Genomic DNA, 55,135 nt, shown 5'->3' with positions numbered 1-55,135 from the left:
CGGTCTTGCGTTTCCGACTCTATCAGACTCTTTCGCGTCCGATTCCCGGCCGGCGGGACCGCTTTCGGTTCTTCGCTTTCGCGTTTCCCTTTCGGCGTGGTCACTACTTTAACTGATTTCCCCGGCGCCTCATAATCGAGTCGATCAGGCCGAATTTCGGCATGCCGAAATCGCACCCGTTCGGGTTCGTCGTCAGTAGTGGATGGCCGCTCCGGAGCTGCTGAAAAGCAGTGCCCCGTTCAAGCGGCTCGGGCTACGTTAGGCGTCTCGCCGTACCGAGTCAAGTTGCCCTGCGGCGCGGCGTGTGGGCGCGATACGGGCTCACCGTGGGGTCGCCCTCGATCCAGAAGCGCCACGGGTGGTACGCCCCTTCTCCGCCGACACCCGTCCGTGGGCCGTTGCGGACCTGGTCAAGGGAGGGCGGGCGGCCCTGGAGGAGGGTCAGCGGTGCGGCGGGGCCGTCGCAGAGGTCCGCCCCGTTGAGGGCACGGTCGACGTCGAGGGCCGTGGCCAGACGGGCCGGGCCTTTGGCCAGTTCCTTGTCATGGCGGGCCGAGATACGTCGACGGCGAGTGAGCTCCGCGCCCACCTGGATCTCCCCCGCGCGCAGGAGGATTCCGCTCGCCTTGCCCTCGGGGCCGCACACCACGTTGAGGCAGTGCCACATGCCATACGTGAAGTAGACGTACGCGTGTCCGGGCGGGCCGAACATCACCTCGTTGCGGGCGGTCCGGCCGCGGTAGGCGTGGGAGCCGGGGTCGGACTCGCCCGCGTACGCCTCCACCTCGGTCAGGCGCAGCTCGATCGGGCCGTCCTCCGTCATGCGGATCAGCGTGCGGCCCAGCAGTTCGGGCGCCACGTCCAGGACCGGGCGGTCGAAGAAGGAGCGGGCCAGCGGCGTACGGTCGGAGCTCTCGATCATTGCTTCGAGCGTACCGGGGAACCGACTACGGTCGTCGGGCGTATGTAGGGGTCAGGACCTAGAAGGAGTGGACATGGGCTTCAAGAAGCTGCTCGCGAGCCTCGGCGCCGGTGGTGCGTCCGTCGAGACGGTGCTCACCGAGGAGAACGTCGTTCCGGGGGGAGTCGTCCAGGGCGAGGTGCGTATCCAGGGCGGTTCGGTCGATCAGCAGATCGAGGGGCTGTCCGTCGGTCTTCAGGCGCGTGTCGAGGTGGAGGGTGGCGACCAGGAGGTCAAGCAGGACGTCGAGTTCACCAAGCAGCGGCTCGGTGGCGCGTTCGAGGTCAAGGCCGGCGCGGTGCACGTGGTGCCGTTCGGTCTCGAGATCCCGTGGGAGACGCCGGTCACGGCGATCGCCGGGCAGCAGCTGCGAGGGATGAACATCGGTGTGACGACCGAGCTGGAGATCGCGCGTGCTGTGGACTCGGGGGACCTCGACCCGATCAACGTGCATCCGCTGCCGTCGCAGCAGGCGATCCTCGACGCGTTCTTGCAGCTGGGCTTCCGTTTCAAGAGCGCGGACATGGAACGCGGTCACATCCGCGGGACGCGGCAGCAGCTGCCGTTCTACCAGGAGATCGAGTTCTTCCCGCCGCAGCAGTACCGCGGGCTCAACCAGGTCGAGCTGACGTTCGTCGCGGACGACCGCGAGATGGACGTCGTCCTGGAGATGGACAAGAAGCCGGGTCTGTTCAGCGAGAGCAGCGACTCGTACAAGGCGTTCAAGGTCGGGCACCACGACTTCGCGGCGACCGACTGGGCCGCTTACCTGAACCAGTGGCTCGCCGACGTCGGTGGCCGTCGCAACTGGCTCTAGGCTCGGGGCCAGGACGCAGGACAGCCGAATCGGAGGTTTTGACGTGACCGAGCTGAAGCGTGCGCCGCTTCCGCACGACTTCCACCCGCCGGTGCCGTCGTTCACGGTGGTGAGCGACGACATCGAGCCGGGGTCGGTGCTGAAGGACGCCCAGGTCTACGCGGCGGGCAACACGTCCCCGCATCTGCGGTGGGAGGGCTTCCCGGCCGAGACCAAGAGCTTCGCCGTGACGTGTTTCGATCCGGACGCTCCGACGGGCAGCGGTTTCTGGCACTGGGTCCTGTTCGACATCCCGGCGTCGGTGACCGAGCTTGCGGCGGGCGCGGGCACCGGGAAGTTCGAGGGGCTGCCCGAGGGTGCGGTCCAGGCCCGCAACGACTACGGGTCGAAGGACTTCGGGGGTGCCGCTCCCCCGGCCGGCGAGAAGCACCGTTACGTGTTCACGGTGTACGCGGTGGACAGCGAGAAGCTCGGACCGGATGCGGACGCCTCGCCTGCGGTGGTGGGCTTCAACCTGCGTTTCCACACGCTCGCCCGCGCGCACGTGATCGCGGAGTACGAGGGGCCCGCCGAGAGCTGATTGTTCGTTTTCCGTTTGCCCTGCCCTGGTCTTGGAGAGATCAGGGCAGGGCAGTTTTGTTGCCGGGGGCCGGGGGTTCGCTCTCCCGGAAGGCACAGATATTGCGTTGTCCATCTCGGCGCGCCCGGCGAGAGTTGATCCGAGCCCGATGCCCGCCGACGGGGCTGGGCCGGCGAACGGGAGGTGGGCGAGATGCGGGACACGCTGGTGCTGAATGCGAGCTTCGAGCCGCTGTCGACGGTGACACTCAACCGTGCGGTGGTGCTGGTGCTCCAGGACAAGGCCGTCGTCGAGCAGGCCCACCCCGGTCTCCGTGTCCGCGCGGCCGCCGTCGATCTCCCGGTGCCCCGGGTGATCAGGCTCTGCAGGTACGTACGGGTGCCGTTCCGAAGACAGGCGCCGTGGTCACGGCGGGGTGTGCTGGTCAGGGACCAGCACCGGTGCGCGTACTGCGGCAGGCGCGCGACGACCGTGGACCACGTGGTGCCGAAGTCGCACGGTGGTGCCGACTCCTGGCTGAACACGGTGGCCTCGTGTGCCGAGGACAATCACCGCAAGGCGGACCGTACGCCGGAGCAGGCGGGTATGCCGTTGCTGCACCAGCCGTTCGTGCCGTCGCCGGCGGAGGCGATGCTCCTCGGGATGAGGTCGGGTGAGCGGGCGGCCCTGCCGGACTGGCTGGCGGCGGACACCGCCGCGTAGCCAGCGACGGCGGCCGTGGTGCATGCGCCGTGGTGTCTCGTCAGGGAGCCCGTCCCCGTACGGATCGGGGGCGGGCTCTCTCGCGTGCCGGCGCGCTCAGCGCAGGAGCAGCTGCACGATGGCGCAGCTGCCGACGATCACGATGAACACGCGCAGTGCGGTGGGGTGCAGTTTGCGGCCGATCTTCGCGCCGAACTGACCGCCGATCGCCGAGCCGACGGCGATGAGGAGGACGGCGGTCCAGTCGAAGTCGGCGACGAAGAGGAAGAACAGTGCGGCGATGCTGTTCACGATGGCCGCGAGGACGTTCTTGACGGCGTTGAGACGCTGGATGGTGTCGTCGAGCAGCATGCCCATGAGGGAGAGGTAGATGATCCCCTGGGCCGCGGTGAAGTAGCCGCCGTACACGCTGGCGAGCAGCAGGCCGCCGAAGAGGACGGGCCCGCCGTCGGTCTTGGTGAGGGTGCCGTTGCGTGCGCGGCGGCGCTGGACGGCCGTCGAGATGCGGGGCTGGAGCACGACGAGGACCAGGGCGAGCGCGACGAGGACGGGCACGATCGTCTCGAAGGCGGTCGACGGGAGCATCAGCAGCAGGACGGCTCCGCCGAGTCCGCCGATCGCGGCGGCGATGCCGAGGCGCATCACGAGGGGCCGCTGGCCCTTGAGTTCCTCCCGGTAGCCTATGGCGCCGCTGATGGAGCCCGGGATGAGCCCGAGGGCGTTCGACACCGTGGCGGTGACGGGCGGCAGTCCGGTGGCCAGCAGTACGGGGAAGGTGATCAGGGTCCCCGAGCCCACGATGGTGTTGATGGTGCCGGCGCCGATTCCGGCGGCGAAAATCGCCAGTGACTCCCAGATGGACAACGCCATCTCCTCCACGATCGGTGAGACGCCTCCCCGCCATCAAGGTCGAGTGGCCTCAACGATCATGCACGAAGGGACGTCGGCGTCAGTCGATGGGGGGTTGTTCGCGGCGCTCGGTGCCGCTGCCGCTGCCGTTCCCGTTGCCCGCCTTGCTCGGTCCGCCGCCCATGCCGGCCATCGGGTTGAAGTTTCCCATGGCTCCGGAGAGCCCCTTGAGGGCGTCGCCGATCTCGCTGGGCACGATCCAGAGCTTGTTGGCGTCGCCCTCGGCGATCTTCGGGAGCATCTGGAGGTACTGGTAGGCGAGGAGCTTCTGGTCGGCGTCTCCCGCGTGGATGGACTCGAAGACCGTACGGATGGCCTGGGCCTCGCCCTCGGCGCGCAGGGCCGCCGCCTTGGCCTCACCTTCGGCGCGAAGGATCGCGGACTGCTTCTCGCCCTCGGCGGTGAGGATCTGCGACTGCCGGATGCCCTCGGCGGTGAGGATGGCGGCGCGCTTGTCCCGGTCGGCACGCATCTGCTTCTCCATCGAGTCCTGGATGGAGGTGGGCGGCTCGATGGCCTTGAGCTCGACGCGGTTGACGCGGATGCCCCACTTGCCGGTGGCCTCGTCGAGGACTCCGCGGAGCGCGGCGTTGATCTCCTCGCGGGAGGTCAGGGTCCGCTCCAGGTCCATGCCGCCGATGATGTTCCGCAGGGTGGTGACGGTGAGCTGCTCGATGGCCTGGATGTAGCTGGCGACTTCATAGGTCGCGGCCCGGGCGTCGGTCACCTGGTAGTAGATGACGGTGTCGATGTTGACCACCAGGTTGTCCTGGGTGATCACCGGCTGGGGCGGGAAGGGGACGACCTGCTCGCGCAGGTCGATGCGGTTGCGGATGGAGTCGATGAAGGGGACGACGATGTTGAGGCCCGCGTTGAGAGTGCGGGTGTAGCGTCCGAACCGCTCCACGATGGCGGCGCTGGCCTGCGGGATGACCTGGATCGTCTTGATCAGGGCGATGAAGACCAGCACCACCAGAATGATCAGGACGATGATGATCGGTTGCATCGCGTTCCCTGTGCCCTTCGCTGCCGGATGATTCTGCGATTTCTGCGGATCGAGCTGAGGTCGGATCTGACGGCCGTGATGATCAGTTTCCCAGAACAGAGGCTGTGCTGCGGGCAGTTCGCAAGGTTCGGCCCGTTCGGTCCGTTCGCAGAGGCGGTGGCTGCGGTCGTCGTCGCGTGGAGTGCCGTCGCCGCGCTCACATCACGACGGCGGTGGCTCCGTCGATCTCGACGACGTCGACCTGCTGGCCCTGCTCGTAGGACATGGACGCGTCGAAGGAGCGGGCGGACCAGACCTCGCCGGCCAGCTTGATGCGGCCGCCGTTGCCGTCGACCCGTTCGACGACGACGGCCTGACGGCCTTTCAGGGCGTCGACGCCGCTGGCGAATCGCGGGCCCTGCTGGGCTCTGTGCCGGGCCGCGATGGGGCGTACGACCGCGATGAGCGCGACGGACACCGCGGCGAAGACGAGGACTTGAGCCACCGATCCGCCGCCGAGCGCCGCGACGACGGCCGCGGCCACGGCTCCCGCGGAGAACATTGCGAATTCGGGCATCGCGGTCAGCACGAGCGGAATGCCCAGTCCGACCGCGCCGATCAGCCACCACACCCATGCGTCGATGTCCACGTGGTCATGGTAGGTCCGCCGGTCGCGGTCCGGACAGGGGGCGATGCGGGTCGTCCGCGCTTCTGCCCCTGTTTCTCAGGGAGTTCAGCCGAGCGGGAGGCCCTGCGCGGTCCAGCGCTCGCCGTTGCGCTCGACCACGAGCGGGAGGCCGAAGCAGTGGGAGAGGTTGCGGGAGGTCAGCTCGGTCTCCATCGGGCCGGCGGCGAGCACCTTGCCCTGCCGGATCATCAGGACGTGGGTGAAGCCGGGCGCGATCTCCTCGACGTGGTGGGTCACCATGATCATGGAGGGCGCGTACGGGTCGCGGGCGAGCCGCCCGAGACGGCGCACCAGGTCCTCGCGGCCGCCGAGGTCCAGGCCGGCGGCGGGCTCGTCGAGGAGGAGCAGCTCGGGGTCGGTCATCATGGCGCGGGCGATCAGGGTGCGCTTGCGCTCGCCCTCGGAGAGGGTGCCGAACTTGCGGTCGAGGTACTCGGTCATGCCGAGCCGGTCGAGGAAGGCACGGGCGCGCTGCTCGTCGACCTCGTCGTAGTCCTCGTGCCAGGTGGCGGTCATGCCGTACGCGGCGGTGAGGACGGTCTGCAGAACTGTCTGGCGCTTGGGGAGCTTGTCGGCCATGGCGATGCCGGCCATGCCGATGCGCGGGCGGAGCTCGAAGACGTCGACGCCGCCGAGCTGCTCACCGAGGATCCGGGCCCTGCCGCTGCTGGGGAAGAGGTAGCTGGAAGCGATGTTGAGCAGAGTGGTCTTGCCGGCGCCGTTGGGGCCCAGGATCACCCAGCGCTCACCCTCCTTGACCGACCAGGAGACGTCGTCCACCAGAGCGCGTCCGTCGCGGACCACGGATACGTCCACCAGCTCCAGTACATCGCTCATGAGCGCGTTGTCTCCCCATGCAATCGTCGAGGCCTTCGGGTGCGTGTGGGCGGTTTGTGCGCCTGTGGGCACAGCACCCAGGGAAAACCTACGCCACCCGCCGGGCGCTCCGGTCGCCCGGTCCCGTGCTAGGGGGTGTCCGCCGGGCACGCCTAGGCTGGGAGCATGCTTTCGGAACCGCGTTCAGGCCGCTTGGCGGCATGGGGAAACGCCCTTTTGGCCGGACTTGTCTCACCGGACGACGCCGTGCACGCGATCGTCGGCGACGACGCCGTGCACCGGGTGGAGGGACTGCCGGGCGAGGCCGGTCCGGTGGGGCTGACGCTCGCGCTCGGGCGGCTGCGGGCGCTGGGCGTGACCGGTTACCGGGTGGCTCTGCCCGCGCCCGGGCATCCGCTCGGGCTGAGCGGCCCGCCCGAGTTCAACGCGCGGGCGCTGGAGGCCGAGGAGGCCGTCGTCGCGACGGGAGCGGCGTACGGGCTGGTGCCGGAGATCCGCGAGGCGGGTCCGGCCGGAGACGTGCACGTGGACGTCCTGTGGCACTGCCTGCCGGTGCAGGAGGCGCCGCCCGCGGACGTGCCGTCGCTCGGCGAGGCGGAGCGGGAGCTCGCGGAGGCGCTGCGCAAGGCGACGTCGACGCTGACCCGTCTCGATGTGGCCGCGTCGGGGCCGGTGGCGGAGGCGGCGGTGGACGCGTACCGGGCGCGGTCGGAGCGTGGGGCCGCGGAGACGCTGGCTCCGGGCTACCCACCCCGTGCGGTACGGGTGTTGGAGCTGGCGCAGCGGATCGGGCTGCTGATCTCGGTGGCGTACGAGAACGGGCACGGCGGTGCGGTGAGCGCGGCGGAGATCGCGGCGCGGGGGGAGGCGCTGCGGCCGGTGGAGCGGGTGGCGCGGAGGGCGCAGGTGGCGGCGTACAACGCGTATGTGGAGGAGCGGCAGCGGGGGTGACGCCGCCTCCCGAGGGGGCAGGGGCAGTGCCCCTGCCGCCCCGGGCCGGGGCGGCAGGCGTTCGGGCTCGTGGTGCCGGAGGCCGGTCGGGGAGGCCGGACACGTTCGCCGTGGGGTCCGAGACGGGCAACGGACGGGGACCGGCCCCTGACCGTCCGATCAGCCGGTCAGTCCGTGCCGCACCGCCCAGAGCGCCGCCTGGGTGCGGTCGGCCAGGTCGAGCTTCATGAGGATGTTGGACACGTGCGTCTTCACCGTCTTCTCGGAGAGCACCAGCGCCCTGGCGATCTCCCGGTTGGACCGGCCGTCGGCTATCAGCCCCAGGACCTCGCGCTCCCGCTCCGTGAGGTTGCCGCCGCGGCCCGTGCCGCCCGGTGAGTCGTCCTCGGACAGCAGCGCACCCGCGACCTCCGGCTGGAGCAGGACATGGCCCGCGTGGACCGAGCGGATGGCGCCGGCCAGGGCCTCCGGGTCGACGTCCTTGTACACATAGCCCGACGCACCCGCGCGCAGGGCCGGGACCACCGTGCGCTGCTCGGTGAAGCTGGTGACGATCAGGACCTTGGCCGGGTTGGCGAGCTCGCGCAGCTTGCGCAGGGCTTCGATGCCGTCCATGCCCGGCATCTTCACGTCCATCAGCACCACGTGGGGCTTCAGCTCCTCGGCCCGCGCGACGCCCTCCGCACCGTCGCCGGCCTCCCCCACCACCTCTATGTCGTCCTGGACCTCGAGGAACGTGCGCAGCCCGCGCCGCACCACCTGATGGTCGTCGACCAGCAGCACGCGGATCTTCCTGTCAGCCACCGGGGACCTCCATCTCGACCGTGGTGCCCTTGCCGGGCTCCGATTCCACGCTGAGCCTGCCGCCGACGCCGCCCGCCCGGTCCCGCATCGACACGAGCCCGAGATGGCGCCCGGCCCTGCGAACGGTGCGGGGCTCGAACCCCTTGCCGTCGTCGGTCACGCTGAGCAGGGCGCCTTGGCCGCGGCGGACGAGCACGACGTCGACCCGGTCCGCGCCGGAGTGGCGCAGCGCGTTGTGCAGGGCCTCCTGGGCGACGCGCAGCAGGGCCTCCTCCTGGGCGGCGGGCAGGGCCCGCACCCCGCAGGTGCCGAAGGTGACCTTGGCCGTGTGCGCGCGGTCGAGGACCTGGATCTGGGTGCGCAGCGTGTTGACGAGGCCGTCCTCGTCGAGGGCCGCGGGCCGCAGCTCGACGACGGCGGCGCGCAGCTCGTCGGCCGCTTCGGCGGCGAGCTCGGCGACCTGCTGGAGCTCGCCCTTCGCCCTGCCGGGGTCGCGGTCCACCAGGGCGGCGGCGGCCTGGGCGGTGAGCCGCAGGGAGAAGAGCTTCTGGCTCACCGCGTCGTGCAGCTCGTGGGCGAGGCGGGAGCGCTCCTCGGCGATGGTGAGCTCGCGGCTGCGCTCGTACAGCCGGGCGTTGGTGAGGGCGATGGCCGCGTGCTGGGCGAGGATGCCGAGCAGTTCCTCGTCGTCCTCGGTGAAGCCGCAGCCGCCGTCCTGCCTGGGGCAGCGCTTGTTGGCGAGGAACAGCGCGCCCATGACCTCGTCGCCGTCCTTGATGGGCAGGCCCAGGAAGTCGGACATCTCGGGATGGGCGGACGGCCAGCCCTCGAAGCGGGGGTCCTTGCGCACGTCGGCGAGCCGCTCCACCTTCGCCTCCTGCAGCATCGCGGCGAGGATGCCGTGCTGGCGCGGCAGGGGGCCGATGGCCTTCCACTGGGCGTCGCTGACGCCGTCGACGACGAACTGCGCGAAGCCGCCGTGGTCGTCGGGCACACCGAGCGCCGCGTACTCCGCGTCGAGGAGGTCGCGGGCGGAGGCCACGATCGTCTTGAGCACGTCGCGCACCTCGAGATGCCTGCTCATGGCGAGGAGGGCGGTGCTCACGGCGGACAGGCCGGAGCTCGGTCGGTGACTCATGACCTCACCGTACCGGCGGGATGTGACAGTGCGTATCGGCCCCGGGACCGCCCCCGCCTAGGCCGGGGGGCGTAGGCCGAAATGCCCCTGCGGGAAGGGGCCGCGGCACGAGGCGGCGGGCCCGTCCGCGTTCCTACGTTGGCGGCACCACACAGGAGCGTTACGGCGAAGGGGATGGGTCTCATGCCGGTTGCGGTGATCACAGGGGCGTCGAAGGGACTGGGCCGCGCTCTCGCGGCCGGTCTCGCCGGGGAGGGCTGGGACCTGGTGCTCGGGGCCCGCACCGAGGACGTGCTGAAGGAGAGCGCCCGGCTGGCGGGTGTCCACGGCACACGGGTGGTGCCGGTGGCGGGGGACGTCACGGACGCCGCGCACCGTGCGGCGCTGGTGGCGGCGGCCGCTGAGCTGGGCGGCCTCGATCTGGTGGTGAGCAACGCGAGCGCGCTGGGAGCGGAGCCGCTGGTGCGGCTGGAGGCCCTGGCCCTGGACGGGCTGCGGGCGGCGCTGGAGACCAATGTGGTCGCGGCGCTCGGTCTGGTGCAGGAGGCGCTGCCGATGCTGCGCAGGTCGCCGGCGGGGGCGGTGGTGGCGGTCAGCTCCGACGCGGCGGCGGAGGCGTACGAGACGTGGGGCGGCTACGGGGCGTCGAAGGCGGCGCTCGACCAGCTGTCCGCGGTGCTGGCCGTGGAGGAGCCGGGGCTGCGGGTGTGGAGCGTCGATCCGGGCGACATGGCGACGGACCTCTATACGGCTGCTGTCCCGGACGACGAGGAGCCGCGGACGTCTCCCGAGTCCGTGGCGCCCGCCTTCCTGCGGCTGCTCTCGCAGCGTCCGGCCAGTGGCCGGTACACCGCTGCCGCGCTGCTGGGGTCCCGATGAGGACGGTGCCGGAGGGAAGGGCCGTGCTGGAGGCGCTGAGGGTCCCCGAGGAACTGTCCGCGCGAGTGCCGGCGGAGGAGCGGGGTGCGGGGCGCGACGACGTACGGCTGCTGGTCTCACGCGGGACGCGGGTGTCGCACCACGCGTTCCGCGATCTCCCGGGGCATCTGCGGGCGGGTGACGTGCTCGTCGTCAACACGTCGTCGACGCTGGCGGCGGCGGTGGACGGCCGGGTGGGCGGCGAGCCGGTGGTGGTCCACTTCTCCACGCAGGGGGACGACCTGCGGTGGGCGGTGGAGCTGCGGCGCCCGGACGGCTCGGGGAGTACGGCCCCGCGCCCGGGCGGGCCGCGCGGCGCGGTGGTGCGGCTGCCGGGCGGCGGGCACCTGGTCCTGGAGGAGCCGCTGGCGCCGGGGGCGCGGCGGCTGTGGTGGGCGTCGGTGTCGGTCGGTGTGACGGGGCTGCTGGCGCGGCACGGGCGGCCGATCCGCTACGGGTACACGACCGGGGACCAGCCGCTCGCCGCGTATCAGACGGTCTTCGCGCTGCCCTCCGCCGACGGTTCGGGGTCGGCGGAGATGCCGAGCGCCGCGCGGCCCTTCACCGCGCCGCTGGTGGCGGAGCTGGTGAGCCGGGGGGTGCAGTTCGCACCGGTCACGCTGCACACGGGCGTGGCGTCGACGGAGGCGCACGAGCCGCCGTATCCGGAGCGCTTCGACGTGCCGGCGACGACGGCGTGGCTGGTGAACGCGGCGCGGGCGGCGGGCGGCCGGGTCGTGGCGGTGGGGACGACGGCGGTGCGGGCCCTGGAGTCGGCGGCGGACCCGGCAGGGGTGGTGGCGCCCGCGGCGGGGTGGACGGATCTGGTGGTGACGCCGCGGCGGGGGGTGCGGGTGGTCGACGGCCTGCTGACCGGGCTGCACGAGCCGGCGGCGTCGCATCTGCTGATGCTCGAGGCGATCACCGGTGAGGCGGCGCTGACCTGCGCGTACTCCGAAGCGCTGAGGAACCGCTATCTCTGGCACGAGTTCGGCGACGTCCATCTCGTACTTCCGGACGACGCCCCTCACTCGCTGGATTGCTGACGCAACACACGGTGAGAGCGTCGCGTGTCCGATGTGAGCCCGCGCATAGGACGTAGGTCACTTACGAACCTCTTTAGTGCGTACATAAAGGGCGTGTGAGCGGGGACAGGACGCATGAATCGGGCGTTTGGGATCAATGTGATCCACTACCGCGGATCGTACGTCACACCTTTGCCAGCGGATTTTGCTGCCGCTAAGAATTGCCGACGTCGCTTCCGAACAGCGCAGAGCCGAACCGGCCTGGAGCGACTTTCCGCTATTCGAAGAGGTACGTCTGTATGTCCGCGTTCAACACCGCCGCTCTCCGCCGTCTCCGATCGCGCAAGGCCGCGGTCACCGGTGTCGCCGTCGCCGCTTCCGCCGCTCTGGCGCTGTCCCTGGCTCCCGCCGACGCCGAGGCCGGCACGACGACCGAGGTGGCCGCGGCCGCCCCCGTGGCCTTCAAGGTCAACGAGAAGCAGGCCGCCGCGGTGCAGGAGAGCATCGCCAACCAGCACACCGCCTTCGAGGCCCAGCTCAAGGCCGCGCAGGCGAAGAAGAAGGCAGAGGCCGCCGAGGCCAAGAAGCAGGCCGAGGCGAAGAAGAAGGCCGAGGCCAAGAAGAAGGCGGAGGCCGCCGCGAAGAAGCGTGCCGCCGAGCAGGCCGCCGCCAGCCGGTCCGCCGCGCGCAAGCCCGCGAAGGTCACCTACCCGAACAACCTGGACGGCTGGATCCGCGAGGCGCTGTCCATCATGAAGAAGCACGACATCCCCGGCACCTACGAGGGCATCCACCGCAACATCATGCGGGAGTCCAGCGGTAACCCGCGTGCCATCAACAACTGGGACATCAACGCGATCAACGGTGTCCCGTCGAAGGGCCTGCTGCAGGTCATCAAGCCCACCTTCGACGCCTACCACGTGCCGGGCACCAAGCACGACCAGTACGACCCGGTCGCCAACATCGTCGCCGCCTGCAACTACGCGGCCGACCGCTACGGCTCCATGGACAACGTGAACAGCGCCTACTGAGGCACTGCCGACGCCACCGCGACGAGGCGGTAGCAGACATACGCCGAAGGGCGCACCCCGCGCGGGGTGCGCCCTTCGGCGTCGTCAGTCGACGTGTGCCGTCACTTGCGCATGACCTCGGGCTCGTGGCGGCGCAGCAGGCGCTGGACCACGAAGCCGCAGATGACGCCGATGGCGAGCAGGATGGTGATGTTCATGCCCCACTGGCCGGCCGTGTGCTCCCACAGCGGGTCCAGGTCGGTGGGGTTCTTCGGGTCCCACGGCGGCATGAGGTGCGCCAGGTCGAGCGTGGTGCCGGCGCCGGCGATGGCCCAGCGGGACGGCATCAGCCAGGCGAACTGCTCCAGGCCCGGCGAGCCGTAGACCTGGAAGAGGATGCCGGTGAAGACGACCTGGACGATGGCGAACATGACCAGCAGCGGCATGGTCTTCTCGGCGGTCTTCACCAGCGAGGAGATGACCAGGCCGAACATCATCGAGGTGAAGCCGAGCGCGATGACGACAAGACAGATCTCGACGGCCGGCGGCATGATCAGGCCCTCTTCGGGCAGCCTGCGGGTCGCGAAGCCGATGCCGCAGATGATGACGCCCTGCAGGGCGGTGATCAGGCCGAGGACGATGACCTTGGACATCAGGTACGCCGAGCGGGACAGGCCGGTCGCCCGCTCCCGTTCGTAGATGACCCGTTCCTTGATCAGCTCTCGTACGGAGTTCGCGGCGCCGGAGAAGCACATGCCGACCGCAAGGATCAGCATGATCGTGCCCGCGTCGCCGTTGAACCGGGACCTGCCGTCGTCGGGGGCGGCCAGGCCGAAGTCCGCCGGGATGACGACGGAGACCAGGCCGAGGACGGCCGGCAGGATCACCATCAGGCCCATGAAGCCCTTGTCGGACGCGATCACCGACGAGTAGCGGCGGATCAGGGTCCACAGCTGGGAGCCCCAGCTCTGCGGCTTGGGCGGGTTCATCTGCTGCGGCGGCGGCATGTTGACCGCCTGCGGGGCGACGGCGTCGAGGTCGGCCGCGTACATCTGGTAGTGCTGCGAACCGCGCCAGCGGCCGGCCCAGTCGTAGTCGCGGTAGTTCTCGAACGCGGAGAACACGTCCGCCCACGTGGTGTAGCCGAAGAAGTTGAGCGCCTCCTCCGGCGGGCCGAAGTAGGCGACGGAGCCGCCGGGCGCCATGACGAGGAGCTTGTCGCACAGCTGGAGCTCGGCCACGGAGTGGGTGACCACCAGGACGGTGCGGCCGTCGTCGGCGAGGCCGCGCAGCAGCTGCATGACGTCGCGGTCCATGCCCGGGTCGAGGCCGGAGGTCGGCTCGTCCAGGAAGATCAGCGACGGCTTGGTCAGCAGCTCCAGGGCGACGGAGACGCGCTTGCGCTGACCGCCGGACAGGGAGGTGACCTTCTTTTCCTTGTGGATGTCGAGCTTGAGCTCGCGCAGCACCTCGTCGATACGGGCCGCGCGCTCGGCCGGCGTGGTGTCCGCGGGGAAGCGGAGCTTGGCCGCGTACGTGAGCGCCTTCCGGACGGTCAGCTCCTTGTGCAGGATGTCGTCCTGCGGGACCAGACCGATGCGCTGGCGCAGCTCGGCGAACTGCTTGTACAGGCTGCGGTTGTCGTAGAGGACGTCGCCCTGGTTGGCGGGCCGGTAGCCGGTCAGCGCCTTGAGCAGGGTGGACTTTCCGGAGCCGGACGGGCCGATGACGCCGATCAGGGACTTCTCGGGGACGCCGAAGGAGACGTCGCGCAGGATCTGCTTGCCACCGTCGACCGTGACGGTCAGGTGACGGGCGGAGAAGGAGACCTCACCGGTGTCGACGAACTCCTCGAGGCGGTCACCGACCAGCCGGAACGTGGAGTGACCGACACCGACGATGTCGTTCGGGCCGATGAGGACCGTGGACGACTTGGCGATCGGCTGGCCGTTGACGTACGTGCCGTTGTGGGAGCCGAGGTCGCGGATCTCGAAGCGGCCGTCGGGCGTCGCGACGAATTCGGCGTGGTGGCGCGAGACCTGCAGGTCGGAGACGACCAGCTCGTTCTCGAGCGCACGACCGATGCGCATCACGCGGCCGAGGGAGAGCTGGTGGAAGGTCGTGGGGCTGCGGTCGCCGTAGACCGGCGGGGCGCCCTGTGCCTTCTGCACGCCCTGCTGGTGCGGGACCTGGGCCGGCTGCTGCGCCTGCGGGGCCGGCGGCTGCTGCCAGCCCTGCTGGGCGGCCTGCGGCGCCTGGCCCTGCGGCCAGTCCTGCTGCGGGGCCGGGGCCTGCTGGGGGGCGGCGGCCTGGGCGCTGTAGGCGGCGGCAGCGGTGAGGCTGAGCCGCGGACCGTCGGTGGCGTTGCCCAGATGCACGGCCGACCCGGCGCCGATCTCCATCTGGTGGATCCGCTGGCCCTGCACATAGGTGCCGTTGGTGCTGCCGTGGTCCTCGATGACCCAACTGCGCCCGCCCCAGCTGATCGTGGCGTGCCGCCACGAGACCCTGGCGTCGTCGATCACCAGATCACCCTGCGGGTCGCGGCCGAGGGTGTACGACCTGGACGGATCGAGGGTCCAGGTCCTTCCGTTCAATTCCAGTACGAGTTCCGGCACTCCATGCCCCACTAGTTGTCCCCCGAGCTACCCCCGTTGCCGGGAGTCTAGGGATGGCGAACATCGTGGGAACTATTTCAGGCCGGGGTCCGGATCCGAAACTCGGGCCTTGTAAAGGCAGTGTTCGGTACGGAGTTGGGACCTTCGTGGCCAGTCGGGGACGCCCCGCGGGGCGGCACATCGCCCGCACTGCCCATGGACGGTGTTCAACAGTGCGTAACCATGACGAACCCGGGCGTGAGCGGCGTTGGGGGCGCGAGTGTCCGGCAGGCGGGACAGGAGGTGGGATCGCGCCCGCCGCCCGATACGGTGGTAACACCATGAGCGCATCGCAGCCCCCTCTCGGCACCGACATCCCGACCCTTCTCGTCAAGATCTTCGGGAAGGACCGTCCCGGTATCACGGCCGGGCTCTTCGAGACCCTCGCGGCCTACTCGGTCGACGTGATCGACATCGAGCAGGTCGTCTCGCGGGGACGCCTCGTCCTGTGCGCGCTCGTCACCGCGCCGACGGCCGGCGGCACCACGGAGGGCGAGCTGCGGGCGACCGTGCACGGCTGGGCCGAGTCCCTGAAGCTGCAGGCCGAGATCATCTCGGGTACGGGCGACAACCGGCCGCGCGGCAGCGGCCGTTCCCACGTGACCGTGCTCGGTCACCCGCTGACGGCCGAGGCCACGGCGGCCATAGCGGGCCGGATCAGCGACATGGGAGCGAACATCGACCGCATCTTCCGGCTGGCGAAGTACCCCGTGACCGCCGTGGAATTCGCGGTGTCCGGCGTGGAGACCGAGCCGCTGCGCACCGCGCTGGCCACCGAGTCGCACGAGATCGGCGTCGACGTGGCCGTCGTGTCGGCGGGCCTGCACCGGCGGGCCCAGCGCCTGGTCGTGATGGACGTCGACTCCACGCTCATCCAGGACGAGGTCATCGAGCTGTTCGCGGCCCATGCGGGCTGCGAGGACGAGGTGGCCGCGGTGACGGCCGCGGCGATGCGCGGCGAGCTGGACTTCGAGCAGTCCCTGCACGCGCGGGTGGCGCTGCTGGAGGGCCTGGACGCGTCGGTCGTGGACAAGGTGCGTGCCGAGGTACGGCTCACGCCGGGGGCGCGGACCCTGATCCGTACGCTGAAGCGGCTCGGCTTCCAAGTGGGCGTCGTCTCGGGTGGGTTCACCCAGGTCACCGACGATCTCAAGGAGCGTCTGGGCCTCGATTTCGCGTCGGCGAACACCTTGGAGATCAAGGACGGCAAGCTGACCGGCCGGGTCGTCGGCGACATCGTGGACCGGGCGGGCAAGGCGCGGCTGCTGCGCGCCTTCGCGGCCGAGGCCGGGGTGCCGCTGTCCCAGACGGTCGCGATCGGCGACGGTGCCAATGATCTGGACATGCTGAACGCCGCGGGGCTCGGGGTCGCGTTCAACGCCAAGCCCGTGGTCCGCAAGGCCGCGCACACCGCGGTCAACGTGCCCTTCCTGGACACGGTGCTGTATCTGCTGGGCGTCACCCGCGAAGAGGTCGAGGCCGCCGACGACGGCACCGAGGAGCACTGAGCGCGCGCTGCGCGATACAAAGGCCCCGGCGCACGGTGTGCGCCGGGGCCTCGCCGTTCCAGGGCTCAGTCGTGCGGGGTCCAGTAGTCGAGCAGCTTGCCCACACCGTGCTCCACGGACTTCCAGGAGCCGGTGAACGAGACGACGGCGAACGCCGAGGTCGGGAAGCCGTCCCGGGTCATCCGGACCAGCGCGTCGCCCTCCGCACTGCCCGCGAGGGCGTCGGCGAGGGCGTGCATACCGGGGTTGTGGCCGATGACGAGCAGGTCGTCGACCTCGTCCGGGGTCTCGTTGAGCAGGGCGATGAGCTCTCCGAGGGAGGCGTCGTACAGCCGCTCCTCGTAGACCGTCTTGGGGCGGTGCGGCAGCTCGTGCACGGCGAGCTTCCATGTCTCACGGGTTCTGGTCGCGGTGGAGCACAGGGCCAGGTCGAAGGCGATACCGGTGTCGGCGAGCCTGCGGCCGGCCACGGGGGCGTCCTTGCGGCCGCGCTCGGCGAGCGGGCGATCGTGGTCGGACACCTGGGGCCAGTCGGCCTTCGCGTGCCGGAGGAGGACGATCCTGCGGGACTCGGAAGATCCGGGGGGAGTCCCCCCGGAGGACACAGCGGCGCTCATGCACCCCAGCTTCGCATGAAATGAGCCAATGGGCGCAGGGTGTTGACGCGCTCTCCCCCGAAGGGGAACGCGTCAGCGGACCAGCATCCGCAGGATCTGGCGCAGGAGGTCACCGGCCGCCGGATCGTCCCCGGCCGCGTGCGCGTCGCCGGGGACGGCGATGAGCGTCAGCAGTGCGGCGAAGGCGAGCACCGGCAGGACGAGGGCCCACCAGGGCAGCCTGGCGACGACGCCCCTGGCCGGGGGGTGGGACCGGGTGTGCGTCTGGGCCGCCATGGCCGCCTCCGTCAGGTCCGAGGTCGAGTACCTCAAACGTACGGATCATGAAGCGCCGCGCCCATCCGGTGACCCACCCACTTCACCCTGAGGCTGACCCCCTAGGGGTCGGTGGGGCCGGAATGTCAGGGCGCCGCGACCGTGGCGATGATCGCGATCACCACGCCGATGAGAAGCATCGCGCCGAAGACTCCGAGGAGCTTCTTCTGGCCGTTCTGGGGGTTCGGGTCGAGCACAGGCATGGGATCAGTCTCGCACCCGCGTCTCGTCCTCTATCGTCCGGTCCCGTCCTGCCATCACGCCCACGATCATCTGGGGCACCAGCAGGCCCGCCATCAGCCCCAGCGGCAGCGCCCAGCCGCCGCTGTGCTGGTAGAGCACGCCCACCAGCAGCGGGCCCGGGATGGAGATCAGGTAGCCGGTGGACTGGGCGAAGGCCGACAGCCGTACGACCCCGGCGCCCGTGCGCGAACGCATGCCGATCATGGTGAGGGCGAGGGGGAAGGCGCAGTTGGAGACGCCGAGCAGCAGCGCCCAGAGCCAGGCGCCGGCCACCGGCGCGAGGAGCAGGCCGAGGTAGCCGGCGAGTCCGCACACGCCCAGGGCGATGACGATCGGCCCCTGGCTCTTCATGCGGCTGGCGAGACGCGGTATGACGAAGGCGAGCGGCACGCCCATCACCATGGTGACGGCGAGGAGCACTCCCGCGGTGGAGGCGGAGACGCCCGCGTCGCGGAAGATCTGCGGCATCCAGCCCATCGTGATGTACGCGCCGGTGGCCTGGAGCCCGAAGAAGCAGCCGAGGGCCCATGCGGTGGGGCTGCGGGTCACGCGGGGCGCGGGGACGTCCTCGGCGGCTGGCGCACCGGCGGCATGCGGGCGGGCGCGGTCCTGGTCGCGGACCAGGCCGATCCAGGGCAGTACGGCCACCGCGGCGACCGCGGCCCACACCGCGAGCCCAACGCGCCAGCTGCCGCCCAGGGCCTGGGTGACGGGCACGGTCGCGGCGGCGGCGAGCGACGTGCCGAGCGCCAGGGCCATGGAGTAGAGGCCGGTCATCGAGCCGACCCGGCCGGGGAAGTACCGCTTGACGATCACCGGCATCAGGACGTTGCTGACGGCGATGCCCATGAGCGCGAGCGCGCTGGCCGCGAGGAAGCCCGGCATGCCGCCCGCGAAGGGACGGACCAGGAGCCCGGCGGCGATGGCCGCCATGCCGGCGCAGACGACGGCGGCGGGTCCGAAGCGGCGGGCCAGCCGGGGGGCGGCGACGCCGAACACGGCGAAGCACAGCGGCGGTACGGATGTGAGGAGTCCGGCGACGCTGCCGCTCATGTGGAGCCCGACGCGCGCCTCTTCGAGGAGGGCGCCGAGGCTCGTGATCGCGGGCCGCAGGTTGAGGGCGGCGAGGACGATGCCGACGACGACGAGACGGATGGTCCACACCGCGCGCCGCGCCGCGGCCTCCGGCGCGGCGGCTTCCAGGGATGCGGCGGCGGAGGGGAGCACTGTGGCGGCGTGGCGGAGGGTCCGGGTCTCGTCGGGCATGGGTCCATCATAGAATCATGGGATGATTGGTTGTCCAATCCCGGACGAACCCGGGTTCCCCGCGGCCGGGTCCGCGTACGACCATGAGTGGGCGACTTCCACGACAAGGAGCACCATGGCGCTGTCCTCTCCCCGGCGTTCCGCGCTCTCGGACCAGGTGATCGCCGAGCTGCGGAACCAGATCACCTCGGGCGAGTGGCCGGTCGGCTCGCGTATCCCGACCGAACCGGAACTGGTCGAGCAGCTGGGCGTGGCCCGCAACACCGTCCGTGAGGCGGTGCGCGCGCTCGCCCACAACGGCCTCCTGGACATCCGCCAGGGCTCGGGCACCTATGTGATCGCCACCAGCGAGCTGGCCGGAGTGATGCACCGCCGGTTCGCCGGCGCGGACCCCCGTCATGTCGCCGAGCTGCGCTCCACGCTGGAGTCGTCAGCGGCCCGGCTCGCCGCCGAGCGGCGCACCGCGAAGGACCTGAAGCAGCTGGACACGCTGCTGGCCCGCCGCGAGGAGGCGTGGGCGTCGGGCGACGCGGAGCAGTTCGTCGCGGCCGACGGGACCTTCCACCTGGCCGTGGTGGCCGCCTCCCACAACGAGGTCATGACCGAGCTGTACGCGGACCTCGCGGACCTGCTGCGCGACTGGCTGCGCGGTGACGTCGGGGGCGAGCTGCGCGAGGAGAACTACATGGACCACGCCCGGATGGTGGAGGCGATCCGGACCGGGGACGGCGAGACAGCCGCCGCGGAGGCGGCGGGCTACCCGTTCATGTGCCTGCGGTGGCCCGCTGCGGCTGGTGGCTGATCCAGGCGGCCCGGATCTCCTTCCAGCACCGCTGGGTGAGCTCCGCGTACCCGGCGGGGCGCAGCTCGACGGGCTCCGAGTCGGCGTCGACGTCCCACCAGCGTGCGCACTCGACGTGCAGCTGCACGCGGTCGGCGGCGGGATAGGGGTTGTGGCAGTAGGCGGTGACCTCGGAGCCCTCGATCACCGTGCCGCAGTCGGCCCGGTAGTCGGGGGGCTGCTCCCGCGTGTGCTGCCGGGGGCTCTGCCGTTCCTGACGACTGCCGGTCTGGGACCCCGTCGGTGTCGCCCACAGCAGGACCGTCACTGTGGCGAGTACGGAGGCTTGACGCCAGTTCGTACGCACAAGCAGTACCCCCTCGGCCGAACTGCGGCGCGCGCGCCGCAAAAGCACCACAAGGAAGAGTTGCCCCTCCAGCATCACCGCGGCCGGGTCGCACCGCCCACCCGTAGGGCCGAACGGGCGACGCCCCGCCCCCCGCGCGGTGCGGGGAACGGGGCGTCGCTCTTGTACGTCGTGCCTGGTCAGGCGCCCATGATGTGCACGCCGCCGTCGACGTGGACGATCTCACCGGTGGTCTTCGGGAAGAAGTCCGAGAGCAGGGCGACGACACCGCGGCCGGCCGGCTCGGGGTCGGCCATGTCCCACTGGAGTGGGGAGCGCTCGTCCCAGACCTTCGCGAGGTCCGAGAAGCCCGGGATGGACTTGGCGGCCATCGAGCCGAGCGGGCCCGCCGAGATCAGGTTGCAGCGCACGTTCTGCTTGCCCAGGTCACGGGCGAGGTAGCGGCTGGTGGCCTCCAGCGCGGCCTTGGCCGGACCCATCCAGTCGTACTGCGGCCAGGCGAACTGCGCGTCGAAGGTCAGGCCGACGACCGAGCCGCCGTTCTGCATCAGCGGCAGGCAGGCCATCGTCAGCGACTTCAGCGAGAACGCCGAGACGTGCATCGCGGTCGACACGGACTCGAACGGCGTGTTGAGGAAGTTGCCGCCGAGCGCGTCCTGCGGGGCGAAGCCGATGGAGTGGACGACGCCGTCGAGGCCGCCGAGCTCCTCGCGCACCACGTCCTCGACGCGGGCCAGGTGCTCGTCGTTGGTGACGTCGAGCTCGATGACCTTGGCCGGCTTCGGCAGCTTCTTGGCGATGCGCTCGGTCAGGGTGGGCCGCGGGAAGGCCGTGAGGATGATCTCGGCGCCCTGCTCCTGGGCCACCTTCGCGGTGTGGAAGGCGATGGAGGACTCCATCAGCACACCGGTGATCAGGACGCGCTTGCCCTCGAGAATTCCGCTCATGTGATCAGTGACCCATGCCCAATCCGCCGTCGACGGGAATGACGGCTCCAGTGATGTACGAGGCGTCGTCGGAGGCGAGGAAGCGCACGGTGGCCGCGATCTCCTCCGGCTGCGCGTAACGGCCGAGGGGTACCTGGGAGACGATCCCGGCGCGCTGCTCGTCCGTGAGCGCCTGGGTCATGTCGGTGTCGACAAAGCCGGGCGCGACGACGTTGAAAGTGATGTTGCGCGAGCCGAGCTCACGCGCGAGGGAGCGGGCGAAGCCCACGAGACCGGCCTTGGAGGCCGCGTAGTTGGCCTGCCCGGCGGAGCCCAGCAGCCCCACGACGGAGGAGATCAGGACGACGCGGCCCCTCTTGGCGCGGAGCATGCCGCGGTTGGCACGCTTCACGACGCGGAAGGTGCCGGTGAGGTTGGTGTCGAGGACGGAGGTGAAGTCCTCCTCCGACATGCGCATCAGCAGCTGGTCCTTGGTGATACCGGCGTTGGCGACCAGCACCTCGACGGGACCGTGCTTCTCCTCGATCTCCTTGTACGCCTGCTCCACCTGCTCGGCGTCGGTGATGTCGCACTTGACCGCCAGGCAGCCCAGCTCCGCCAGGGCGGCCGGGGGCTCCCCCGAGCGGTAGGTGATCGCCACGTTGTCGCCGCTCTCGGCGAACGCGCGGGCGATGGCGAGGCCAATGCCCCGGTTTCCTCCGGTGACGAGAACCGAGCGGCTCAACGGATCACCCTTTCCCTATGCGGTCTGGTACGTCTGCAAACTATCGGTACGGCACGGCGTACGGAGAATCGGGGCCTGACAGCGCCTTCCACCCGTCGCTGTCGGATCCCTACAGAAAGTCCGCGCAAAGCCCCCGCGCAAAGTCCCCTCGACGGCAGGGAGCCACCGTCCCTCCGAACTGGCTGGCGAGGGGCCCGTCCGGCGCGACATGATCGGGGCGACCACGTCTCGACGACAGGAGACATCCGTGCCTCATTCCATCGACGCGGCCTTCACGGCGCTGCCGCTGCGGGCGCTCGCCGACGCGGCGCTCGCCCGGGCGCGTGCGCTCGGCGCCGAGCACGCCGACTTCCGCCTGGAGCGCGTCCGCAGCGCCTCGTGGCGGCTGCGGGACGCCAAACCCGCCGGATCGTCCGACTCCACGGACCTCGGGTACGCGGTGCGGGTGGTGCACGGCGGCGCCTGGGGGTTCGCCTCCGGTGTCGACATGACCATGGACGCCGCGGCCAGGGTGGCCGGGCAGGCGGTGGCCATGGCGAAGCTGTCCGCGAAGGTGATCGCGGCGGCGGGCTCGGACGAAAGCGTGGAGCTGGCGGACGAGCCGGTGCACGCGGAGAAGACCTGGGTCTCCTCGTACGAGGTCAACCCCTTCGACGTGCCGGGCGAGGACAAGAGCGCGCTGCTCGCCGACTGGAGCTCCCGGCTGCTGCGGGCGGCGGGTGTGGCGCATGTGGACGCCTCGCTGCTGACCGTGCAGGAGAACAAGTTCTACGCGGACACCGCGGGGACGGTCACCACGCAGCAACGGGTACGGCTGCACCCGCAGCTCACGGCCGTCGCCGTCGACGAGACGACCGGCGAGTTCGACTCCATGCGCACCATCGCGCCGCCCGTGGGACGCGGCTGGGAGTACCTGACCGGGACCGGCTGGGACTGGGACTCGGAGCTGGAGCGCATCCCGGAGCTGCTCGCCGAGAAGATGCGCGCGCCGAGCGTCGAGGCCGGGCGCTACGACCTGGTCGTCGACCCGTCGAACCTGTGGCTGACGATCCACGAGTCGATCGGCCACGCCACGGAGCTGGACCGCGCGCTCGGCTACGAGGCGGCCTACGCGGGGACGTCGTTCGCGACCTTCGACCAGCTCGGGAAGCTGGCGTACGGCTCCTCCGTGATGAACGTGACCGGTGACCGGACCGCCGAGCACGGGCTGGCGACGATCGGGTACGACGACGAGGGCGTCGAGGCGCAGAGCTGGGACCTGGTCAGGGACGGCACGCTGGTGGGCTACCAGCTGGACCGGCGCATCGCGAAGCTGACGGGCCTCGGCCGCTCCAACGGCTGCGCCTTCGCCGACTCGCCCGCCCATGTGCCGGTGCAGCGGATGGCGAACGTGTCCCTCAAGCCGGACCCGGGAGGTCTGTCGACGGAGGACCTGATCGGCGGGGTGGAGCACGGGATCTACGTGGTCGGCGACCGGTCGTGGTCGATCGACATGCAGCGCTACAACTTCCAGTTCACCGGTCAGCGGTTCTTCCGCATCGAGAACGGCCGACTGGCCGGTCAGCTGAGGGACGTCGCCTACCAGGCGACGACGACCGAGTTCTGGGGCTCGATGGAGCAGGTCGGCGGGCCGCAGACGTACGTGCTGGGCGGCGCCTTCAACTGCGGCAAGGCCCAGCCGGGCCAGGTAGCTGCGGTCTCCCACGGCTGCCCCTCCGCCCTCTTCAGGGGCGTCAACATTCTGAACACGACGCAGGAGGCAGGACGCTGATGTCGCAGAGTCACGTGACCCCGCCGCACGAGATCGTCGAGCGGGCGCTGGAGCTGTCGACGGCCGACGGTTGCGTCGTCATCGCCGACGAGCACTCCTCGGCGAATCTTCGCTGGGCCGGCAACGCGCTGACCACCAACGGCGTGACCCGCGGCCGTACCCTCACCGTCGTCGCCACGGTCGACGGCTCCGAGGGCACGGCGTCCGGCGTGGTCTCGCAGTCCGCCGTGACCGCCGACGACCTGGAGCGGCTGGTGCGCGCCGCGGAGGACGCCGCGCGGTCCGCCGGGCCGGCCGAGGACGCCAGGCCGCTGGTCGAGGGCGTGGCCGCCTCCCCCGACTTCACGGACGCGCCGGCGGAGACGTCGTCGGCGGTGTTCGCGGACTTCGCACCGGCGCTCGGCGAGGCGTTCGCCCGGGCTCGCGCGGGCGGGCGGGAACTGTACGGCTTCGCCAACCACGAGCTCACCTCGACGTACCTCGGCACGTCGACGGGGCTGCGGCTGCGCCACGACCAGCCGACCGGCACGCTGGAGCTCAACGCCAAGTCGCCCGACCGGATGCGCTCGGCCTGGGAGGGCCGTTCCACGCGGGACTTCAAGGACGTGGACCCGGCGGCGCTGGACGCCGGGCTGGCGGAGCGGCTGGGCTGGGCGGAGCGCCGCTTCGACCTGCCGGCCGGCCGCTACGAGACGCTGCTGCCGCCGACCGCCGTGGCCGATCTGCTGATCTACCAGATGTGGTCGTCGACGGGCCGGGACGCGGCGGAGGGCCGTACGGTCTTCTCCAAGCCCGGCGGCGGCACCCGTATCGGCGAAGCGCTGTCCTCGCTGCCGATGACGCTGCGCAGCGATCCGCACGAGCCCGGGCTGGAGGCGGCGCCCTTCGTGATCGCGCACTCGTCCGGCGACGACGCCTCGGTGTTCGACAACGGTCTGCCGCTGTCGCCGACGGACTGGGTGCGTGACGGGAAGCTGGAACACCTGATCACGACCCGGCACAGCGCCGGCCTGACCGGGCTGCCGGTCGCGCCGGGGACGGACAACCTGATCCTGGACGCGGGCGGCGAGCGGTCCCTCGCGGAGATGGTGTCGGCGACCGAGCGCGGTCTGCTGCTGACCTGCCTCTGGTACATCCGCGAGGTCGACCCCGCGACGCTGCTGCTGACCGGCCTGACCAGGGACGGCGTGTACCTGGTGGAGAAGGGCGAAGTCGTGGGCGAGGTGAACAACTTCCGCTTCAACGAGTCGCCCGTCGACCTGCTGGGGCGCGCGACGGAGGCCGGCCGGACGGAGAAGACGCTGCCGCGCGAGTGGGGCGATTGGTTCACCCGGGCCGCCATGCCGGCGCTGCGGGTGCCGGACTTCAACATGAGCTCGGTCAGCCGGGGCGTGTGACCGGCCTAGACTGGCTCCCACCGATCCATTCACGTACGAGGAGACGGAAGAACCGTGACGGACATCGTCGACGAGCTGAAGTGGCGCGGGCTGATCGCCCAGTCCACTGACGAGGACGCTTTGCGCAAGGCGCTCGCGGACGGTCCCGTCACCTTCTATTGCGGCTTCGACCCGACCGCGGCGAGCCTCCACGTCGGGCACCTGGTGCAGGTGCTCACCGTGCGCCGGCTCCAGCTGGCCGGGCACCGGCCGCTGGCGCTGGTGGGCGGGGCCACGGGTCAGATCGGTGACCCGCGGCCTACCGCGGAGCGCACGCTGAACGATCCGGAGACGATCGCGCAGTGGGTGAACCGGCTGCGTGCGCAGATCGAGCCGTACCTCTCCTTCGAGGGCGACAACGCCGCGATCATGGTGAACAACCTGGACTGGACCGCGGGCATGTCCGCGATCGAGTTCCTGCGGGACATCGGCAAGCACTTCCGCGTCAACAAGATGCTCACCAAGGACTCCGTCGCCCGGCGTCTGGAGTCCGAACAGGGCATCAGCTACACGGAGTTCAGCTACCAGCTACTGCAGGGCATGGACTTCCTGGAGCTGTACCGGCGGTACGGCTGCACCCTGCAGCAGGGCGGCAGCGACCAGTGGGGCAACCTCACGGCGGGCCTGGACCTGATCCACCGCCTGGAGCCCGACGCCGAGGTGCACGCGCTGGCCACCCCGCTGATGACCAAGGCGGACGGCACCAAGTTCGGCAAGTCGGAGACCGGCACGCTCTGGCTCGACCCGGAGATGACCACGCCGTACGCGTTCTACCAGTTCTGGCTGAACACGGACGACCGGGACATCAACCGGTACCTGCGCGTCCTCAGCTTCAAGAGCCGCGAGGAGCTCGAGGAGCTGGAGAAGCAGACCGCGGAGCGTCCGCAGGCCCGTGCCGCGCAGCGAGCGCTGGCCGAGGAGCTGACGACCCTGGTGCACGGAGCCGACCAGTGCGCAGCGGTGATCAACGCGTCCAAGGCGCTGTTCGGACAGGGCGAGCTCGCCGAGCTCGACGAGCCGACGCTGCGGGCGGCGCTGTCGGAGCTGCCTCAGGCGCGGGTCACCGAGCTCGCCCCGGTCGTCGACCTGTTCGCCGAGGTGGGCCTGGTCGCCAGCAAGTCGGCCGCCCGGCGCACGGTGAAGGAGGGCGGCGCCTACGTGAACAACGTGAAGGTCACCGCCGAGGACGCCGTGGCGACGCCGGAGGAGCTGCTGCACGGGCGCTGGCTGGTGCTGCGCCGCGGCAAGAAGAACCTGGCCGCGGTCGAGGTCACGGCGGGCTGACCGGGCAGGACGGACGACGGCGGTGGCCGGGCGGCTCTGTGCCCGGCCCGGCCGCCGTCGTCGTCCGTGGGTCCGGTTACGCCGTCGTCCCGTTGCGACGTCGGCCCGTCACGCGCGCCGTTTCCTGCCGCCGCGGGCCGAGGTGTACGCCATGTCGCCCAGGAACACGATGACGATGGCCGCCGCGAGCTGAAGTGCGTGCCGGCCCCAGTCGATGCCAGGGGTCTCCTGGATGCCGAAGCCCCGGGCGAGGGCGTTGCCGATGACCGCTCCGATGATGCCGAAGATGGTGGTCAGCCAGAGAGGACTGTGCTGCTTGCCCGGGATGACCGCCTTCGCGATCAGGCCGAGCACGAATCCCACGATGATCGCCCACAACCAGCCCATGGCTGCCTCCTTGTACGGCTCCCAACGAGCAGTTATGCCTGCCAGTCTCGGCCCGCGGGCCGTACGGCGCATGTCGGAGACACCCATACGCGTCCCGGCGCAGACAGGGCACGCAAACCGGCGGCGACCCGCTCTCGAAGGCGGCGCAGTCGCGGCGTACCGTTGATGGGGTCAGCGCGGGATGTCCGGGATCGTCCGGCGCGGGATTCGGGTGGTGGAGCAGATGCGCAGGCGGGGCGGCACGGAGGTCTTCCGGATCACGGGGGCCCGGCAGGGGCTCGCCGACGATGTCCGCGGTCGGCAGCGGCGCTACGTGATCTCGATGTCCGTGCGCACGGTGTCGGTGATCCTGGCCGCGGTCCTGTGGAACGTGGAACGTCATGTGGCCGTCGTCGCCCTGGTGCTCGGCGTTGTCCTGCCGTACATCTCCGTGGTCATCGCCAATGCGGGCCGGGAGAACGCGCCGTCTCTGCCGTCGACGCTCGTCCCCCCGCCGTCGCACCCCATGATCGAGCCGGCACCCGAGGACTCCGCGACGGCCGACGGATCTTTCGCGCAGGAGCGCCCCATGTCCGAACAGGGCTGATGACGACCGTCCGCGACGGGGTCCGCGAACCTCAGGAAAACCTCAGATCAATCATGAAGTTCCTGTGCACGGCGGCCCGTTACCCATGACATACTGCCTAGGCGCTCCGCATCCCCCGTCGGAGCGATGGACCGACGCCGGGCAGCTCCCCCCGTGGCTGCCCGGCGTCGCCATGTGGGGACAATGATCGGGTGAGTGACGAAACCCCGATCTGTTCCGCCAAGGGCTGCCGCGCCGACGCCGTCTGGGTCCTCGCGTGGAACAACCCGAAGCTGCACACCCCCGAGCGCCGCAAGACCTGGCTGGCCTGCGAGGAGCACAGGGAGCACCTGTCGCAGTTCCTCGGCGTACGCGGATTCCTCAAGGATGTCGTGACCCTGGAGGACTGGGAGCGCACGCAGCGACCGGAGGGCGGATCAGCCGCCGATCGCTGACATGGGGCGCTCGGGCTGCAGGAACGAGGGGTCGTCCAGACCGGATCCGGCCTTCTTCCCCCACATCGCCAGCCGCCATATCCGGGCGATCTCCTCGTCCGGCGCGTCCGAGCGCAGCGCCGCCCGCAGGTCGGTCTCCTCGGTCGCGAACAGGCACGTGCGCACCTGGCCGTCCGCGGTGAGGCGGGTGCGGTCGCAGGCCCGGCAGAAGGGGCGGGTGACGGAGGCGATGACGCCGACGCGGTGCGATCCGCCGTCGACGACCCATCGCTCCGCGGGCGCGGAGCCGCGGGCGCTGTCCCCTTCGGGGGTGAGCGAGAAGCGCGTACGCAGAGAGGCGAGGATGTCACCGGCCGTGATCATCCCGTCACGCTTCCAGCCGTGCTGGGCGTCCAGCGGCATCTGCTCGATGAACCGCAGCTCGTAGTCGTTCTCGACGGCCCAGGCGAGCAGGTCGGGGGCCTCGTCGTCGTTGAGCCCCGGCATGAGGACCGCGTTGACCTTGACCGGGGTGAGTCCGGCGGCGCGTGCGGCCTCGAGGCCGTCGAGCACGTCGTGGTGGCGGTCGCGGCGGGTGAGTGCCTTGAAGACGTCGGGGCGCAGGGTGTCGAGGGAGACGTTGACCCGGTCGAGGCCGGCGGTCTTGAGGGCCTCCGCGGTGCGCTTGAGCCCGATGCCGTTGGTCGTGAGGGACATCTTGGGGCGGGGCTCGAGGGCGGCGACACGCTCGACGATGCCGACGAGGCCGGGGCGCAGCAGGGGCTCACCGCCGGTGAAGCGGACCTCGGTGATGCCGAGGTCGGTGACGGCGACGCGGATCAGGCGCACGATCTCGTCGTCGGTGAGCAGATCGGGCTTCTTCAGCCACTGCAGGCCCTCTTCGGGCATGCAGTACGTACATCGCAGGTTGCACCGGTCGGTCAAGGAAACCCGCAGGTCGGTAGCCACTCGGCCATAGGTGTCGATGAGCACTGTGGGCCCCCTCCCCATTCGCGGATCTGACTCTTCCGAGCCTACGTCAGGGCACCGACACCGCGTGTGGCCCATTTGGCACGAGGCGCGGCACGGCCGCGTCGTAGGACTCTACGACGCGGCCGCTACGGCGATGTGTCGGCGGGCTCACTCAGTGGGCGCCGACGCCGGTGAGGGACTTGACCTCCAGCTCGGCGTACTTGCCCTTGTCGGGCTCCTCCTTGGACAGCAGGGAGCCGATCCAGCCGAGCAGGAAGCCGACGGGGATGGAGATCAGGCCGGGGTTCTCCAGCGGGAACCAGGAGAAGTCGGCGTCGGGGAACATCGAGGTGGGCTTGCCGGAGACGACCGGCGAGAAGAGCACCAGGACGACCGAGGACGTCAGACCGCCGTAGATGGACCACAGGGCGCCCTGGGTGGTGAACCTCTTCCAGAACAGGCTGTAGAGGATCGTCGGCAGGTTCGCGGACGCGGCGACCGCGAAGGCGAGGGCGACCAGGCCGGCGACGTTCAGGTCGCGGGCGAGGGCGCCGAGCGCGATGGACACGATACCGATGGCGACGGTCGCCCAGCGGGCCGCGCGGACCTCCTCCTTCTCGGTGGCCTGCCCCTTGCGGATCACGTTCGCGTAGATGTCGTGCGCGAAGGAGGACGAGGAGGCGAGGGTGAGGCCCGCGACCACGGCCAGGATGGTGGCGAAGGCGACGGCGGAGATCACGGCGAGGAGGATCGCGCCGCCGGCCGAGTCGACACCGCCGATGTGCAGGGCCAGCAGGGGCGCCGCCGTGTTGCCCGCCTTGTTGGACGCGGTGATCACCTCCGGCCCGACGAGCGCCGCCGCCCCGAAGCCGAGCGCGATGGTCATCAGGTAGAAGGCGCCGATGATGCCGATGGCCCAGTTGACGGACTTACGGGCGGCCTTGGCGGTGGGCACGGTGTAGAAGCGGATCAGGATGTGCGGCAGGCCGGCGGTGCCGAGGACGAGCGCGATGCCGAGCGAGATGAAGTCCAGCTTGGACGTCCCGGTGACGCCGTACTTGAGGCCGGGTTCCAGGAACGCCGCGCCCTTGCCGCTCTTCTCGGCCGCCTGGCCGAGCAGTTCGGAGATGTCGAAGTTGAACTTGAGCAGCACCAGGAACGTGATGAGCAGGGTGCCCGCGATGAGCAGGACGGCCTTGACCATCTGCACCCAGGTGGTGCCCTTCATGCCGCCGATGGTGACGTACACGATCATCAGCAGGCCGACGAGGGCCACGATGGCGATCTTCCCGCCGTCGCTGGTGATGCCGAGCAGCAGGGAGACGAGGACGCCCGCGCCCGCCATCTGCGCCAGCAGGTAGAAGATCGAGACGACGATCGTCGACGTGCCCGCCGCGGTGCGCACGGGGCGCTGGCGCATGCGGTAGGCGAGGACGTCGCCCATCGTGTAGCGCCCGGAGTTGCGCAGCGGTTCGGCGACGAGCAGCAGGGCGACGAGCCAGGCGACCAGGAAGCCGATCGAGTAGAGGAACCCGTCGTAGCCGAAGAGGGCGATGGCGCCGGCGATGCCGAGGAACGAGGCGGCCGACATGTAGTCGCCGGAGATGGCGAGGCCGTTCTGGAAGCCGGTGAACTGGCGGCCGCCCGCGTAGAAGTCGGAGGCGTCCTTGGTCTGGCGGCCCGCCCACACCGTGATGAAGAGGGTGGCGACGACGAAAGCGGCGAACAGGGTGATGATGAGCGGCCGGTGCTCGGTGGTCGCGCTCGACGCCGCGAGCTGGAGCGTGGGGCTCATGCGTCGGCCTCCATACGGGACTTGATGGCTTCCGCCTTCGGGTCGAGCTTCGCAGCGGCGTGCCGCGAGTAGAACCAGGCGATGAGGAACGTGGTCGCGAACTGGGCGAGGCCGAAGACCAGGGCGACGTTGATGTTGCCGAAGAGCTTCGTGCCCATGAAGCCGCCCGCGTAGTTCGAGAGCAGGACGTAGAGCAGGTACCAGGCGATGAACGCGACGGTCAGGGGGAAGGCGAAGGAGCGGTAGGCGCGGCGCAGTTCGCCGAATTCCGCACTTTCCTGCACCTGGACGAACGACTCTGTCGTGGGCTGGGCGGGGCTGGCGCCCTTACCGCCCGGGGGCGGCGGTGCATCGGTGGCCACGGAGACTCCTCGCGACGCGGGTTCGGTGGTGGTCTTGGGGATGTTGCCTGCGGGAGCTGTTTGATGTTGTTCCACTCCCTGACAACGGCACGGAGTACGCACCGAACCGGTTCACCTTCGGTCTTTTTCCTCCGCACTTCTTGTCCTACTTGTTGTCGTACATCTGCGCGGATCCATTGAAGAGCCGCCTTGATCAGCGATAGCTTCGCCCGGCATAACCCGCCCATTCGCAAGGGGTGTTTGGGCGGTTTTGTCACGGATGATGTGGAGAACCCATGGCTCATCTGGGATCCAGACGTCGGCGCGCACTCGCGCTGCCCGCCGGTCTGGCGCTCACGGCCTCCCTCGGATTCCTGCCGGCGGGTACGGCGTCGGCAGCAATCACCGACGACGCCCCGGCAGCGGTCCAAACGGACGGTCCGAAGCTGTCCTACGTGGTCAACGTCACGGGCGGTCACGGCACCTCGAAGGCCGTCAAGAAGGCGATAGCCAAGGCCGGCGGGTCGATAGTCCACGCGTACGACCAGATAGGCGTCATCGTCGTCCACTCGCAGAACCCTGCGTTCGCGGAGACGATCCGTCAGGTCCGCGGTGTCGAGTCGGCCGGTGCCACGCGCACCGCCCCGCTGGCGCCCGTGGCCGACACGGCCATCGAGTCGGAGCGCCCGCTCACCGCCGAGGAGGCCAAGGCGGCGGCGGGCCAGGCGGAGGCGGGCCAGGACGCGCTCGAGCCGCTGCAGTGGGACCTGCCCGCCATCAAGGCGGACAAGGCGCACGAGAAGACGCTCGGCAGCAAGAAGGTCACGGTCGCGGTCATCGACACGGGTGTCGACGACACGCACCCGGACCTGGCGCCCAACTTCGACCGCGAGGCATCCGTCAGCTGTGTCGGCGGTGTGGCCGACACGGCGGACGGCGCCTGGCGCCCGGGCCCGACGGAGAGCGACCACGGCACGCACGTCGCGGGCACGATCGCGGCGGCGAAGAACGGCACCGGCATCACGGGTGTCGCGCCGGGCGTGAAGGTCTCCGGCATCAAGGTGTCCCAGCCCGACGGCTTCTTCTACACCGAGGCCGTCGTCTGCGGCTTCGTGTGGGCCGCCGAGCACGGTGTCGACGTGACCAACAACAGCTACTACACCGACCCGTGGCTGTTCAACTGCAAGAACGACGCCGACCAGAAGGCTCTGATCGAGTCGCACCGGCGCGCCATCCGGTACGCGGAGAGCAAGGGCGCGGTGAACGTCGCCGCCGCCGGCAACTCGCGGATGGACCTCGCGTCCGACGAGCTCACCGACACCTCGAGCCCGAACGACACCACGCCGGTCGAGCGCAAGGTCAACCCGGCCGAGTGCCTGGACATCCCGACGCAGATCCCGGGCGTGGTCACGGTCTCCGCGCTGGGCGCGAAGAACCTGAAGTCCTCGTACTCCAACTACGGCAACGGCGTCATCGACATCTCCGCCCCCGGCGGCGACGCCACCCGCTTCCAGGCGCCCGACGCGCCGGCCGTCGACGGCCGGATCCTGTCGACGCTGCCGGGCGGCGGCTTCGGCTACAAGGCCGGTACGTCGATGGCCTCCCCGCACGTCGCGGGTGTCGCCGCGCTGATCAAGTCGACGCACCCGTACGCGTCGCCGGCGATGGTGAAGGCCCTGCTCTCCGTGCAGGCCGACGACACCGCGTGCACCAACCCGTACGACATCGACAACAACGGGACGGTCGACGCGGTCTGCGAGGGCGACGAGAACGAGAACGGCTTCTACGGTGAGGGTGTCGCGGACGCTCTCGACGCCGTTCGCCGGTAATCACCTCTGATCCACCGCTTTTCGGGGCCCGGTGCGGATGTCCGCACCGGGCCCCTCCATGTGGCACTCGGTGCCATAGTGGCTGTATGGGTCAGACATCTTCGAGCGGTACGGCCGCTGCCTGGGCCGCTCTGGGCGGCGATCCCGCCCTGGTGGACCGCGTGACGTACGAGGGCCGGGGCGCGCTGCCGGCCCGTCTGCCGGTCATGGAACTCGCGCGTTCCACCGTGGCCGTGTGCTCGCTGGCCGCCGCGGAGCTCGCCGCCCGCCGCACCGGCGGCCCCGTCCCGGCGGTCCGGGTGGACGACGGCGCCGTGACGGCGGCGTTCCTCAGCGACCGGCTGGTGCGGGTTGACGGAGCGGCCCCGGTGACGTTCGCCCCGCTGTCCCGCTTCTGGCGCGCGGCCGACGGCTGGGTGCGGACGCACGCCAACTACCCGCACCACCGGGCCCGGTTGCTCGCCGCGCTCGGCCTGCCCGGCGACGCGGGCGAGGACGCCGTCGCGGCCGCCGTCGGGGAGCGGCAGGCACTGGACGTCGAGGAGACCGTGTACGCGGCGGGCGGCCTGGCCGTCGCCGCGCGCGGCCCGAAGGAGTGGGCCGGGCATCCGCAGGGCGCCGCCGCGGCCGCGCACCCGCTGCTGGCCGTGCGGCGTATCGGGGACGGCCCCGCACCGAGGGCGGCGGGCGGTTCGGCGGCCCTGCCCTGTGCGGGGCTGCGCGTGCTGGACCTGACCAGGGTGCTGGCGGGCCCGGTCGCGACCCGCACCCTGGCCCTGCTCGGCGCCGATGTGCTGAGGATCGACTCCCCCGGCCTGCCGGAGAGTCAGGAGGCCCACAGCGACACGGGCATGGGCAAGCGGTCCACCCGGCTCGACCTGGCCGTCGCCGCGGACCGGGACACGTTCGGGGAACTGCTCGCCTCCGCGGACGTGGTGGTGACCGGCTACCGGCCGGGCGCCCTGGACCGGTTCGGTCTCGCACCCGAGGAGCTCGCGGCCCGACGCCCCGGCCTGGTGGTGGCCCGGCTCTCGGCGTGGGGGCGGTACGGGCCGTGGGCGGGCCGGCGCGGTTTCGACAGCCTGGTCCAGGTCGCCTCCGGTATCGCGGAGAGGGAGGGCGACGGGGAGCGGCCGGGGGCACTTCCCGCGCAGGCCCTGGACCACGGCACCGGGTACCTGCTCGCCGCCGGAGTGCTGCGGGCGCTGAGCGAGCAGCACGGGACGGGCGGCGCGAGGCTGGTCGACCTGGCCCTCGCGCAGACGGCCGCGTGGCTGGTGAACGGCCTGGAGAAGACCCCGGACGCCGCCCCGGGCGAGTACGACGCCGAGCGGTGGCTCACCGAGACGGACAGCCCCATGGGCCGGCTGCGCCATGCCCTGCCTGCGGTCGCGTTCGACGGCGGCCCCGTCGACTGGGCCCGCCCGGCCGGGCTCTGGGGCACGGACACGCCCCGGTGGCGCGGCTGACGGCGTGCACGTTCATCTGGCCCGCGCGGCGGTGACGGGGCCGGGTGCTGCCGGGCAGGGGCGCCTCTGACGGCGGGCGGCACACGCGGTCCTGCGGGCGGAGGAAGAGCGCCCGCGGGCGCACGTGGCGTCAGACGCCCGCCGCGCCCAGCAGCGTCCCGGCCGCGTACGTCACCGCCATGGCCAGCGCCCCGCCGGCGGTGTTGCGCAGCACGGCGGGGCCCGGCTTCGCCGCACCCAGACGGGCGCTCCACCAGCCGGTGAGCGCGAGGGCCGCGAGCACCGACAGGACCGTGACGTACAGGCGGACCGAGGAGGGCGGCAGGACGATCGCGAGCAGCGGCAGCAACGCGCCCGCCGTGAAGGCGAGGAAGCTCACGCCCGCCGCGTGCCAGGGATTGGTCAGCTCGTCGGGGTCGATCCCGAGCTCCACGCGCGCGTGCGCGCGCAGGGCGTCCCGTTCGGTGAGCTGTTCGGCGGCCTCCCTGGCAACGTCGCGGGACAGGCCGCGCTCGGCCAACAGCTGGGTCAGCTCGTCGAGTTCGGCCTGGGGCTGCTCGCGCAGCTCGCGCCTCTCGACGGCGAGGGCGGCCTTCTCCGAGTCCCGCTGGGTGGACACGGAGACGTATTCGCCCGCGGCCATCGACATGGAGCCCGCGAGCAGTCCGGCGAGGCCCGCGGTGAGCAGGGTCCCGCGCGCGTCGGTCGCTCCGGCGACGCCGACGACGAGTCCGGCGGTGGAGACGACTCCGTCGTTGGCGCCGAGGACCGCGGCGCGCAGCCAGTTGAGACGCGTGCCGAGTCCGCCGCCGTGCGGTTCGTCGTGCGCCTGCTGCGAAGTCTGGTCACTCATTCCGGGAGCGTCTCACCCGAGCCGTGAACCGCGCCCGGGCAACCCGCCGGAACGGGGCGGCAGATCGGGCGGCGCCTGGTGCGAGGCGCCGGGAGCACGGGGCCATCCTGCGTTGTCGGTCCCGGCCCGTATTCTCTGTGACCATGCTCGACGACCGTACGACCGCAGCGACGACGTGGCCGACCGCGTACCCCGAGGGGTACGCGGTCGTCGACGTGGAGACCACCGGCCTGTTCCACTACGACCGGATAGTGTCCGCTGCCGTCTACCGCCTGGACTCCCGGGGCAACATCGAGGACCACTGGTACACCCTCGTCGATCCCGAGCGCGATCCCGGCCCGGTGGAGATCCACGGTCTGACGAGTGAGATGCTCCGCGGCGCGCCGCTCTTCGGTGACATCACCGGTGAGCTCACCGAGCGCCTGGAGGGCCGTGTCCTGGTGGCGCACAACGCCAAGTTCGACTGGGGCATGCTCGCCCGGGAGTACGCGCGCGCGGGGCGGACCGCGCCGACCCGGCAGCGTCTGTGCACCATCGCGCTCGCCAGGGAGCTCGCGCTGCCGCTGCCCAACTTCAAGCTGGAGACCCTCGCCGCGCACTACGGCGTCGTGCAGCAGCGGGCCCACCACGCGCTGGACGACGCGCGGGTGCTGGCCGAGGCGTTCCGGCCGAGTCTGCACTCGGCGGCGCGCGACGGCGTACGGCTGCCGCTGCTGGAGTGCCGCCCGCTGACCGAGTGGTCCGACACCCCGCCCGCCCCGCGTGTCGGCTACCAGCCGTCGTACGGGCGGAGCAGCTGGCGGCCGTCGCGCAGGCGTCCCCCGTGCCCCTACCCCAACCCGGGCAGGTACGAGCCGGGCGGGCAGCTGAAGCAGGGCATGCGGGTGGCGTTCTCCGGCGACACCTCCATAGAGCGCGAGTTGCTGGAGGACCGGGCGACCGAGGAGGGCCTGCACGTCGCCACGAGCGTGTCGCGGCTGACGAGCCTGCTGGTGACCAACGATCCGCACGCGTCGACGTCGAAGGCGGTCAAGGCCGCTTCGTACGGCACACCGGTCGTCGACGAGGCGGCGTTCACCCAGTTGTTGGGGCACGTGACCCCGGCGGCGGGCACGGCCGCGGCCACGGGAGGCGTCCCGGCGCCGGGGCGCCCGGCGGGCCTGCCCGAGCAGGGCTCGGACCGCGCGACGGAGCCGGAGACGGACCACGGAGCGGAGCAGGGAATGCTGCCGGGCATGGCACCCGCATCGGAGTGAACCCCGCGCGACTCGCCCGCCGCCCGCTCGCCCCCGCCCGCCTCGCGTCCCACCCTGTGGCGCATGGCACGTTGCGAGGTTTGCGGAAACGACTACGGCATGTCCTTCGAGGTGCACGCGCAGGGCGCGGTGCACGTCTTCGACTGCTTCTCCTGCGCCATTCACCGCATGGCGCCCATCTGTGAGCACTGCCGGGTCCAGATCATCGGCCAGGGCGTCGAGGCCGAGGGCCACTGGTACTGCGGCGCGCACTGCGCCCGCGCCGAGGGGAGGGCCGGCATCGTCGACAGGGTCTGACCCCGTCGTGCCCGGCAGCCGGGACGGGGCGCCACCGGGACCCCCCGTCCCGGCACCGGGGCACTACGGGTACGGTCGAAGCCGTGTACCGCTTCCTGTTGTCCCGGCAGTGGGTGATCCTCACCCTCATCGCCCTCGTTCTCATCCCCACGATGGTCGAGCTGGGCTTCTGGCAGTTGCACCGCCACGAGCGCCGCGTCGCGCAGAACTCCCTCATCGCCCGGAACCTGGACGCCGAGCCGGTGCCGGTGGCCGAGCTGACCTCCCCGGGGCACACGGTCCCGCGGGACGACTACTGGCGGCAGGTCACCGCGCAGGGCATGTTCGACCCGGCCCATGAGGTCGTCGTACGCCGCCGCACCAACGCCGACGACCGCGTCGGCTTCCATGTGCTGACTCCCCTGCTGCTGGCCGACGGCTCAGCGGTGCTCGTCAACCGCGGCTGGGTGCCGGCTGCCGCCGACCAGAAGGCGTTCCCCGAGGTGCCGACCACGCCCAAGGGCACCGTCACCGTCACGGGCCGGCTCAAGGCGGACGAGACGACCGGTGCGAGCGGGATCAAGGACCTGGCGGGTCTGCCGCCGCGCCAGGTGATGCTGATCAACAGCGGGCAGCAGGCGAAGCTGCTGGACCGCCCGGTGCTCGGCGGCTATCTGGAGCAGACGGAGCCGAAGCCGGCCGCGGCCGGCCCGGAACAGATCCCCGACCCCGACCACGACTCCATCGGCGCGCACATGGCGTATGCCGTCCAGTGGTGGCTGTTCGCCGCGGGCGTGCCCGTCGGCTGGGTGATCCTCGTACGGCGGGAGAAGCGGGACAGGGCGGCGGCGGTAGCGAACGGCACGCCGGAACCGGCCCACGCGGCTGCTTAGCGGCCAACCGGGCCGGGAACACGCCAGAGCGTGACCCAACGTATCGAGGACTACGCCCTCATCGGTGATCTGCAGACCGCGGCACTGGTCGGTGCGGACGGTTCGATCGACTGGCTGTGCCTGCCCCGCTTCGATTCCGCGGCCTGCTTCGCGGCGCTCGTCGGCAATGAGGAGAACGGGCACTGGCGCCTCGCCCCCAAGGGCGCCGTCCGGTGCACGAGTCGTCGATATGTCGATGAATCACTGGTGTTGGAGACGGTGTGGCGGACCCGTACCGGAACCGTCAAAGTGCTCGATTTCATGCCACAGCGGGATGAAGCCCCCGATGTGGTGCGCATCGTGGAAGGCGTCAGCGGCACCGTCGAGATGGCCTCCACCCTGCGGCTGCGTTTCGACTACGGCGACATCGTGCCCTGGATGCGGCGCGACGACGGCCACCGGGTCGCCGTGGCGGGTCCCGATTCCGTCTGGCTGCGCAGCGAACCGCAGGTGCACACCTGGGGCCAGCAGTTCAGCACCTGCTCGGCGTTCACGGTCGGGAAGGGTGAGAAGGTCGCCTTCGTCCTCACCTGGCACCCCTCGCACAAGCCGCGCCCCGCTCTGGTCGACCCCCACGAAGCGCTGCGCCACTGCCTGGAGGACTGGGCCGCGTGGTCGTCCCGGTGCCGGTACGAGGGCCCGTACCGGGAGGCGGTCCTGCGCTCGCTGATCACCCTCAAGGCGCTCACGTACGCACCCACGGGCGGCATCGTCGCCGCCCCGACGACATCGCTCCCCGAGGAGATCGGCGGTGTGCGCAACTGGGACTACCGCTTCTGCTGGCTGCGCGACTCCACCCTGACGCTCGGCGCCCTGCTCGCGGCGGGCTATCTCGACGAGGCCGCGGCCTGGCGCGACTGGCTGCTGCGCGCGGTGGCCGGCGACCCCGCCGACCTGCAGATCATGTACGGGCTCGCGGGCGAGCGCCGGCTGGCCGAGACGGAGCTGAGCTGGCTCGGCGGCTACGCCGGGTCCGTCCCGGTCCGCGTCGGCAACGACGCGGCCTACCAGCTCCAGCTCGACGTCTACGGCGAGGTCATCGACTCGCTCTTCCTGGCCAGGGGGGCGGGCCTGCAGGCCGAGCGGCACGCGTGGAACATCCAGTTGAGCCTCCTCGGGTTCCTGGAGTCGAAGTGGCGCGAACCGGACGAGGGGCTGTGGGAGGTGCGCGGGCCGCGCCGCCACTTCGTGCACTCCAAGGTCATGGCGTGGGTCGCGGCCGACCGCGCCGTACGCACTCTGGAGGCCGACCCGACGCTGCGCGGGGACGCCGCGCGCTGGCGTGCGATGCGCGACGAGGTGCACCGGGAGGTGTGCGAGAAGGGCTTCGACCCGGTGCGGAACACGTTCACGCAGTCGTACGGCTCGACGGGCCTGGACGCGGCGACGCTGCTGATCCCGCACGTCGGCTTCCTGCCCCCGGACGATCCCCGTGTCCTCGGCACGGTCAAGGCGGTGCAGGCCGAGCTCGGCAGCGGCCCGCTGGTGCGGCGCTACAGCACGGAGGGCGTCTCCGTCGACGGCCTGCCGGGCGGCGAGGGCGCGTTCCTGGCGTGCTCGTTCTGGATGACGGACGCGCTGTGCATGACAGGGCGTGCGGAGGAGGCACGCGAGATGTTCGAACGTCTGCTGGCGCTGCGCAACGACGTGGGTCTGCTGTCCGAGGAGTACGACCCGGTGGCCGGACGCCAGCTCGGCAACTTCCCCCAGGCGTTCAGCCATATCGGCCTGGTGCACACCGCCCTCGCGCTGGCTCGGCACAAGGCGGCAGGATAGGACCCATGGATCTTGGACTGAAGGACCGCGTCTACATCGTCACCGGCGCCTCCCGGGGGCTGGGCAACGCCTCCGCGCGGGCCCTGGTGGCCGACGGCGCGAAGGTCGTCATCACCGGCCGGGACGAGAAGACGGTCAAGGAAGCGGCTGCCGAACTGGGTCCGACCGCGGTGGGCCTGGCGGCGGACAACGCCGACCCGGCGGGCGCGGAGCGCCTGATAGCGGCGGCGCGGGCGCACTTCGGCCGCTTCGACGGCATTCTCATCAGCGTGGGCGGCCCGGCGCCGGGCTTCGTCGCGGACAACACGGACGAGCAGTGGCAGTCGGCGTTCGACTCGGTCTTCCTGGGCGCGGTGCGGCTGGCGCGGACCGCGGCGGCGGAACTGAACGAGGGCGGCGTGATCGGTTTCGTCCTCTCCGGGTCGGTCCACGAACCGATCCCCGGCCTGACGATCTCCAACGGCCTGCGGCCGGGTCTCGCGGGCTTCGCCAAGTCCCTCGCCGACGAACTGGGCCCGCGCGGCATCCGCGTGATCGGTCTGCTCCCGTCACGCATCGACACGGACAGGGTGCGGGAGCTCGACGCGCTGTCGGGCGACGCGGAGGCTGCGCGCGCGGGCAACGAGTCGCGGATTCCGCTGCGCCGCTACGGTACGCCGGCGGAGTTCGGCGCCGTCGCGGCGTTCCTGCTGTCGCCGGCGGCGTCGTACCTGACGGGCGTGATGCTCCCGGTGGACGGCGGGGCGCGGCACGGGTTCTGACGATCTCCCGAAGGGGACGCGAGGTGCGGGGGCGAAGCCTCCGCACCCCCTCATGTCACGCGCTGCGCCCTGTGCTTCGACACCCGCAGCCTCGCCTCGGTCGGCAGCGACGACAGTCCCGCCGACTCCCGCGCATGCGCCACCGCCTCGTCGGCCAGCCGGGACACCGTCTCGGCCGGAGCCGCATGGGGCTCCAGCTGCAGCAGGACCCGCGCCTGGGGAGCGCTCCGGCCGCGGCCCGTCAGCATGACCCGTGCGTGGGAGACGCCCTCCAGCGACTCCGCCTCCCCCGTCATCACGTTCTCCAGCGCCCGGCCGCGCAGCAGCGCGCCCTCTCCGTCGCCGGTGTCCACGAGGACCTCGGCGAGGCGGGCGCGGCGCAGCTGTGCGAGAAGCCACCACAGGGCGAGCAGCACCAGCAGGGCAAGGACGGCGATGACGACCGGCCACCACCAGCCCTCGTCCCGCCACCTCGTCCGGTCGGCATCGCTGAGCAGCACGTCGTGCTGTCCGCTCCAGGGCCACCACGAGGGCACGGACAGCCCGGCCCCGGCCGCCAGTACGGCGCCGCCCGTGCACACCAGCACCAGCCCGGCGAGTCCGAGCAGGCTCCGGTTGACCGTTCCGAGCATCCGTCTCACCCTTGCCCTCAGCGCTTCCCGGCCGGAGGCCGGCCGACGTGGACGGCCAGGGCCGGGGGTCTGGCCAGGCCCAGTTCCTTGATGCCGATTCCGAGCGCGGTGTCCAGATCGGCGCGTACGTCGTCGAGTTCGCGGAAGTGGGAGCGGGCACGCACCTTGGCCTTGGTGCGTCGCATCCGTACGCGTACGGACTGCACTCCGGACACCTCCATCGCGCGGTCGCGCAGCACGAGCGCCGCCGCCTGCCGGTCCAGCCCGGCCCGTACGTGCGCGCGGTCCCGCTGCATGGGCAGCACCCTGCGCAGCCCCGGCGTCACCGCGAGAACGATCAGCCAGACGCCGACGAGCACCACCGCTCCGGCGACCGCGAGGACCGCCACGTCCTCGAGACGCCATCGGTCGAGGTGGTCGGCCAGGGCTCGCCGCCAGTACATGGCGGGCCGGTCGGCCCGTACCGCGGCGACGTCGTAGAGCATCAGCCCCGATCCCGCGAGGACCACCAGGGCGAGCAGCGCGGCGGGGACGCGGCGCGCCGACCAGAAGCGCCCCGCCCTGCCGTGCTCCGTTTCCGCGGGGACCGGCGCGGGGTCGTAGGCCGCGGCGGAGACGGACTGGTCCAGTTCGCGGACGGGCCGGTGGGTCTGTTCGGGCTCGGTCATCGAATCCTCCCCTGCGCCGAGGAGTGCAGGCGCTCGACCTGCACCGCCACCTCGGGCACCTCCATCCCTGCCAACGTCCTTACCCTGTGGGCCACTTGACGACGCACCGCGCCGCACTGGCGGCCGATGTCACCTGGATAGTCGAGTTCGAGGCTGATACGGACCCGGGCCGTGTCGTGGTGGACGACGACCATCGCGTGCGGCGGCGAGACGCCCTCGGGCAGGCGCTCGAGCGCCTCCCGTGCCGCCTTCGCGGCGATCTTCGCCACGACGCGGTCGGCGATGGTCGTCGCCCCGCGTTCGGCGGGGGCAACACGATCGGCCGCCACGGCGCGTCACCGAGGCCCTACGCCACGATCGCGACCCCGGAAGAAGTCGCCGACCTCCAGATCTCCCTCGAGCAGCCTGCCCACCACAAAACCGACCGCTCCCAATGCGGCGACCAGCACGAACGCCCCGAATCCACCGAAGTACCCGGCGAATCCGAGCGCCATGCCGGCCACCATGCCGACCACGGCCATGCTCATTCTGAGCTCCTCTACTGGAGACGCTGCTCCGGCTCGTCCTCTTCCTCATCGGGCAGCTTGACGTCGCTCACGGCGATGTTGACCTCGACCACCTCCAGACCGGTCATCCGCTCGACAGCGGCGACCACGTTCTCCCGGACGTCGCGCGCGACATCGGCGATGGCGACGCCGTAGTCGACGACGATCTCCAGGTCCAGCGCCGTCTGCACCTCGCCGACCTCGGCCTTGACGCCTCGCGTCACGTTGGACCTGCTGCCGCCGCCGGGGACCCGGTCGCGTACGGCGCCGAACGTGCGGGAGATGCCGCTGCCCATCGTGTGGACGCCGACGACGTCCCGCGCGGCGAGTCCGGCGATCTTCTCCACGACACCGTCGGCGATCGTGGTGCGCCCGCGGACACCGGGGTCGACACGCTTGCCGATGGAGGTCCTGCGGGACGACGGCTCGCCGCCGCCGGCCGTTTCGTTCCCCGTGCTCTGGGGCCGGTTGCGCTCACCTGTCTCGGTCATCGTGGTTCCTTTCGGGTGGTGGTGACCTCCCTTTGCCCACATTAAGTGCGGTTTCCCCATCTCGCGCCGTGGATGCGGCAGGCTGGAGGAATGACGACTGCGGAAGCGATGCGGCGGATGCGACAGGTGCTGGGCCTCGGCAGGCTGGTGGCGCTCGGAGGGCCCGAGGACGGCACCTGGCTCGCTGAACGCGCGGCCGCGTCGGTGCTCGTCGAGGCCGCCGCGAAGGCGGTACGGGGGGCGGCGGTGACGCGGCTCGACGTGAGGCTCGTGGACCCCGCAGCGGCAGGCGAGCCCGCGGTGCCCCCTCCGCCGAGCGCTCTCCCGCCGGGGGCCCACCGGCTCGCGGCGGAGGTCGCGGTGTGGAGCGGGGAGCCGCTGCCGGCGGTGACGGCGGCCCTGCGGTCGGCGCTGGCCAGGGCGGCGGCGGACCGGCTGGGCCTGGTGGTCACCGAGGTGGATCTGCGTGTGGCGGCGCTGCCGGACAGTCCCCTGCCATCGGCTCCGGCCCATGTCCCCTCGCCCGTGACGCCCTCGGACGCGGCGGGTGAGGCCGCGGCGGCGACGGCGGGCGTGGCGTGCCTGACGGCGGAACTGGGCGGCGGCGCCGTGCACACGGCCGCGGACCGGGTACAGGTCGAAGTCGCCACGGCCGAGGGGTTCCGAGCGCTGGACGTGGGCCGTGCGGTGCGTGCGGCGGTGTCCGCCGCGCTCGCGGACGGCCGCCCGGTCGCGGTCCTGATCTCGTCGGTCGCCTGACGCCCCGTGGGCAGTACGCCGCACACCGGCCGTTCCCGAGGGCTCGGCCGGTGTGCGGCGTACGCGTGTGGTGCCCGGTCAGTCGCCGAGACCGGCGAGGTCCCGGAGCCTGCGGGCCTGGGCGGCGCGCTCGGCCGCGCGCTGCTCCTCGAAGGAGCGGCCCGAGGCGCCCTGGAGCAGGGCCTTGGTCTCGATCACTGCGTCGCGGGGCGCGGCCACGAGTGCGGCGGCGAGGTCCCGTACGGCGGCGTCCAGTTCGGCGCCGGGCACGACGAGGTTGGCCAGGCCGGTGCGCTCGGCCTCCTCCGCGTGGACGAACCGGCCGGTCGCGCAGATCTCGAGCGCGCGGGCGTAGCCGACGAGCGACACGAGGGGATGCGTGCCGGTGAGGTCCGGGACGAGTCCGAGGCTGGTCTCCCGCATGGCGAACTGGACGTCCTCGGCCACCACCCGCAGGTCACAGGCGAGGGCGAGCTGGAAACCCGCGCCGATCGCATGGCCCTGGACGGCCGCGATGGTGACGATGTCACTGCGCCGCCACCAGGTGAACGCTTCCTGGAACGCGTCGATGGCCGCGTCGACCTCTGCGTCGTTGCTGCGTGCGAGGTCGATGAACGACGGCTCGCCCTCGAAGCCCTCAGGGGTGAAGGCCTGCCGGTCGAGCCCCGCGGAGAAGGACTTGCCCTCACCCCGCAGCACCACGACACGCACGTCACCCGGGAGTGACCGGCCGGCCTGCGTCAATGCCCGCCACAGCGCGAAGTCCTGGGCGTTGCGCTTGTCCGGCTTGGTCAGGGTCACCGTGGCAACGGCGCCGTCGACGGTGAGTCGCACACCGTCCTTGTCGAGCACAGGGTCGAGCGAAGTCATGGGACGCCTCCGGTTCGGTGCAGTGGTGCCTACGAAGATAAGCGACTGCACAGTAACCACCCGGACCGGTCGGACGACCGCCCGGGTGGCCACCGCGGAACCGATGGGCCGAAGGAGTCCTTACGACGGGCTGTGTCAGGCCGAGGCGGCCTTCTTGCCCCTCGTCGCTCCGCCGCGTCCACGCAAAACGACTCCGGACTCACTGAGCATCCGATGGACGAATCCGTAGGAGCGGCCGGTCTCTTCGGCCAGCGCCCGGATGCTCGCACCGGAGTCGTACTTCTTCTTCAGGTCTGCCGCGAGCTTGTCGCGCGCGGCGCCGGTCACCCGGCTGCCCTTCTTCAGAGTCTCGGCCACCCGTGCCTCCTCATGGGAAGTGCGCTCTGGACTTCTCATGATCACCCCTCGCGGGCGTCCTGGCCACCCATTCGACAAGGTCAGTCCGGAACGCTTGGCCATGCGATATGCGGCCGCCATGACCGGAATCAATCCCTCCGGTCATACGAGAGGGAACGTATCGCCTGGCCGTCCGCGGAAATGCCTGGTCAGCGGGGCGGGGAGGGGTGCAGGCAGGCCGGGGGGCGGGCTGGGGCGGGCGGCGAGCCGCCACGCCGCGGTACGAGACGCCCTCACGCAGATGATGGATCACACGTAGGCCGAATGATCCATACGGAGTGGATCAACGGGCGCGCGCAGACACCCGCGCGGCCCGGCGAGCACGGAGGGACGCCCGAAGGCGCCCCCGCACGTCAGGCGAGCGCCACCAGGTCCGCGTAGTCAGCACCCCACAGGTCCTCGACGCCGTCCGGGAGGAGGATGATCCGCTCCGGCTCCAGGGCCTCGACCGCGCCCTCGTCGTGGGTGACGAGGATGACGGCGCCCTTGTACGTGCGCAGCGCGCCGAGGATCTCCTCGCGGCTGGCGGGGTCCAGGTTGTTGGTGGGCTCGTCGAGCAGCAGGACGTTGGCCGACGAGACGACCAGCGTGGCCAGCGCGAGACGGGTCTTCTCACCGCCGGAGAGCACCCCGGCCGGCTTGTCCACGTCGTCACCGGAGAAGAGGAACGAGCCGAGCGTCTTGCGGACCTCGACGAGATCGAGGTCGGGCGCGGCGGAGCGCATGTTCTCCAGGACGGTGCGGTCCGGATCGAGGGTCTCGTGCTCCTGGGCGTAGTACCCGAGCTTGAGGCCGTGGCCGGGGGTGACCTCGCCGGTGTCGGGCTTCTCGACACCGGCGAGGAGACGCAGCAGCGTCGTCTTGCCCGCGCCGTTGAGACCGAGGATGACGACGCGCGAGCCCTTGTCGATGGCGAGGTCGACGTCGGTGAAGATCTCGAGCGAGCCGTAGGACTTGGACAGGCCCTCGGCGGTCAGGGGCGTCCTCCCGCACGGTGCGGGCTCGGGGAAGCGCAGCTTGGCGACCTTGTCGGCGACCCGGATCTCCTCCAGTCCGGACAGCAGGCGCTCGGCACGGCGGGCCATGTTCTGCGCGGCGACCGTCTTCGTGGCCTTGGCCCGCATCTTGTCGGCCTGGGAGTTGAGGGCGGCGGCCTTCTTCTCGGCGTTCTGCCGCTCGCGCCTGCGGCGCTTCTCGTCGGCCTCGCGCTGCTGCTGGTAGAGCTTCCACCCCATGTTGTAGACGTCGATCACGGAGCGGTTGGCGTCGAGGTAGAAGACCTTGTTGACGACCGTCTCGACGAGGTCGACGTCGTGGGAGATCACGATGAATCCGCCGCGGTAGGTCTTCAGGTAGTCGCGCAGCCAGACGATGGAGTCGGCGTCGAGGTGGTTGGTGGGCTCGTCGAGGAGCAGGGTGTCGGCGTCCGAGAAGAGGATGCGGGCGAGCTCCACGCGGCGGCGCTGACCACCGGAGAGCGTGTGCAGCGGCTGCCCGAGGACCCGGTCGGGCAGGCCGAGGGCGGCGGCGATGGTGGCGGCCTCGGCCTCGGCGGAGTATCCGCCCTTGGTCAGGAACTCCGTCTCCTGGCGCTCGTACTGCTTGAGCGCCTTCTCCCGGGTCGCGCCCAGACCGTTGGCGATGCGGTCCTCGTTCTGGCGCATCTTGCGGATCAGGACGTCGAGGCCGCGGGCGGAGAGGATGCGGTCGCGGGCGAGGACGTCGAGGTCGCCGGTGCGGGGGTCCTGCGGGAGGTAGCCGACCTCGCCGGAGCGGGAGATCGTGCCGGCGGCGGGGACGCCCTCACCGGCGAGGCACTTGGTGAGCGTGGTCTTGCCCGCTCCGTTGCGGCCGACGAGGCCGATGCGGTCGCCCTTGGCGATACGGAAGGAGGCGGACTCGATGAGGACGCGCGCGCCGGCGCGCAGCTCGATACCGGATGCGGTGATCACGGGGGAAATACTCCAGGGCGGTTGGACGGCGGAAGGGACGGGCGAGCGACGCTTCGACGCCGTCTAATGCACAAGGAGAATTGCCATACGGCTCAGTCTAACGGGGCATGGCAAGTGCTTTTCCGGCTGCGGCCGCAGCCCGGACGATCGGTCCCGCGGGTCCGCGGCGTGCCGGGAGGGCCGCGACGCAGTGGCGGCGGAAGGGCGTACCAGGGTCGACCTGGATGGCCCGGTGCGACACGTTCGGCTGAGCCTTTCCACGCGGTGTTGACGTGCGGGGCCGACGCGGCCCGGGATTGTCGGTGGGCGGTGCCAGACTGAGACGCAGATCACCATCCTGTCGTCGAGCGAGTGAGGAGTGATCGGGATGACGCAGTCGCCGAGCATCTGTCCCACGCTGGTCTACAAGGACGCCAAGGCCGCGATCAGACAGCTCACCGAAGCCTTCGGCTTCACCGAACACGCGGTGTACGAGGACGAGGACGGCGGGGTGCTGCACGCCGAGCTGACATATGGAAACGGCATGGTGATGCTGGGCAGCAAGGGCACCGGGAGCGAGTTCGACAAGCTGATGCAGGGCGCGGGCCCGGCCGGGGTGTTCGTCCATGTCGACGACGTGGACGCGCATCACGGTACGGCGGTCGAGCACGGCGCCGAGATCGTCATGCCGCCGACCGATCAGGACTACGGGGCACGGGACTACATGGCCCGGGACGTCGAGGGCAACATCTGGAGCTTCGGCACGTACACACCGGGGGTGGCGGAGTCGTCGTAGCCCGCGCCGCCCCCGGGGTGCGTGTGACGCGTGTCAGACGCCGCCGGTGTGCACCTGGAAGGCAGCCCTCCGGACGGCCTTGGCCAGGGCCGGGTCCGGGTGCGCGGCGGCGAGGGCTACGAGGACCTGGACCGTACGGGGGTGGCCGCCGACCCGGACCTCCTCGATGAGCGCCGGGACGGTGCCCTGGATCGCGGAATCGAGGTGGCGCAGCAGCAGTTGGGGCTCACCGTGGTCCGCGACGGCGGCTGCGGTGTCCACCCAGAGCCAGGTGGCTTCCTCCCGGGTGAGGACCTCGGCGGCGTCCTCGGGATCGGCCCCCTCGTACTCGGCGAGCCACAGCAGGGCGTAGGGGCGCAGGGACGGTTCGACGGCGGCCGCGCGGACCTCGGGCTCGGCGGGGGCGCCGACGACACGGAGCGCCTCGAAGGCCAGTCCGCGCAGCAGGGCGTCCTCGCCCCGTGCGACGGCGAGGAGCTCGGCGACCGCGCTGGAGACGGTGCGGGCGGCGAGCCAGGCGCGGTATTCGGCGCGTGCGGGTCCGGGGGTGAGACGGGCGCATCCGCGGAGCATGTCCTCGGCGGACTGCTCGATGTTGCCCGCGGGGCTCTGGGCGGCGACGCAGATCTGCTCGAGTTTGACCCACACCGCCCAGTTGCCGAGGGGGGTGAGCGTGGCCTGGCCGCGCTCGAGAGTCAGGGCGCCGACGGCGGCGAGTCCTTCGAGGGCCCAGTCGAGCAGCACGGAGAGGGGGACGTCGTCGCCGTCGCCGTCGAGGGGGGCCCCGGGCTCCCCGGCGGTGGGCTGCGTCTCGCCGCGGGGGCCGTACGGGACCTCGCAGCGTTCCTCGCGCAGTTCGGCGACGCGCTGCTGCAGCAGATCGAGCAGGGCCGGTACGAGCACGGGGCCGGCCGAGAGCTGAAGGAGGGAGAGCACCTGGGGCACGGCCTCGACGACCTCGGCCACGACGGTGGGTGCGACGTCCTCGGGAGCGGGGTGCGCGAGCGACCATGCGTCGAACAGAGCGACCCAGCCGCGCAGCACGGCCATGTCGTCACGGTCCCAGGCGCGCAGCCGCCAACCGGGGCGTGCGGTGCCGCCGTGCAGTTCGATCAGACCGGCGAGGCGGGCGCGGTCCCAGCCCGCGCGGACCTGGTCCGGCGTCAGGTCCAGTTCGGCCGCGGCCCGTTCCCGCGCGCCGGCGACGGGTGGGGCGGTGGTCGGGTCGCCGCCGAAGCGTCCTTCGGGCAGGGACGCGGCGGCTCCCGCGGCGGCCCAGCGGGCGATGCGTACGGCGTCGGCGAGGACCGCGCGGGCCTGTCGTGCCAGCTCGGCGGGGGCGGGCGTGCCCTCCGGCGGACGGGGCGCCGGACGGGTGCGCCGGGTCGTCACGGCCCGTCGTGCGGTGGCCAGGGATCGCGGGCGGACAAGACGGAGTCTGGAGTTGCGCGCCAATTGCTCATCAGGCTTTCGGGACGTCACGGGGAGCAGTCTTCCCGCTGACGGCCCGAAAGCCCAAACGGAGGGCGGGAGGCCGGGCCGGACACGGCTCTCGCCTGCGGTTACATGAGAGGGGTGAGGAAGCGGCGGAGGGCCTCCTCGTACGCCTTGGGGTCGGCGTTCCACATCGCCGCGTGCGGGGCGCCGGGCACGGTGTGCAGGCCGATCAGACCGGGGCGTTCGTCCGCCAGTCGGCGCGAGTACCGCCAGGGGGCGATGGTGTCGTCCGGCCCGTGGAAGATCAGCACCGGGACGCGGACGGCCGACGGGTCGGCGGCCTCGGCGATCCGGTCGCCGTGCGGACCGGTGCGGCCGAGGGCGGCGCGCACGGCGAGGGGGAGCAGCGGGCCCGGGGTGTGCCGGGCGCCGGCCAGGGCGCGCAGGGTCGTCTCCCAGTCGAGGACCGGCGAGTCCAGCACGAGTCCGCTGATGCGGTCGCGCAGGCCGGAGTTGGCGGCGGCCCGCAGCGCCATCGCCGCGCCGGTCGACCAGCCGTGGACGATGACGCGCTCGGCGCCGTGCCGCACGGCGTGCCGTACGGCCGCGTCCAGGTCGCGCCACTCGGAGTCCCCGAGGTGGCTCAGGCCGTCCGGCGGGCGGGGAGCGCCCTTGTCACCGCGGTAGGCGAGGTTCAGCACGGGGAACTGCTGGTCGCGCAGGAAGGGGAGCAGGTTCAGCGGGTGCTCCCGGGTCGTGCCGATGCCGTGAACCGTGATCACCCAGGTGGAGCGCTTGCCGGGGACGAACCATGCCGGGAGGGCGCCGAGTTCGCCGGGGACGAGGACGTCGGCGTGCGGGATGCCGAGGGCGTCGGCCGGGTCGCCGCTGTGCACCTGCGGGGTGAAGCGGACCCGGCTGCCGGGGCGGAGGCCGCCTGCGACGACGCGCTCCAGGCGGCGTACCACGGTGTCCGCGGAGTGCGTGACGTCGTCGAGGACGGGGCCGACGACGGCGTGGACGCCGGAGCCCTCCAGCCCGTAGGTCCCCCGTCGCAGGGAGGCGAGGCTGCGCGTGAGCGTCACGCGGCCGGAACCGGTCCCGTGGACGGTGAGTCTCGGGTCGCCCGGGAGGGGGCGGGATGCTCCCAAGGCGGCGCTGCTCGCGTGGCGGCCGGCGGCGACCGTGGCCGCGCCGACGCCGATGAGTGTGGTGACGGCTGCTGCCGTCGCTGTAGCGGGGCGCACGGGTCCAGTGTCGGCGTGGGCGGGCGGGGGTGCCAGTGGGCACGGTGGGGGCCGCTCGCACGGGGGCGTGTCCCCCGGCGCTTGAAGCGCCGGGGGCCGGGAGGAGGGCCGGTCAAGGGGCGTCGCGGTGGGGCTGGCCGTAGGTGTGGAGCCGGGCGGCCGCTGCCGAGAGTTCCGCTTCGGAGAGGAGGCGGGGGGTCAGCGACGGGAGCGAGGACGCCTTCAGCCAGACCTGGCACATCCATTCCAGCTGGGCCGTGCGGTCGTACGCCTGGGGCAGGGTCGCCCCGTAGGCGACGGTTCCGTGGTTCTGGAGGAGGCAGGCCGTGCGCTCGCGCAGGGCCATGAGCATGTTGCGGGCCAGTTCGGGTGTGCCGTACAGCGCGTAGGGCGCCACGCGGACCGGGCCGCCGAGGGCCGCCGTCATGTAGTGGACCGGCGGCAGCTCGGGCACCAGCGTGGAGACGGCGGTGGCGTGTACGGCGTGGGTGTGCACGACGGCCCCGGCCGGCGTGCTGCGGTAGACCTCCAGGTGCAGCGGCAGCTCGCTGGTGGGGGCGAGTGTGCCGATGACCTGATGGCCGTCGAGGTCGACGGCGACGGTGTCGTCGGGTCCGAGCCGGTCGTAGGGCACCCCGCTCGGGGTCACGAGCACAAGGTCGCCGACGCGGACGGAGACGTTGCCGGACGTGCCGACCACGAGACCCTCCGCCGCGGTTCTGCGGGCCGTCGTGACGACGTCCTGCCAGGCCCGTTCGATCGTGTCCGTCTCCGCGTGATCCGTCATGCGGAGATCCTGTCAGGCGCGCTTCTCGGGGGGTTGGGCGACGGAGTGTGTTCGAGTGGATGCCGGGTGCTGTCGCAAGGCCCGAAAAGGGGCAAGCGGAATGCTCGGTACCTACTTACGGACACCGCAGGGCCGGGCCCAGTTCATCTTCCGTTCACCCAGGTTGCCTACGGTCGGCGCGTCAATGACGTCAAACGATTGCCTGGGTAAATGGAACACATCACGCTGCTGCTCGCGATTGTGATCGTGACAGCTCTCGTGTTCGATTTCACGAACGGTTTCCACGACACCGCCAACGCGATGGCGACGACCATCTCGACCGGCGCCCTGAAGCCCAAGACCGCGGTGGCCATGTCCGCCGTTCTGAATCTCGTCGGCGCTTTCCTGTCCGTGGAGGTCGCCAAGACGATCTCCAGTGGCCTCGTCGACGAATCAGGCATCTCACCTGAAGTCATCTTCGCGGCGCTCGTCGGCGCCATCCTCTGGAACCTGCTGACCTGGCTCATCGGTCTGCCGTCCAGCTCCTCGCACGCCCTGATGGGCGGCCTCGTCGGTGCCACCGTCGCGTCCGTCGGTTTCGACGCGGTCAACGGCGGCGTCGTCGTCACCAAGGTGCTGATCCCCGCGGTCGCCGCGCCGCTCGTGGCCGGTGTCGCCGCGTTCCTGGCCTCCCGGCTGACCTACAGGATCGGCCGGAACGCCGACCCGAAGGCCACCGCCAAGGGCTACCGCGCCGGCCAGATCGCGTCCGCCGGTCTCGTCTCGCTGGCGCACGGCACCAACGACGCGCAGAAGACGATGGGCATCATCACCCTGGCCCTGGTCGCCGGGAACGTCATCGCCCCCGGCTCCAACCCTCCCCTGTGGGTCATCGTCTCCGCCGGTGTCGCCATCGCCCTCGGCACCTACCTCGGCGGCTGGCGCATCATCCGCACCATGGGCAAGGGCCTGACCGACCTCCAGCCGCAGCAGGGCTTCGCCGCCCAGACCGGCGCGGCGAGCGTCATCCTCGCCTCCTCCAACCTCGGCTTCTCCCTCTCGACCACCCACTCGTGCTCCGGCGCGGTGATGGGCGCGGGTCTCGGCCGCAAGGGCGGTGTGGTCCGCTGGTCCACCGCGACCCGGATGTTCGTCGCCTGGGGCCTGACCCTGCCGGCCGCCGGTCTGGTCGCCGCGGGTTCGGAGTTCGTCACCCAGCAGGGTGACTGGGGCGTCGCGGCCGTCGCGGTCTTCCTGGTCGCGTCCTGCGCCGCGATCTGGTTCGTCTCCCGCCGCCAGGTCGTCGACCACACCAACGTCAACGACACCGAGGACGTCGAGCCCGCCGGCGTCGTCACCACCGCCATCGCGGCTGTCACCCCGCCGCCCGCGGGCGAGCTCAAGACCACCATCCCGGCCCCGGCCGAGCCCGAGCCGGCCCGTCCGGCCACGGTGTAAGGAATCATCAGCATGAAGATCGACTGGGCAGCTCTCGGCTCCGTGTTCGGCGTGAGCCTCGTCGCCACCGTCGCCCTGGTGGGCCTGTTCACCCTGGGCATCGTGGGCCTGACCAAGCACGAGGCGGCGGCCGCCGACGGCGGATCGGCCACCATGGTCCGCACCGGCGCCTACGCCTGCTTCGCCCTGTGCGCCGCTGCCGTGGCGTACGGCATCTATCTGATCGTCACCTGACTCCCCTCCGAGTCCTTTCGTCCGCTGACGACGCAGACCCGCCCGGAGCCGGGCCTGAGGCACCCCGCGTGCCTCCGGCCCGGCTCCGGCGTGTCCGGGGTGTGGGGCTTCGCACACTGCCCCTCCGCAGGTCAAGGGTGAGTTGACGGGCGTTCGCGGCGCGTGGTGGACTGCCGGGGCCATCTACGGCGGCAGAAGAGGAAGTCCGGTGCGAATCCGGCGCGGTCCCGCCACTGTCACCCGGGAAGATCACACCCCGGGGAGCCAGGAACTCTCGCCGCCGGTCACGTCGAACCAGGGCGCGGACCCTGAGTGAGGACTCGTCGCATGCCCGGCTGCCGTTCAGCCCTGTCCGTCGGACCCCGCCTGCGGGATCACTGACCCCGTGCGTGCCGACCGTGTATTCGTGTACGGCGCCACCGCGGGCCTCGTCGTCGACCAGCTCGTCGGCGACCCCCGCCGCGGGCACCCCGTCGCCGCCTTCGGGAGGGCCGCGGGCGCCGTCGAGCGACTGCTGTGGCGTGACCACCGGGGCCGGGGCGCCCTGCACACGGCCCTCTGCGCCGGCGGCGCAGTCGCCGTGGGCGCGCTGGCGTCCCGTGCCGTGCGCCGCTCCCCCGTCGCGTCCGTCGCCCTGACCGCCGCCGCCACCTGGGCCGTGATCGGAGGCACCACGCTCGGCCGGGAGGCGCGCCTCGTCGGCGAGGCGCTGGCCACAGGGGACGTCGAGGCGGCCCGCGCGCGGCTCCCCCATCTGTGCGGGCGCGACCCGCAGTCCCTGGACGAGCAGCAGATCGCCCGCGCCGTCGTCGAGTCGGTCGCCGAGAACACGTCGGACGCCGTCGTCGGCGCCCTGGTGTGGGGCGCTGTCGCGGGCGTTCCCGGGCTCCTCGGCTTCCGTGCCGTGAACACGCTGGACGCCATGGTCGGCCACAAATCGCCGCGCCACCGGCGCTACGGCTGGGCCTCGGCACGCCTCGACGACGTGGCGGGCTGGCCCGGCGCACGGCTCACCGCGGTACTCGCCGCGATCGCGGGTCCCGACCCGCGGGGGGCGGTACGCGCCTGGCGGGCCGACGCGGCGAAGCACCCGAGCCCCAACGCGGGCCCGGTGGAGGCGTCGTTCGCGGGGGCGCTCGGCGTCCGGCTGGGCGGGACACTGTCGTACGGCGGCCGCGTCGAGCACCGGCCGGTGCTCAACGGAACCGGCCGGGCCGTGGAGTTCGGGGACATCGGGCGGGCCGTGCGGCTGTCGCGGCGGATCGGCGTGCTGACGCTCGCGACGTGCGCGGGCGCGCGACTGGCCTGGGGGGCCATGAGGGGGAGGCGTACATGAGCGGCGGCGGACTGCTGGTCGCGGGGACCACGTCGGACGCGGGCAAGAGCGTCGTGACCGCCGGGATCTGCCGGTGGCTGGTGCGGCGGGGGGTGAAGGTCGCGCCCTTCAAGGGCCAGAACATGTCGCTGAACTCGTTCGTGACGCGCGAGGGCGCGGAGATCGGGCGGGCCCAGGCGATGCAGGCCCAGGCGGCCCGTGTGGAGCCGACCGCGCTGATGAACCCGGTGCTGCTCAAGCCCGGCGGCGACCGCTCCAGCCAGGTCGTCCTGATGGGGAAGCCCATCGGCGAGATGAGTGCGAAGGGCTACCACGGGAACCGGCAGCGCGAGCTGTTCGAACCGGTCATGGCGTGCCTGGAGGAGCTGCGGGGCACGTATGACGCCGTGATCTGCGAGGGGGCGGGCAGTCCGGCCGAGATCAACCTGCGGCGCACGGACATCGTGAACATGGGCATCGCGCGGGCCGCGCGGCTGCCCGTCCTCGTGGTCGGGGACATCGACCGCGGCGGGGTGTTCGCGCAGTTCTTCGGGACGACGGCACTGCTCGCGCCGGAGGACCAGGCACTTGTCGCCGGCTATCTGGTCAACAAGTTCCGCGGGGACGTGACGCTGCTGGAGCCCGGGCTCGACATGCTGCACGCGCTCACCGGGCGGCGGACGTTCGGCGTCCTGCCGTACGCGCACGGGCTCGGCATCGACGAGGAGGACGGCCTGAGGGTGTCCCTTCGCGGCGCGGTCCGCGAGTCGGTCGTCGCTCCGCCGGTCGGCGAGGACGTGCTGCGGGTCGCGGTGTGCGCGGTGCCGCTGATGTCGAACTTCACCGACGTCGACGCGCTGGCCGCCGAACCGGGCGTCGTCGTCCGGTTCGTGGACCGGCCCGAGGAACTGGCCGACGCCGACCTGGTGGTCGTCCCCGGCACGCGCGGCACGGTGAAGGCGCTGGCGTGGCTGCGGGAACGCGGGCTGGCGCAGGCCCTGGTCCGGCGCGCGGCGGAGGGCAGGCCGGTGCTCGGCATCTGCGGTGGTTACCAGGCGCTGGGCGAACGCATCGAGGACGACGTCGAGTCGAAGGCGGGCGAGGTCGAAGGGCTCGGGCTGCTGCCGGTACGGGTGCGGTTCGCGCGGGAGAAGACCCTCGCGCGCCCCGTCGGCGAGGCGCTCGGCGAGCGGGTGGAGGGGTACGAGATCCACCACGGCGTCGCCGAGGTGCTGGGCGGGGAGAGGTTCATCTCCGATGACCGAGGATCCAGCATCTCCGATGACCGAGGATCCAGCACCTCCGATGACCGGGGCCCCGGCCCGGAAGGCTGCCGGGTCGGGTCCGTGTGGGGCACGCACTGGCACGGCTCGCTGGAGAGCGACGGCTTCCGCCGGGCGTTCCTGCGGGAGGTCGCCGCGCAGGCGGGCCGCCGGTTCGTGCCGGCGCCGGACACGAGCTTCGGCGCGCTGCGCGAGGAGCAGTTGGACCGCCTCGGGGATCTGATCGAGGAGCACGCGGACACGGACGCGCTGCTGCGGCTGATCGAACAGGGCCCGCCTGCCGGGCTGCCGTTCGTCCCACCGGGTGCGCCGTGAGCGCCATGGGCGCCTGCGGCGCGCTTGTTCCCCACCCCGCCCTCCCCCAACGGCCTGGCGGCCGTGGGAGGGCCCCCTGCCTGCGCCCTGCGGGCGTGGGGGACC

The 55,135-nt window shown here is 71.4% G+C and carries 58 protein-coding genes and 1 riboswitch; of the genes, 27 read left to right on the top strand and 31 right to left on the bottom strand.

Translation table 11 applies throughout. The features are described from left to right. Positions 1-280: 280 nt before the first annotated feature. Entirely contained in the window at positions 281-922 is a 642-nt protein-coding gene (locus HW130_RS09275) for a DNA-3-methyladenine glycosylase (RefSeq protein ID WP_177148976.1), read from the bottom strand. A 73-nt stretch (positions 923-995) separates the two neighbouring features. Here HW130_RS09275 and HW130_RS09270 point away from each other — a divergent pair, with 73 nt between their 5' ends. The 3 genes from HW130_RS09270 to HW130_RS09260 all read left to right on the top strand — a co-directional run bounded on the left by HW130_RS09270 (position 996) and on the right by HW130_RS09260 (position 3,060). Continuing rightward, positions 996-1,778, top strand: coding sequence for a sporulation protein (locus HW130_RS09270; RefSeq protein WP_177148975.1), 783 nt, complete (start codon positions 996-998; stop codon positions 1,776-1,778). 43 nt (positions 1,779-1,821) lie between these two features. Beyond that, positions 1,822-2,358 (top strand): YbhB/YbcL family Raf kinase inhibitor-like protein, encoded by a 537-nt coding sequence (locus HW130_RS09265; protein ID WP_177148974.1) that lies wholly within the window; start codon positions 1,822-1,824, stop codon positions 2,356-2,358. A gap of 192 nt (positions 2,359-2,550) precedes the next feature. Continuing rightward, positions 2,551-3,060: an HNH endonuclease gene (locus HW130_RS09260; protein WP_177148973.1), complete on the top strand. Its 510-nt coding sequence runs from the start codon at positions 2,551-2,553 to the stop codon at positions 3,058-3,060. A gap of 96 nt (positions 3,061-3,156) precedes the next feature. Here HW130_RS09260 and HW130_RS09255 read toward each other — a convergent pair whose 3' ends face one another. The 4 genes from HW130_RS09255 to HW130_RS09240 form a co-directional block, all read right to left on the bottom strand. Beyond that, a complete protein-coding gene (locus HW130_RS09255) occupies positions 3,157-3,924 on the bottom strand; it encodes a sulfite exporter TauE/SafE family protein (protein ID WP_177148980.1) in 768 nt (255 codons plus the stop codon). Between the two features lie 85 nt (positions 3,925-4,009). Next, positions 4,010-4,975, bottom strand: a complete 966-nt coding sequence (locus HW130_RS09250) for an SPFH domain-containing protein (RefSeq protein ID WP_177148972.1) — start codon at positions 4,973-4,975, stop codon at positions 4,010-4,012. A 196-nt stretch (positions 4,976-5,171) separates the two neighbouring features. Further along, complete coding sequence (locus HW130_RS09245; protein WP_177148971.1) at positions 5,172-5,603, bottom strand: NfeD family protein; 432 nt, start codon at positions 5,601-5,603, stop codon at positions 5,172-5,174. Positions 5,604-5,687: 84 nt separating this feature from the next. Beyond that, positions 5,688-6,479 (bottom strand): ABC transporter ATP-binding protein, encoded by a 792-nt coding sequence (locus HW130_RS09240; protein ID WP_177148970.1) that lies wholly within the window; start codon positions 6,477-6,479, stop codon positions 5,688-5,690. Positions 6,480-6,644: 165 nt separating this feature from the next. Here HW130_RS09240 and HW130_RS09235 point away from each other — a divergent pair, with 165 nt between their 5' ends. Then, entirely contained in the window at positions 6,645-7,430 is a 786-nt protein-coding gene (locus HW130_RS09235) for a hypothetical protein (RefSeq protein WP_177148969.1), read from the top strand. 159 nt (positions 7,431-7,589) lie between these two features. Here HW130_RS09235 and HW130_RS09230 read toward each other — a convergent pair whose 3' ends face one another. Together HW130_RS09230 and HW130_RS09225 are read right to left on the bottom strand one after the other, a co-directional pair. Further along, positions 7,590-8,234 (bottom strand): response regulator transcription factor, encoded by a 645-nt coding sequence (locus tag HW130_RS09230; protein WP_177148968.1) that lies wholly within the window; start codon positions 8,232-8,234, stop codon positions 7,590-7,592. Beyond that, positions 8,227-9,372, bottom strand: a complete 1,146-nt coding sequence (locus tag HW130_RS09225; RefSeq protein ID WP_177148967.1) for a GAF domain-containing sensor histidine kinase — start codon at positions 9,370-9,372, stop codon at positions 8,227-8,229. The genes HW130_RS09230 and HW130_RS09225 overlap by 8 nt, the downstream gene beginning before the upstream one ends. A gap of 183 nt (positions 9,373-9,555) precedes the next feature. Here HW130_RS09225 and HW130_RS09220 point away from each other — a divergent pair, with 183 nt between their 5' ends. The 3 genes from HW130_RS09220 to HW130_RS09210 all read left to right on the top strand — a co-directional run bounded on the left by HW130_RS09220 (position 9,556) and on the right by HW130_RS09210 (position 12,346). Then, the gene (locus tag HW130_RS09220) at positions 9,556-10,251 is read left to right on the top strand and encodes an SDR family oxidoreductase (RefSeq protein ID WP_177148966.1); all 696 of its coding nucleotides are present in this window, start codon (positions 9,556-9,558) and stop codon (positions 10,249-10,251) included. Continuing rightward, on the top strand, positions 10,248-11,336 hold the full coding sequence (locus HW130_RS09215; protein ID WP_177148965.1) for an S-adenosylmethionine:tRNA ribosyltransferase-isomerase: 1,089 nt from the start codon (positions 10,248-10,250) through the stop codon (positions 11,334-11,336). The genes HW130_RS09220 and HW130_RS09215 overlap by 4 nt, the downstream gene beginning before the upstream one ends. A 278-nt stretch (positions 11,337-11,614) precedes the next feature. Next, positions 11,615-12,346 carry a transglycosylase SLT domain-containing protein gene (locus HW130_RS09210; protein WP_177148964.1) on the top strand — a complete coding sequence of 244 codons (732 nt, stop codon included), beginning with the start codon at positions 11,615-11,617 and terminating at the stop codon, positions 12,344-12,346. 101 nt (positions 12,347-12,447) lie between these two features. Here HW130_RS09210 and HW130_RS09205 read toward each other — a convergent pair whose 3' ends face one another. Further along, positions 12,448-14,955, bottom strand: coding sequence for an FHA domain-containing protein (locus tag HW130_RS09205; protein ID WP_177148963.1), 2,508 nt, complete (start codon positions 14,953-14,955; stop codon positions 12,448-12,450). 308 nt (positions 14,956-15,263) lie between these two features. On the opposite strand from HW130_RS09205, the gene serB reads away from it, so the two are divergent. Beyond that, a complete protein-coding gene (serB, locus tag HW130_RS09200; protein WP_177148962.1) occupies positions 15,264-16,490 on the top strand; it encodes a phosphoserine phosphatase SerB in 1,227 nt (408 codons plus the stop codon). A 65-nt stretch (positions 16,491-16,555) separates the two neighbouring features. On the opposite strand, the gene HW130_RS09195 is transcribed toward serB, so the two are convergent. The 4 genes from HW130_RS09195 to HW130_RS09185 all read right to left on the bottom strand — a co-directional run bounded on the left by HW130_RS09195 (position 16,556) and on the right by HW130_RS09185 (position 18,931). Continuing rightward, positions 16,556-17,107 carry a histidine phosphatase family protein gene (locus HW130_RS09195; RefSeq protein WP_177148961.1) on the bottom strand — a complete coding sequence of 184 codons (552 nt, stop codon included), beginning with the start codon at positions 17,105-17,107 and terminating at the stop codon, positions 16,556-16,558. A gap of 72 nt (positions 17,108-17,179) precedes the next feature. Continuing rightward, positions 17,180-17,419, bottom strand: coding sequence for a hypothetical protein (locus tag HW130_RS09190; protein WP_375256519.1), 240 nt, complete (start codon positions 17,417-17,419; stop codon positions 17,180-17,182). A gap of 89 nt (positions 17,420-17,508) precedes the next feature. Continuing rightward, positions 17,509-17,625 (bottom strand): SGM_5486 family transporter-associated protein, encoded by a 117-nt coding sequence (locus HW130_RS35775; protein ID WP_256355980.1) that lies wholly within the window; start codon positions 17,623-17,625, stop codon positions 17,509-17,511. 4 nt (positions 17,626-17,629) lie between these two features. Further along, complete coding sequence (locus HW130_RS09185; RefSeq protein ID WP_177148960.1) at positions 17,630-18,931, bottom strand: MFS transporter; 1,302 nt, start codon at positions 18,929-18,931, stop codon at positions 17,630-17,632. Positions 18,932-19,046: 115 nt separating this feature from the next. On the opposite strand from HW130_RS09185, the gene HW130_RS09180 reads away from it, so the two are divergent. After that, positions 19,047-19,733 carry a FadR/GntR family transcriptional regulator gene (locus tag HW130_RS09180; protein WP_177148959.1) on the top strand — a complete coding sequence of 229 codons (687 nt, stop codon included), beginning with the start codon at positions 19,047-19,049 and terminating at the stop codon, positions 19,731-19,733. Here HW130_RS09180 and HW130_RS09175 read toward each other — a convergent pair. The 3 genes from HW130_RS09175 to fabG form a co-directional block, all read right to left on the bottom strand. Continuing rightward, positions 19,696-20,079: a hypothetical protein gene (locus HW130_RS09175; RefSeq protein ID WP_177148958.1), complete on the bottom strand. Its 384-nt coding sequence runs from the start codon at positions 20,077-20,079 to the stop codon at positions 19,696-19,698. The two genes, HW130_RS09180 and HW130_RS09175, sit on opposite strands and share 38 nt — an antisense overlap. A gap of 179 nt (positions 20,080-20,258) precedes the next feature. Then, complete coding sequence (gene fabI / locus HW130_RS09170) at positions 20,259-21,026, bottom strand: enoyl-ACP reductase FabI (protein ID WP_177148957.1); 768 nt, start codon at positions 21,024-21,026, stop codon at positions 20,259-20,261. Between the two features lie 4 nt (positions 21,027-21,030). Further along, positions 21,031-21,750, bottom strand: coding sequence for a 3-oxoacyl-[acyl-carrier-protein] reductase (fabG, locus tag HW130_RS09165; RefSeq protein ID WP_177148956.1), 720 nt, complete (start codon positions 21,748-21,750; stop codon positions 21,031-21,033). A gap of 247 nt (positions 21,751-21,997) precedes the next feature. Here fabG and HW130_RS09160 point away from each other — a divergent pair, with 247 nt between their 5' ends. Genes HW130_RS09160 through tyrS form a run of 3 tightly spaced genes read left to right on the top strand, consistent with a single transcriptional unit; the run spans position 21,998 to position 26,241 of the window. Then, positions 21,998-23,521 carry a TldD/PmbA family protein gene (locus HW130_RS09160; RefSeq protein WP_177148955.1) on the top strand — a complete coding sequence of 508 codons (1,524 nt, stop codon included), beginning with the start codon at positions 21,998-22,000 and terminating at the stop codon, positions 23,519-23,521. Continuing rightward, on the top strand, positions 23,521-24,918 hold the full coding sequence (locus tag HW130_RS09155; RefSeq protein ID WP_177148954.1) for a TldD/PmbA family protein: 1,398 nt from the start codon (positions 23,521-23,523) through the stop codon (positions 24,916-24,918). The genes HW130_RS09160 and HW130_RS09155 overlap by 1 nt, the downstream gene beginning before the upstream one ends. A gap of 54 nt (positions 24,919-24,972) precedes the next feature. Then, on the top strand, positions 24,973-26,241 hold the full coding sequence (tyrS, locus tag HW130_RS09150) for a tyrosine--tRNA ligase (RefSeq protein ID WP_177148953.1): 1,269 nt from the start codon (positions 24,973-24,975) through the stop codon (positions 26,239-26,241). A 108-nt stretch (positions 26,242-26,349) separates the two neighbouring features. On the opposite strand, the gene HW130_RS09145 is transcribed toward tyrS, so the two are convergent. Beyond that, the gene (locus tag HW130_RS09145) at positions 26,350-26,628 is read right to left on the bottom strand and encodes a GlsB/YeaQ/YmgE family stress response membrane protein (protein WP_177148952.1); all 279 of its coding nucleotides are present in this window, start codon (positions 26,626-26,628) and stop codon (positions 26,350-26,352) included. Positions 26,629-26,851: 223 nt separating this feature from the next. Between HW130_RS09145 and HW130_RS09140 the strand changes: the two genes are divergently transcribed. Further along, positions 26,852-27,214 (top strand): DUF3099 domain-containing protein, encoded by a 363-nt coding sequence (locus HW130_RS09140; RefSeq protein WP_177148978.1) that lies wholly within the window; start codon positions 26,852-26,854, stop codon positions 27,212-27,214. Between the two features lie 191 nt (positions 27,215-27,405). Beyond that, entirely contained in the window at positions 27,406-27,648 is a 243-nt protein-coding gene (locus HW130_RS09135) for a hypothetical protein (RefSeq protein WP_177148951.1), read from the top strand. Here the strand turns inward: HW130_RS09135 and moaA are convergent. The 3 genes from moaA to HW130_RS09120 form a co-directional block, all read right to left on the bottom strand. Then, a complete protein-coding gene (gene moaA / locus HW130_RS09130) occupies positions 27,631-28,620 on the bottom strand; it encodes a GTP 3',8-cyclase MoaA (RefSeq protein WP_177148950.1) in 990 nt (329 codons plus the stop codon). The genes HW130_RS09135 and moaA overlap by 18 nt on opposite strands. 151 nt (positions 28,621-28,771) lie before the next feature. After that, positions 28,772-30,394 (bottom strand): cation acetate symporter, encoded by a 1,623-nt coding sequence (locus tag HW130_RS09125; RefSeq protein ID WP_177148949.1) that lies wholly within the window; start codon positions 30,392-30,394, stop codon positions 28,772-28,774. Then, entirely contained in the window at positions 30,391-30,756 is a 366-nt protein-coding gene (locus HW130_RS09120; RefSeq protein ID WP_177148948.1) for a DUF485 domain-containing protein, read from the bottom strand. The genes HW130_RS09125 and HW130_RS09120 overlap by 4 nt, the downstream gene beginning before the upstream one ends. 275 nt (positions 30,757-31,031) lie before the next feature. Between HW130_RS09120 and HW130_RS09115 the strand changes: the two genes are divergently transcribed. Beyond that, on the top strand, positions 31,032-32,564 hold the full coding sequence (locus HW130_RS09115) for a S8 family serine peptidase (RefSeq protein ID WP_177148947.1): 1,533 nt from the start codon (positions 31,032-31,034) through the stop codon (positions 32,562-32,564). 86 nt (positions 32,565-32,650) lie between these two features. Next, on the top strand, positions 32,651-34,033 hold the full coding sequence (locus tag HW130_RS09110; protein WP_177148946.1) for a CoA transferase: 1,383 nt from the start codon (positions 32,651-32,653) through the stop codon (positions 34,031-34,033). 130 nt (positions 34,034-34,163) lie between these two features. On the opposite strand, the gene HW130_RS09105 is transcribed toward HW130_RS09110, so the two are convergent. Continuing rightward, positions 34,164-34,886, bottom strand: coding sequence for a VIT family protein (locus tag HW130_RS09105; protein ID WP_177148945.1), 723 nt, complete (start codon positions 34,884-34,886; stop codon positions 34,164-34,166). A gap of 143 nt (positions 34,887-35,029) precedes the next feature. Here HW130_RS09105 and HW130_RS09100 point away from each other — a divergent pair, with 143 nt between their 5' ends. The 5 genes from HW130_RS09100 to HW130_RS09080 all read left to right on the top strand — a co-directional run bounded on the left by HW130_RS09100 (position 35,030) and on the right by HW130_RS09080 (position 39,887). After that, a complete protein-coding gene (locus HW130_RS09100; RefSeq protein ID WP_177148944.1) occupies positions 35,030-36,142 on the top strand; it encodes a DEDDh family exonuclease in 1,113 nt (370 codons plus the stop codon). 63 nt (positions 36,143-36,205) lie between these two features. Then, complete coding sequence (locus HW130_RS09095; RefSeq protein WP_005319131.1) at positions 36,206-36,439, top strand: hypothetical protein; 234 nt, start codon at positions 36,206-36,208, stop codon at positions 36,437-36,439. A gap of 83 nt (positions 36,440-36,522) precedes the next feature. After that, positions 36,523-37,311: an SURF1 family protein gene (locus HW130_RS09090; RefSeq protein ID WP_177148943.1), complete on the top strand. Its 789-nt coding sequence runs from the start codon at positions 36,523-36,525 to the stop codon at positions 37,309-37,311. Between the two features lie 30 nt (positions 37,312-37,341). Continuing rightward, positions 37,342-39,126 (top strand): glycoside hydrolase family 15 protein, encoded by a 1,785-nt coding sequence (locus tag HW130_RS09085; protein WP_177148942.1) that lies wholly within the window; start codon positions 37,342-37,344, stop codon positions 39,124-39,126. 5 nt (positions 39,127-39,131) lie between these two features. Then, positions 39,132-39,887, top strand: coding sequence for an SDR family oxidoreductase (locus HW130_RS09080; RefSeq protein WP_177148941.1), 756 nt, complete (start codon positions 39,132-39,134; stop codon positions 39,885-39,887). Between the two features lie 50 nt (positions 39,888-39,937). Here the strand turns inward: HW130_RS09080 and amaP are convergent, their stop codons facing one another. The 5 genes from amaP to HW130_RS09055 are packed head-to-tail and all read right to left on the bottom strand — an operon-like array spanning position 39,938 to position 42,223. Then, positions 39,938-40,519 (bottom strand): alkaline shock response membrane anchor protein AmaP, encoded by a 582-nt coding sequence (gene amaP / locus HW130_RS09075; RefSeq protein ID WP_177148940.1) that lies wholly within the window; start codon positions 40,517-40,519, stop codon positions 39,938-39,940. A 17-nt stretch (positions 40,520-40,536) separates the two neighbouring features. After that, a complete protein-coding gene (locus tag HW130_RS09070; RefSeq protein ID WP_177148939.1) occupies positions 40,537-41,187 on the bottom strand; it encodes a DUF6286 domain-containing protein in 651 nt (216 codons plus the stop codon). After that, positions 41,184-41,516: a hypothetical protein gene (locus HW130_RS09065; protein WP_177148938.1), complete on the bottom strand. Its 333-nt coding sequence runs from the start codon at positions 41,514-41,516 to the stop codon at positions 41,184-41,186. The genes HW130_RS09070 and HW130_RS09065 overlap by 4 nt, the downstream gene beginning before the upstream one ends. A gap of 6 nt (positions 41,517-41,522) precedes the next feature. Then, on the bottom strand, positions 41,523-41,714 hold the full coding sequence (locus HW130_RS09060) for a hypothetical protein (RefSeq protein ID WP_177148937.1): 192 nt from the start codon (positions 41,712-41,714) through the stop codon (positions 41,523-41,525). Between the two features lie 11 nt (positions 41,715-41,725). After that, positions 41,726-42,223 (bottom strand): Asp23/Gls24 family envelope stress response protein, encoded by a 498-nt coding sequence (locus HW130_RS09055; protein ID WP_177148936.1) that lies wholly within the window; start codon positions 42,221-42,223, stop codon positions 41,726-41,728. A 90-nt stretch (positions 42,224-42,313) separates the two neighbouring features. On the opposite strand from HW130_RS09055, the gene HW130_RS09050 reads away from it, so the two are divergent. Beyond that, on the top strand, positions 42,314-42,982 hold the full coding sequence (locus HW130_RS09050; protein ID WP_177148935.1) for a hypothetical protein: 669 nt from the start codon (positions 42,314-42,316) through the stop codon (positions 42,980-42,982). 78 nt (positions 42,983-43,060) lie between these two features. On the opposite strand, the gene HW130_RS09045 is transcribed toward HW130_RS09050, so the two are convergent. The 3 genes from HW130_RS09045 to abc-f all read right to left on the bottom strand — a co-directional run bounded on the left by HW130_RS09045 (position 43,061) and on the right by abc-f (position 46,200). Continuing rightward, positions 43,061-43,852 (bottom strand): enoyl-CoA hydratase/isomerase family protein, encoded by a 792-nt coding sequence (locus HW130_RS09045; protein ID WP_177148934.1) that lies wholly within the window; start codon positions 43,850-43,852, stop codon positions 43,061-43,063. Positions 43,853-43,987: 135 nt separating this feature from the next. Continuing rightward, positions 43,988-44,209 (bottom strand): helix-turn-helix domain-containing protein, encoded by a 222-nt coding sequence (locus tag HW130_RS09040; protein WP_005319113.1) that lies wholly within the window; start codon positions 44,207-44,209, stop codon positions 43,988-43,990. A 392-nt stretch (positions 44,210-44,601) separates the two neighbouring features. After that, positions 44,602-46,200, bottom strand: a complete 1,599-nt coding sequence (gene abc-f / locus HW130_RS09035) for a ribosomal protection-like ABC-F family protein (protein WP_177148933.1) — start codon at positions 46,198-46,200, stop codon at positions 44,602-44,604. Positions 46,201-46,567: 367 nt separating this feature from the next. Between abc-f and HW130_RS09030 the strand changes: the two genes are divergently transcribed. Continuing rightward, entirely contained in the window at positions 46,568-46,975 is a 408-nt protein-coding gene (locus tag HW130_RS09030; protein WP_177148932.1) for a VOC family protein, read from the top strand. 33 nt (positions 46,976-47,008) lie between these two features. On the opposite strand, the gene HW130_RS09025 is transcribed toward HW130_RS09030, so the two are convergent. The 3 genes from HW130_RS09025 to HW130_RS09015 all read right to left on the bottom strand — a co-directional run bounded on the left by HW130_RS09025 (position 47,009) and on the right by HW130_RS09015 (position 50,446). Further along, positions 47,009-48,457 (bottom strand): hypothetical protein, encoded by a 1,449-nt coding sequence (locus HW130_RS09025; protein WP_375256518.1) that lies wholly within the window; start codon positions 48,455-48,457, stop codon positions 47,009-47,011. Positions 48,458-48,537: 80 nt separating this feature from the next. Continuing rightward, a complete protein-coding gene (locus HW130_RS09020; RefSeq protein ID WP_177148931.1) occupies positions 48,538-49,659 on the bottom strand; it encodes an alpha/beta fold hydrolase in 1,122 nt (373 codons plus the stop codon). Between the two features lie 112 nt (positions 49,660-49,771). Further along, positions 49,772-50,446: a class II aldolase/adducin family protein gene (locus HW130_RS09015; RefSeq protein WP_177148930.1), complete on the bottom strand. Its 675-nt coding sequence runs from the start codon at positions 50,444-50,446 to the stop codon at positions 49,772-49,774. 210 nt (positions 50,447-50,656) lie between these two features. Here HW130_RS09015 and HW130_RS09010 point away from each other — a divergent pair, with 210 nt between their 5' ends. From HW130_RS09010 to HW130_RS08995, 4 genes are all read left to right on the top strand, one after another. Beyond that, on the top strand, positions 50,657-51,883 hold the full coding sequence (locus HW130_RS09010) for an inorganic phosphate transporter (RefSeq protein WP_177148929.1): 1,227 nt from the start codon (positions 50,657-50,659) through the stop codon (positions 51,881-51,883). A gap of 12 nt (positions 51,884-51,895) precedes the next feature. After that, complete coding sequence (locus HW130_RS09005; RefSeq protein WP_177148928.1) at positions 51,896-52,117, top strand: hypothetical protein; 222 nt, start codon at positions 51,896-51,898, stop codon at positions 52,115-52,117. A gap of 157 nt (positions 52,118-52,274) precedes the next feature. Beyond that, a riboswitch (cobalamin riboswitch) is annotated at positions 52,275-52,411 on the top strand. A gap of 91 nt (positions 52,412-52,502) precedes the next feature. Next, the gene (locus HW130_RS09000; RefSeq protein WP_177148927.1) at positions 52,503-53,453 is read left to right on the top strand and encodes a cobalamin biosynthesis protein; all 951 of its coding nucleotides are present in this window, start codon (positions 52,503-52,505) and stop codon (positions 53,451-53,453) included. Then, entirely contained in the window at positions 53,450-55,030 is a 1,581-nt protein-coding gene (locus HW130_RS08995) for a cobyric acid synthase (protein WP_177148926.1), read from the top strand. The genes HW130_RS09000 and HW130_RS08995 overlap by 4 nt, the downstream gene beginning before the upstream one ends. Positions 55,031-55,135: the final 105 nt, after the last annotated feature.

This window comes from Streptomyces sp. PKU-EA00015 (assembly GCF_013387495.1).
GTDB lineage: Bacteria > Actinomycetota > Actinomycetes > Streptomycetales > Streptomycetaceae > Streptomyces.
This window is presented reverse-complemented; position numbering and strand designations above follow the sequence as displayed.

What these genes read in the sequence shown, in the direction of transcription:
- HW130_RS09270 (WP_177148975.1), top strand. Translation starts at nt 996, where the DNA reads ATGGGCTTCAAGAAGCTGCTCGCGAGCCTCGGCGCCGGTGGTGCGTCC.
- HW130_RS09140 (WP_177148978.1), top strand. Translation starts at nt 26,852, where the DNA reads ATGCGCAGGCGGGGCGGCACGGAGGTCTTCCGGATCACGGGGGCCCGG.
- HW130_RS09080 (WP_177148941.1), top strand. Translation starts at nt 39,132, where the DNA reads ATGGATCTTGGACTGAAGGACCGCGTCTACATCGTCACCGGCGCCTCC.
- HW130_RS09045 (WP_177148934.1), bottom strand. Translation starts at nt 43,852, where the DNA reads ATGACTTCGCTCGACCCTGTGCTCGACAAGGACGGTGTGCGACTCACC.
- fabI (WP_177148957.1), bottom strand. Translation starts at nt 21,026, where the DNA reads ATGAGCGGAATTCTCGAGGGCAAGCGCGTCCTGATCACCGGTGTGCTG.
- HW130_RS09195 (WP_177148961.1), bottom strand. Translation starts at nt 17,107, where the DNA reads ATGAGCGCCGCTGTGTCCTCCGGGGGGACTCCCCCCGGATCTTCCGAG.
- HW130_RS08995 (WP_177148926.1), top strand. Translation starts at nt 53,450, where the DNA reads ATGAGCGGCGGCGGACTGCTGGTCGCGGGGACCACGTCGGACGCGGGC.
- HW130_RS09095 (WP_005319131.1), top strand. Translation starts at nt 36,206, where the DNA reads ATGGCACGTTGCGAGGTTTGCGGAAACGACTACGGCATGTCCTTCGAG.
- HW130_RS09235 (WP_177148969.1), top strand. Translation starts at nt 6,645, where the DNA reads ATGCTTTCGGAACCGCGTTCAGGCCGCTTGGCGGCATGGGGAAACGCC.
- HW130_RS09050 (WP_177148935.1), top strand. Translation starts at nt 42,314, where the DNA reads ATGACGACTGCGGAAGCGATGCGGCGGATGCGACAGGTGCTGGGCCTC.
- HW130_RS35775 (WP_256355980.1), bottom strand. Translation starts at nt 17,625, where the DNA reads ATGCCTGTGCTCGACCCGAACCCCCAGAACGGCCAGAAGAAGCTCCTC.
- HW130_RS09275 (WP_177148976.1), bottom strand. Translation starts at nt 922, where the DNA reads ATGATCGAGAGCTCCGACCGTACGCCGCTGGCCCGCTCCTTCTTCGAC.
- HW130_RS09180 (WP_177148959.1), top strand. Translation starts at nt 19,047, where the DNA reads ATGGCGCTGTCCTCTCCCCGGCGTTCCGCGCTCTCGGACCAGGTGATC.
- HW130_RS09145 (WP_177148952.1), bottom strand. Translation starts at nt 26,628, where the DNA reads ATGGGCTGGTTGTGGGCGATCATCGTGGGATTCGTGCTCGGCCTGATC.
- amaP (WP_177148940.1), bottom strand. Translation starts at nt 40,519, where the DNA reads ATGCTCGGAACGGTCAACCGGAGCCTGCTCGGACTCGCCGGGCTGGTG.
- HW130_RS09250 (WP_177148972.1), bottom strand. Translation starts at nt 4,975, where the DNA reads ATGCAACCGATCATCATCGTCCTGATCATTCTGGTGGTGCTGGTCTTC.
- HW130_RS09030 (WP_177148932.1), top strand. Translation starts at nt 46,568, where the DNA reads ATGACGCAGTCGCCGAGCATCTGTCCCACGCTGGTCTACAAGGACGCC.
- HW130_RS09055 (WP_177148936.1), bottom strand. Translation starts at nt 42,223, where the DNA reads ATGACCGAGACAGGTGAGCGCAACCGGCCCCAGAGCACGGGGAACGAA.
- HW130_RS09215 (WP_177148965.1), top strand. Translation starts at nt 10,248, where the DNA reads ATGAGGACGGTGCCGGAGGGAAGGGCCGTGCTGGAGGCGCTGAGGGTC.
- HW130_RS09010 (WP_177148929.1), top strand. Translation starts at nt 50,657, where the DNA reads ATGGAACACATCACGCTGCTGCTCGCGATTGTGATCGTGACAGCTCTC.
- HW130_RS09185 (WP_177148960.1), bottom strand. Translation starts at nt 18,931, where the DNA reads ATGCCCGACGAGACCCGGACCCTCCGCCACGCCGCCACAGTGCTCCCC.
- HW130_RS09210 (WP_177148964.1), top strand. Translation starts at nt 11,615, where the DNA reads ATGTCCGCGTTCAACACCGCCGCTCTCCGCCGTCTCCGATCGCGCAAG.
- HW130_RS09100 (WP_177148944.1), top strand. Translation starts at nt 35,030, where the DNA reads ATGCTCGACGACCGTACGACCGCAGCGACGACGTGGCCGACCGCGTAC.
- HW130_RS09115 (WP_177148947.1), top strand. Translation starts at nt 31,032, where the DNA reads ATGGCTCATCTGGGATCCAGACGTCGGCGCGCACTCGCGCTGCCCGCC.
- HW130_RS09070 (WP_177148939.1), bottom strand. Translation starts at nt 41,187, where the DNA reads ATGACCGAGCCCGAACAGACCCACCGGCCCGTCCGCGAACTGGACCAG.
- HW130_RS09220 (WP_177148966.1), top strand. Translation starts at nt 9,556, where the DNA reads ATGCCGGTTGCGGTGATCACAGGGGCGTCGAAGGGACTGGGCCGCGCT.
- HW130_RS09125 (WP_177148949.1), bottom strand. Translation starts at nt 30,394, where the DNA reads ATGAGCCCCACGCTCCAGCTCGCGGCGTCGAGCGCGACCACCGAGCAC.
- serB (WP_177148962.1), top strand. Translation starts at nt 15,264, where the DNA reads ATGAGCGCATCGCAGCCCCCTCTCGGCACCGACATCCCGACCCTTCTC.
- HW130_RS09155 (WP_177148954.1), top strand. Translation starts at nt 23,521, where the DNA reads ATGTCGCAGAGTCACGTGACCCCGCCGCACGAGATCGTCGAGCGGGCG.
- HW130_RS09005 (WP_177148928.1), top strand. Translation starts at nt 51,896, where the DNA reads ATGAAGATCGACTGGGCAGCTCTCGGCTCCGTGTTCGGCGTGAGCCTC.
- HW130_RS09015 (WP_177148930.1), bottom strand. Translation starts at nt 50,446, where the DNA reads ATGACGGATCACGCGGAGACGGACACGATCGAACGGGCCTGGCAGGAC.
- HW130_RS09060 (WP_177148937.1), bottom strand. Translation starts at nt 41,714, where the DNA reads ATGAGCATGGCCGTGGTCGGCATGGTGGCCGGCATGGCGCTCGGATTC.
- HW130_RS09240 (WP_177148970.1), bottom strand. Translation starts at nt 6,479, where the DNA reads ATGAGCGATGTACTGGAGCTGGTGGACGTATCCGTGGTCCGCGACGGA.
- HW130_RS09225 (WP_177148967.1), bottom strand. Translation starts at nt 9,372, where the DNA reads ATGAGTCACCGACCGAGCTCCGGCCTGTCCGCCGTGAGCACCGCCCTC.
- HW130_RS09105 (WP_177148945.1), bottom strand. Translation starts at nt 34,886, where the DNA reads ATGAGTGACCAGACTTCGCAGCAGGCGCACGACGAACCGCACGGCGGC.
- HW130_RS09110 (WP_177148946.1), top strand. Translation starts at nt 32,651, where the DNA reads ATGGGTCAGACATCTTCGAGCGGTACGGCCGCTGCCTGGGCCGCTCTG.
- HW130_RS09260 (WP_177148973.1), top strand. Translation starts at nt 2,551, where the DNA reads ATGCGGGACACGCTGGTGCTGAATGCGAGCTTCGAGCCGCTGTCGACG.